The 44,912-nt window shown below is 53.5% G+C and carries 51 protein-coding genes and 1 pseudogene (1 of these 52 running past the window's edge); 26 read left to right on the top strand and 26 right to left on the bottom strand.

Going from position 1 to position 44,912, the window contains the following annotated elements; all coding sequences use genetic code 11:
• Positions 1–149 (top strand): integrase core domain-containing protein (locus ABIC80_RS08005; protein ID WP_429176532.1); only part of this gene is annotated, 149 nt, incomplete at its 5' end.
• Between the two features lie 209 nt (positions 150–358).
• Here the strand turns inward: ABIC80_RS08005 and ABIC80_RS08000 are convergent.
• From ABIC80_RS08000 to ABIC80_RS07960, 9 genes and pseudogenes are all read right to left on the bottom strand, one after another.
• A complete protein-coding gene (locus tag ABIC80_RS08000) occupies positions 359–736 on the bottom strand; it encodes a hypothetical protein (protein WP_429176424.1) in 378 nt (125 codons plus the stop codon).
• A 176-nt stretch (positions 737–912) separates the two neighbouring features.
• Positions 913–1,113, bottom strand: a pseudogene (locus tag ABIC80_RS07995) (RHS repeat-associated core domain-containing protein); the annotation flags it as partial.
• A 332-nt stretch (positions 1,114–1,445) separates the two neighbouring features.
• Positions 1,446–1,787, bottom strand: coding sequence for a low molecular weight protein tyrosine phosphatase family protein (locus ABIC80_RS07990; protein ID WP_312277210.1), 342 nt, complete (start codon positions 1,785–1,787; stop codon positions 1,446–1,448).
• The gene (locus ABIC80_RS07985; RefSeq protein ID WP_312277209.1) at positions 1,759–2,010 is read right to left on the bottom strand and encodes a hypothetical protein; all 252 of its coding nucleotides are present in this window, start codon (positions 2,008–2,010) and stop codon (positions 1,759–1,761) included. The genes ABIC80_RS07990 and ABIC80_RS07985 overlap by 29 nt, the downstream gene beginning before the upstream one ends.
• A 347-nt stretch (positions 2,011–2,357) precedes the next feature.
• Positions 2,358–2,684, bottom strand: coding sequence for a hypothetical protein (locus ABIC80_RS07980; protein WP_429176422.1), 327 nt, complete (start codon positions 2,682–2,684; stop codon positions 2,358–2,360).
• A gap of 166 nt (positions 2,685–2,850) precedes the next feature.
• Positions 2,851–3,744, bottom strand: coding sequence for a GGDEF domain-containing protein (locus ABIC80_RS07975; protein WP_429176419.1), 894 nt, complete (start codon positions 3,742–3,744; stop codon positions 2,851–2,853).
• 311 nt (positions 3,745–4,055) lie between these two features.
• Positions 4,056–5,714, bottom strand: coding sequence for a methyl-accepting chemotaxis protein (locus ABIC80_RS07970; protein WP_429176417.1), 1,659 nt, complete (start codon positions 5,712–5,714; stop codon positions 4,056–4,058).
• 448 nt (positions 5,715–6,162) lie between these two features.
• On the bottom strand, positions 6,163–7,713 hold the full coding sequence (locus ABIC80_RS07965; protein ID WP_429176415.1) for a methyl-accepting chemotaxis protein: 1,551 nt from the start codon (positions 7,711–7,713) through the stop codon (positions 6,163–6,165).
• A gap of 407 nt (positions 7,714–8,120) precedes the next feature.
• Positions 8,121–9,068, bottom strand: a complete 948-nt coding sequence (locus ABIC80_RS07960; protein WP_429176412.1) for an alpha/beta hydrolase — start codon at positions 9,066–9,068, stop codon at positions 8,121–8,123.
• A 70-nt stretch (positions 9,069–9,138) separates the two neighbouring features.
• Between ABIC80_RS07960 and ABIC80_RS07955 the strand changes: the two genes are divergently transcribed.
• Complete coding sequence (locus ABIC80_RS07955; protein ID WP_429176530.1) at positions 9,139–10,089, top strand: LysR family transcriptional regulator; 951 nt, start codon at positions 9,139–9,141, stop codon at positions 10,087–10,089.
• Positions 10,090–10,237: 148 nt separating this feature from the next.
• Here ABIC80_RS07955 and ABIC80_RS07950 read toward each other — a convergent pair whose 3' ends face one another.
• The gene (locus ABIC80_RS07950; protein WP_429176409.1) at positions 10,238–11,143 is read right to left on the bottom strand and encodes a LysR substrate-binding domain-containing protein; all 906 of its coding nucleotides are present in this window, start codon (positions 11,141–11,143) and stop codon (positions 10,238–10,240) included.
• Positions 11,144–11,271: 128 nt separating this feature from the next.
• Between ABIC80_RS07950 and ABIC80_RS07945 the strand changes: the two genes are divergently transcribed.
• Positions 11,272–11,565, top strand: a complete 294-nt coding sequence (locus tag ABIC80_RS07945) for a DUF1330 domain-containing protein (protein ID WP_346439430.1) — start codon at positions 11,272–11,274, stop codon at positions 11,563–11,565.
• Between the two features lie 109 nt (positions 11,566–11,674).
• On the opposite strand, the gene ABIC80_RS07940 is transcribed toward ABIC80_RS07945, so the two are convergent.
• Complete coding sequence (locus ABIC80_RS07940) at positions 11,675–12,481, bottom strand: AraC family transcriptional regulator (RefSeq protein ID WP_429176527.1); 807 nt, start codon at positions 12,479–12,481, stop codon at positions 11,675–11,677.
• A 176-nt stretch (positions 12,482–12,657) separates the two neighbouring features.
• On the opposite strand from ABIC80_RS07940, the gene ABIC80_RS07935 reads away from it, so the two are divergent.
• The 4 genes from ABIC80_RS07935 to ABIC80_RS07920 all read left to right on the top strand — a co-directional run bounded on the left by ABIC80_RS07935 (position 12,658) and on the right by ABIC80_RS07920 (position 16,616).
• Positions 12,658–14,595, top strand: coding sequence for an FUSC family protein (locus tag ABIC80_RS07935; protein WP_429176524.1), 1,938 nt, complete (start codon positions 12,658–12,660; stop codon positions 14,593–14,595).
• Complete coding sequence (locus tag ABIC80_RS07930) at positions 14,588–14,803, top strand: DUF1656 domain-containing protein (RefSeq protein ID WP_429176406.1); 216 nt, start codon at positions 14,588–14,590, stop codon at positions 14,801–14,803. The genes ABIC80_RS07935 and ABIC80_RS07930 overlap by 8 nt, the downstream gene beginning before the upstream one ends.
• Positions 14,800–15,663, top strand: coding sequence for an efflux RND transporter periplasmic adaptor subunit (locus ABIC80_RS07925; protein ID WP_305205960.1), 864 nt, complete (start codon positions 14,800–14,802; stop codon positions 15,661–15,663). Before ABIC80_RS07930 ends, ABIC80_RS07925 begins: the two co-directional genes overlap by 4 nt.
• Before the next feature lie 95 nt (positions 15,664–15,758).
• A complete protein-coding gene (locus ABIC80_RS07920) occupies positions 15,759–16,616 on the top strand; it encodes a hypothetical protein (RefSeq protein WP_429176403.1) in 858 nt (285 codons plus the stop codon).
• Between the two features lie 65 nt (positions 16,617–16,681).
• Here the strand turns inward: ABIC80_RS07920 and ABIC80_RS07915 are convergent, their stop codons facing one another.
• Entirely contained in the window at positions 16,682–17,587 is a 906-nt protein-coding gene (locus tag ABIC80_RS07915) for a LysR family transcriptional regulator (protein ID WP_429176400.1), read from the bottom strand.
• A gap of 98 nt (positions 17,588–17,685) precedes the next feature.
• On the opposite strand from ABIC80_RS07915, the gene ABIC80_RS07910 reads away from it, so the two are divergent.
• The 7 genes from ABIC80_RS07910 to ABIC80_RS07880 all read left to right on the top strand — a co-directional run bounded on the left by ABIC80_RS07910 (position 17,686) and on the right by ABIC80_RS07880 (position 23,681).
• The gene (locus ABIC80_RS07910) at positions 17,686–18,234 is read left to right on the top strand and encodes an N-acetyltransferase family protein (protein WP_429176397.1); all 549 of its coding nucleotides are present in this window, start codon (positions 17,686–17,688) and stop codon (positions 18,232–18,234) included.
• Between the two features lie 114 nt (positions 18,235–18,348).
• The gene (locus tag ABIC80_RS07905; RefSeq protein ID WP_429176394.1) at positions 18,349–18,870 is read left to right on the top strand and encodes a GNAT family N-acetyltransferase; all 522 of its coding nucleotides are present in this window, start codon (positions 18,349–18,351) and stop codon (positions 18,868–18,870) included.
• Between the two features lie 170 nt (positions 18,871–19,040).
• A complete protein-coding gene (locus ABIC80_RS07900; RefSeq protein ID WP_429176391.1) occupies positions 19,041–20,939 on the top strand; it encodes a methyl-accepting chemotaxis protein in 1,899 nt (632 codons plus the stop codon).
• Positions 20,940–21,130: 191 nt separating this feature from the next.
• Positions 21,131–21,556, top strand: coding sequence for a hypothetical protein (locus ABIC80_RS07895; RefSeq protein WP_429176388.1), 426 nt, complete (start codon positions 21,131–21,133; stop codon positions 21,554–21,556).
• Between the two features lie 376 nt (positions 21,557–21,932).
• Entirely contained in the window at positions 21,933–22,298 is a 366-nt protein-coding gene (locus ABIC80_RS07890) for a hypothetical protein (protein WP_312277192.1), read from the top strand.
• A 279-nt stretch (positions 22,299–22,577) separates the two neighbouring features.
• Positions 22,578–23,144 (top strand): TetR/AcrR family transcriptional regulator, encoded by a 567-nt coding sequence (locus tag ABIC80_RS07885; RefSeq protein ID WP_429176386.1) that lies wholly within the window; start codon positions 22,578–22,580, stop codon positions 23,142–23,144.
• Positions 23,145–23,204: 60 nt separating this feature from the next.
• A complete protein-coding gene (locus ABIC80_RS07880) occupies positions 23,205–23,681 on the top strand; it encodes a DUF1348 family protein (RefSeq protein ID WP_429176384.1) in 477 nt (158 codons plus the stop codon).
• 66 nt (positions 23,682–23,747) lie between these two features.
• On the opposite strand, the gene cynS is transcribed toward ABIC80_RS07880, so the two are convergent.
• Positions 23,748–24,218 carry a cyanase gene (cynS, locus tag ABIC80_RS07875; protein ID WP_429176381.1) on the bottom strand — a complete coding sequence of 157 codons (471 nt, stop codon included), beginning with the start codon at positions 24,216–24,218 and terminating at the stop codon, positions 23,748–23,750.
• A gap of 26 nt (positions 24,219–24,244) precedes the next feature.
• Complete coding sequence (locus ABIC80_RS07870) at positions 24,245–24,898, bottom strand: carbonic anhydrase (protein ID WP_429176379.1); 654 nt, start codon at positions 24,896–24,898, stop codon at positions 24,245–24,247.
• A gap of 109 nt (positions 24,899–25,007) precedes the next feature.
• Between ABIC80_RS07870 and cynR the strand changes: the two genes are divergently transcribed.
• Positions 25,008–25,895 (top strand): transcriptional regulator CynR, encoded by an 888-nt coding sequence (gene cynR, locus ABIC80_RS07865; RefSeq protein WP_429176521.1) that lies wholly within the window; start codon positions 25,008–25,010, stop codon positions 25,893–25,895.
• An 86-nt stretch (positions 25,896–25,981) separates the two neighbouring features.
• Here the strand turns inward: cynR and ABIC80_RS07860 are convergent, their stop codons facing one another.
• The gene (locus ABIC80_RS07860; protein ID WP_429176377.1) at positions 25,982–26,818 is read right to left on the bottom strand and encodes a MipA/OmpV family protein; all 837 of its coding nucleotides are present in this window, start codon (positions 26,816–26,818) and stop codon (positions 25,982–25,984) included.
• A gap of 183 nt (positions 26,819–27,001) precedes the next feature.
• Between ABIC80_RS07860 and ABIC80_RS07855 the strand changes: the two genes are divergently transcribed.
• On the top strand, positions 27,002–27,679 hold the full coding sequence (locus tag ABIC80_RS07855) for a response regulator (RefSeq protein WP_139964913.1): 678 nt from the start codon (positions 27,002–27,004) through the stop codon (positions 27,677–27,679).
• On the top strand, positions 27,679–29,067 hold the full coding sequence (locus ABIC80_RS07850) for a sensor histidine kinase (protein WP_429176375.1): 1,389 nt from the start codon (positions 27,679–27,681) through the stop codon (positions 29,065–29,067). Before ABIC80_RS07855 ends, ABIC80_RS07850 begins: the two co-directional genes overlap by 1 nt.
• Positions 29,068–29,179: 112 nt before the next feature.
• Here the strand turns inward: ABIC80_RS07850 and ABIC80_RS07845 are convergent, their stop codons facing one another.
• Both ABIC80_RS07845 and ABIC80_RS07840 read right to left on the bottom strand, forming a co-directional pair.
• Positions 29,180–29,614 (bottom strand): GNAT family N-acetyltransferase, encoded by a 435-nt coding sequence (locus tag ABIC80_RS07845; RefSeq protein WP_042712989.1) that lies wholly within the window; start codon positions 29,612–29,614, stop codon positions 29,180–29,182.
• Positions 29,615–29,799: 185 nt separating this feature from the next.
• On the bottom strand, positions 29,800–30,387 hold the full coding sequence (locus ABIC80_RS07840) for a TetR/AcrR family transcriptional regulator (RefSeq protein ID WP_305205938.1): 588 nt from the start codon (positions 30,385–30,387) through the stop codon (positions 29,800–29,802).
• Between the two features lie 134 nt (positions 30,388–30,521).
• Between ABIC80_RS07840 and ABIC80_RS07835 the strand changes: the two genes are divergently transcribed.
• Both ABIC80_RS07835 and ABIC80_RS07830 read left to right on the top strand, forming a co-directional pair.
• A complete protein-coding gene (locus ABIC80_RS07835) occupies positions 30,522–31,718 on the top strand; it encodes an MFS transporter (protein WP_429176373.1) in 1,197 nt (398 codons plus the stop codon).
• 27 nt (positions 31,719–31,745) lie between these two features.
• Entirely contained in the window at positions 31,746–32,924 is a 1,179-nt protein-coding gene (locus ABIC80_RS07830; protein WP_429176519.1) for an MFS transporter, read from the top strand.
• Positions 32,925–32,960: 36 nt separating this feature from the next.
• Here the strand turns inward: ABIC80_RS07830 and ABIC80_RS07825 are convergent, their stop codons facing one another.
• Positions 32,961–33,512 carry a cysteine hydrolase family protein gene (locus ABIC80_RS07825; protein WP_429176371.1) on the bottom strand — a complete coding sequence of 184 codons (552 nt, stop codon included), beginning with the start codon at positions 33,510–33,512 and terminating at the stop codon, positions 32,961–32,963.
• A 364-nt stretch (positions 33,513–33,876) separates the two neighbouring features.
• On the opposite strand from ABIC80_RS07825, the gene ABIC80_RS07820 reads away from it, so the two are divergent.
• Entirely contained in the window at positions 33,877–34,614 is a 738-nt protein-coding gene (locus tag ABIC80_RS07820; protein WP_429176368.1) for an SDR family oxidoreductase, read from the top strand.
• A gap of 82 nt (positions 34,615–34,696) precedes the next feature.
• Entirely contained in the window at positions 34,697–35,266 is a 570-nt protein-coding gene (locus ABIC80_RS07815) for a YceI family protein (protein ID WP_263752510.1), read from the top strand.
• A 14-nt stretch (positions 35,267–35,280) separates the two neighbouring features.
• Here the strand turns inward: ABIC80_RS07815 and ABIC80_RS07810 are convergent, their stop codons facing one another.
• The 4 genes from ABIC80_RS07810 to ABIC80_RS07795 are packed head-to-tail and all read right to left on the bottom strand — an operon-like array spanning position 35,281 to position 37,738.
• A complete protein-coding gene (locus ABIC80_RS07810) occupies positions 35,281–36,078 on the bottom strand; it encodes an anti-sigma factor family protein (RefSeq protein WP_429176365.1) in 798 nt (265 codons plus the stop codon).
• Entirely contained in the window at positions 36,075–36,590 is a 516-nt protein-coding gene (locus ABIC80_RS07805) for a sigma-70 family RNA polymerase sigma factor (protein WP_429176516.1), read from the bottom strand. The genes ABIC80_RS07810 and ABIC80_RS07805 overlap by 4 nt, the downstream gene beginning before the upstream one ends.
• A 22-nt stretch (positions 36,591–36,612) precedes the next feature.
• On the bottom strand, positions 36,613–37,128 hold the full coding sequence (locus tag ABIC80_RS07800; protein ID WP_429176513.1) for a tetratricopeptide repeat protein: 516 nt from the start codon (positions 37,126–37,128) through the stop codon (positions 36,613–36,615).
• Positions 37,129–37,159: 31 nt separating this feature from the next.
• Positions 37,160–37,738: a cytochrome b gene (locus ABIC80_RS07795; RefSeq protein WP_429176364.1), complete on the bottom strand. Its 579-nt coding sequence runs from the start codon at positions 37,736–37,738 to the stop codon at positions 37,160–37,162.
• A 236-nt stretch (positions 37,739–37,974) separates the two neighbouring features.
• Between ABIC80_RS07795 and ABIC80_RS07790 the strand changes: the two genes are divergently transcribed.
• On the top strand, positions 37,975–38,457 hold the full coding sequence (locus ABIC80_RS07790) for a glutathione peroxidase (protein ID WP_429176361.1): 483 nt from the start codon (positions 37,975–37,977) through the stop codon (positions 38,455–38,457).
• A 152-nt stretch (positions 38,458–38,609) separates the two neighbouring features.
• A complete protein-coding gene (locus ABIC80_RS07785) occupies positions 38,610–38,864 on the top strand; it encodes a MafI family immunity protein (RefSeq protein ID WP_429176358.1) in 255 nt (84 codons plus the stop codon).
• A 155-nt stretch (positions 38,865–39,019) separates the two neighbouring features.
• Here the strand turns inward: ABIC80_RS07785 and ABIC80_RS07780 are convergent, their stop codons facing one another.
• Positions 39,020–39,505, bottom strand: a complete 486-nt coding sequence (locus ABIC80_RS07780) for a cupin domain-containing protein (RefSeq protein WP_312277175.1) — start codon at positions 39,503–39,505, stop codon at positions 39,020–39,022.
• A gap of 89 nt (positions 39,506–39,594) precedes the next feature.
• On the bottom strand, positions 39,595–40,425 hold the full coding sequence (locus ABIC80_RS07775; protein WP_305205926.1) for an SDR family oxidoreductase: 831 nt from the start codon (positions 40,423–40,425) through the stop codon (positions 39,595–39,597).
• Positions 40,426–40,525: 100 nt separating this feature from the next.
• Here ABIC80_RS07775 and ABIC80_RS07770 point away from each other — a divergent pair, with 100 nt between their 5' ends.
• Positions 40,526–41,422: a LysR family transcriptional regulator gene (locus ABIC80_RS07770; RefSeq protein WP_429176510.1), complete on the top strand. Its 897-nt coding sequence runs from the start codon at positions 40,526–40,528 to the stop codon at positions 41,420–41,422.
• A gap of 48 nt (positions 41,423–41,470) precedes the next feature.
• On the opposite strand, the gene ABIC80_RS07765 is transcribed toward ABIC80_RS07770, so the two are convergent.
• The gene (locus tag ABIC80_RS07765) at positions 41,471–42,463 is read right to left on the bottom strand and encodes an AraC family transcriptional regulator (RefSeq protein WP_429176355.1); all 993 of its coding nucleotides are present in this window, start codon (positions 42,461–42,463) and stop codon (positions 41,471–41,473) included.
• A 61-nt stretch (positions 42,464–42,524) separates the two neighbouring features.
• On the opposite strand from ABIC80_RS07765, the gene ABIC80_RS07760 reads away from it, so the two are divergent.
• Entirely contained in the window at positions 42,525–43,766 is a 1,242-nt protein-coding gene (locus ABIC80_RS07760; RefSeq protein WP_429176508.1) for an MFS transporter, read from the top strand.
• A gap of 43 nt (positions 43,767–43,809) precedes the next feature.
• Here the strand turns inward: ABIC80_RS07760 and ABIC80_RS07755 are convergent, their stop codons facing one another.
• Positions 43,810–44,271 carry a winged helix-turn-helix transcriptional regulator gene (locus ABIC80_RS07755; protein WP_263752495.1) on the bottom strand — a complete coding sequence of 154 codons (462 nt, stop codon included), beginning with the start codon at positions 44,269–44,271 and terminating at the stop codon, positions 43,810–43,812.
• A gap of 131 nt (positions 44,272–44,402) precedes the next feature.
• Between ABIC80_RS07755 and ABIC80_RS07750 the strand changes: the two genes are divergently transcribed.
• On the top strand, positions 44,403–44,912 hold the 5' portion of the coding sequence (locus ABIC80_RS07750; protein ID WP_429176353.1) for an MFS transporter. Its footprint extends 696 nt past the window's final position; only the first 510 of its 1,206 coding nucleotides appear in the window; its start codon is at positions 44,403–44,405; the stop codon falls past the right edge of the window.

The following is a 44,912-nucleotide window of genomic DNA, read 5'->3' as shown; positions in this document are numbered from 1 at the left end:
GAACGCTGAATGAAGTGCGGGAAATAACGGAAAGATGGGTGTCAGAGTATAACTGTGAACGCCCGCATGAATCACTGAACAATATGACGCCAGAAGAATATCGACAGCACTATTATTTGGCCGGGATCTCAAAAAATTCATGGAACTAAAATGGGTCTATTTACAGAGTTCTTCCCCAAAACTTTCCCCAAAACCGCTCCTGTTAAATTGATACCCACCCTGCAACTGCACTGCCCGGAATGGAGGATGAAGGTAATGAAAGACGGGATATCTGGCGTACTGTGTGCAGCCCAAAAATAAAGTCCGGGAATATTATGAGGATATTTCCCGGGTTTTTGTTTAACTTTCATTCTATAAATTAGTAGTTATTTCCCATTAATTTAACTTCCCATGAAGTACTATCTAAGATAGTTATTAGTGCCAGACAATTTGATAAGTCACCATTTTCTAATGCACTATATTTAACTGGTTTAACTAACGCAGCTAAAAAACACTTTTTTATATCACTTAATGAGTTGGAAAAATGCTTGATCTCATCCCATGATAATTTAAATCCAGTATCGCTGGATAACACTCGTTGCTCAAAATCAGACATGGACATACCTTGTGGAGCTATTCCAACTGCTTCTATTTCATATAGATACCAATCCCATCTATTAGCCGGTACTTTGTCTAATAAGTGAGATAAATGGACTTTTTCTCCATTGTTCCACATCGCTCCTTTACTTACATACATTATGGCATCTCCAAATCTTTTGCAGGACCATGTTGCGGTGTTCCTCCTGTAGGGTTAGGAATATACGCATGCTGAGTATGTGGCGCATCAACATCATGGACTGGCCTCCCATTTTTATCGCGCGGTAATGGTCGATCGGGGCGATAAGTGCCATAAGGATTTTTATCTTCAGTACCTGTTTTGCACAATCCAGGCGCGTCAATATATTTGAGAGGGTTTGGCGCATAACTATATAAGTGCAGCCCACCACTTAACCCTATCGGATCCTGAACGGTGAACCATCCGATCTGTGGGTCGTAATAGCGGAACAGGTTATAGTGCAGGCCGGTTTCGCTGCCTGCATACTGCCCAGCATAGCGCAGCGGCTGGTGCTGGAGCATCACCATCGGAAACAATTGGGTTTGTGAACCGCCCTGATGAAAAGTGGAGCAGAACGGTTTACAACATGGACGGTAAAAAAAGCCAGGCGTAAAAATGCGAAAAAAATACCATTTTTTAATAGGTTGTATAATTTCCTTGTCTGGTTGTAATGGTGCTGGTGTATTACTAAACCCACCGACAGAAACTGGATACTATCCACCAACAGAATCCCAAACCGTTGATAAAGCACCAGCCGACACTTCACAAAAGGGAACTCGGACTGTTATACGAAAAGCTCCTGACTGACCATATTGCCCGGTTATCAGTCATGCGATCGGTTCGATGAGTTTCATATTACTGGCTGATCGGTGAGCCCCAGCGTTGCCGGCACGATATCTTCAAATATTGCGATCAACCGTGGATCCATAAAGGGATAATGATCGGGGATATCGAGGACATGCAGAGGTTTAAATGCGATGACCCGACCAAATTCAGCCACTAAACGGTTTTTATGCTTTTGTTCCATAACACAAATAACATCGGCCCATTGAAGCAATTCGTAAGAGACTCTCTTTTTAGCATTTCGGCTGGTGCCCGCAGAGCGCACATCAAGGGATGGATGACGGCGGAACACCTGTTCCGCCGTAGGGCTTCGCCATTGATTACGGCTGCATATAAAAAGTAGTTTCATCAATGAGTTGGTACTCTTCCAGGCCTTGCATAGCAAGCTGCTGGTTAGTGATACGCGGATACTCAAATCCCAGTTGTGCGGCACGCAGTAATTTATCTGACCGCGTGTAGAGCATCTTCCAGTTTTTTTCGCCACGAAAAGTTAATAAGGCCGTATGAGCATCGCGAGATCGGTTACGTTGTTTCTGCGCTTTACGCCAGCCTCGGTTACGTGCTGTTTCCATTGATTCTCTCTCAGATTGATCGGGGTCAGCAGCCGCGATAACACGGGGAGAACAAGCCGGGAGATTCTAGCATCTTGCGAGCATATTTTGCATACCGGTTATCGCTACTAAGCCATTCCGGGCACCACGGGTTTTTTAAAAGCTACGCCTGACAGTTTTTTAAATGGCGTTGATGGCTTTATGAAATAACTATTACTGAACTAAGCAATCCTGATTTAAAAATAAGCCCACAGCGTAGAGCGAAATATCAATAATCCAGGCCGCCGATTTGCGGCCTTATTTATTATCTAGCCTTGCGCGAAATCTAAAACTAATCGTTCCATCGACCAAATTCGCATGGTGAAAATTTAGATGTTGCCATGCTTCTGTAAAACACCTTTATCATCGAACACGAAAAGCATTTTTTGTCCGGCACCATTCTGGCATACCAAACCGTCGGCACCTGTTTTATCGGTTATTCCCTGGCAGTCCATGTTGCTGACATAGGGCTTAAGCTGGCATTTAAGGGTTTTGCCATCCTGAATAACCAGGTGACCCGTCGCTGCAATGTCTGCCTTTGCCGGAGCAGGGCAGGCACCTTCGCCCCAGCGGACGTTTTGATTCTTTTCGACGAGTGAGCAGCCCTGCAGTAAGGAAGCGCAAGCGAGAATGACCAATAAGTAATTTTTGTTCATCTTATATTCCTTGTTAAGAGTGACGTTACTTTCTGCGCTATCGTGTTACTCCGGTTAACAGAGTTTGTACAGTGCCATAACTGGTAGGCGCTGGCCCAGAATATGTCTCTGATGAACTGGATTTACTCAGTGGTCAAACACTGTAGAGCAGTGTCCTGGATAATTGTTAATCGGTCAGCGTATCAGCCATTTCTACTCTGTTTCGGCCTTTTTTCTTGGCAAGATAGAGCGCGCTGTCAACTCGGTTCATTAATGATTCATAGTCTTCATCGGGAGAACGAATACCTACGCCGATGCTGACCGAAAGATGTTGTTCATCGCCCACGATAACTTTCTGAGCATTGATACGGATGGATTCAGCGATGCCGGATACATCCGGATACGACAATCCTTCAACAATCACAGCAAACTCTTCTCCCCCAATTCGATAGCCAATAATTCCGAGGTTGTTAATGTCATACAATTGTCTGCCAAATTCAAAAAGAACTCTGTCACCCACGGCATGCCCCCAGGTATCATTAATATTTTTGAAGTAATCCAGATCGATGATAATCAGAGCCTGTACACTGTTTTTCATCTTGCTGATATTCTCAATAAAATAGCGTCTGTTAGGGAGTTGCGTGAGCTCATCATGAAGAGAGAGCTTGCTGACAAAAGAGTAGTGCGAGTTCATTCTCAACATAACTTTATAGATGCTGATGACGGTAAGTAACATTCCGCTGAGTATTAATAAGTCCTCGCAGTAATATGCCATCCATCTCGGCTGATGAAATATCTCGTCCATTAAATCGAATGACTGGCCAGCAACCCACAACGTCAGGCCATGCAATGCCATATTTAAAGATTTTCCGGTTACGGATATCAGGGACGTAAACCATAAAATAAAAATAAGGAACAACAGCTGTAACAAGTCAATATAGAGACCCGGATTTGAAAATATTGCGCTGAGAGAACCCAGTGGGGGACCGGCCCAGCTTGCCGATGCGAATGCAACAGTAAAAGCAATGAGTACCCTGAACAATGCTGAAAATCTGAGAAGGCTTGAAGAGAGAACCATCATGATAATATTCGTTATAAGTTAATTCGCAGGACAGTTATGATAACTTTTTTCTACAGGTTGTACATTAGACAATATGTTTCTCAACACGCTAAAACATTTCTGGCTAATGCACCCAGAGACTCCTTCTCAGCAAATTGAGAAACTGCAGAGAAGCACAGTTCAGATAAGGCAGGGGGGACAAGGTATGACTACTCTGTACGATAAAACCACTTATATAGTGAATAACCCAAAAGATAAATCTTCCTGAAGGATAAAAGCGCTGACAGAGCAGCGCTTTTTAGTAATTATCTATCGTGAGTAAAAGTCAAAAATCAGAAACTTTCCCAGTCTGTATTACGAGCTTCACCAGCAGTCGATGCGGGTTTTGTTTGCAGCTGCTGTGTTCTGGCGATCGGCGTGCTTACTGCTTTTCCGACATACCCAGTATTTTCGTTAAGCGTAAAAGTAGAGACCAGGCTCGACAAGGTTTCAGCCTGCTCCTGCAGGGATTTAGATGCCGAAGAGGCTTCTTCAACCAGTGAGGCGTTTTGCTGGGTAACTTCATCCATTTGCCCGATCGCCTGGTGAACCTGCTCAATACCTTTACTCTGCTCAGTGGTCGCAGCCGCAATTTCGTTAACCAGATCCGCGACCTGGCGAACCGCATTGCTCACATTTTCAGTGTTACTTCCCACATTCGCTGCCTGGTTAAGACCCTGCTCAACCTGGGAAACAGAGAGTGAAATGAGATCTTTAATTTCACGGGCAGCAGAGGACGAGCGCTGTGCCAGAGTACGCACTTCAGAAGCAACCACCGCAAATCCTCGGCCATGTTCACCTGCACGCGCGGCCTCTACCGCCGCGTTAAGCGCCAGGATGTTGGTCTGGAAGGCGATACCTTCAATAAGGCCTGTAATATCGGAGATTTTTTCTGAGCTTCCACGAATCTCTGACATCGTTTCCAGCATCTGGCTGACTGCGCCCGCATTCACGCTCGATAAATTGTTAGCGTTATTCGCCAGTTCGCTTGCCTGAACTGCGCCATCGGCATTCTGGCGCACGGTTTCACTCAGGGTGGCCATACTGGCAGAGGTCTGCTCCAGAGAGGCGGCCTGTTCCTCCGTTCGTGATGACAGGTCTTCGTTCCCTGCAGCAATTTGAGCGGAGCCCGTGCTGACCGATTGTGCAGCATGGTTCACCGATAACAGCGTTGTTGAAACCTTCTCCAGCAGGCCGTTAAACGCTGATGCGGTCTGGCCTATTTCATCGTTTCTGTAGACAGTGGCAACCTGGGTCAGATCGAGACTGTTACTGACCTCTGTCATCGTGCTCTTTATGCTGTTAAGGCTGCGCTTGATGCCCTGAATAATAGTGATGGAAAACAGACCAAGCAGAAGGATCACCACTGCTGCGGCGCTGGTCATCATCCACCACGTTTTGGCATAAATTGTCTTGTTTTGTTCTCTCAGGGCCTCACCGATTTTTATATTTAATTCAATCTGATTGGTGAAATCGGCTTCCATTTTACGCGATGCAGCACCCACACCATCTTCACTTTTAAGAAGAGACAGGGATAACGCATTGTCGTGGTTTTTTGAGGCCGCTAAAAAAGCGGGTAACGCCGCACGAACGGCTTCGATATTACGGTATGCCTGCTCGGTCATCGCTTTATCTTCATCGCTGGAAATATCATTTGCCATGTAATAATCCGTGAGCGATTTCAGCGTGTTAAGCAGGCTGTTTATTCTCTCTTCAGCCGCAGTCTGGCCAGCAGTGTCCAAAGCAGTCTGGTGACGATAAAAGGCGATACCAAGCTGGCTGGTGGTACTGATTGATTTATTCAAATCCTTGATGCTGGGTATGGCATTGACCTGTACATACTCAAAACGCGACTGGAAACCTGAAATCACCGAAAGTGAGACGGCAACAACCGCGAAAAGTGATATAGCGAGCAAAGAAAATGCCAGCGACAAACGCTGTGTGATAGACATAAGAACCCTGGTGTTATTAGTAAATGAAGCAAAAAGGGGTTATCGACGCCGCGTTTAAAGGCTTTAACGATATTTAATAAATATATTTTTTTTGAAAAAATGGCTACTTCCTGAATTTATGCTAGCCAGCTTTTTTTCACCAAAATTAATTTCATTATCCTCTTTCATGTTAAATAACTTAATTAATCACCGTTGTGAAAGTGACTGATAGATAAGTCAATTTACAAATAAAATAAGCAGAACATAGCCATAATAAAATTTAACCAGACGGGCTCTATGGTTATTAACGTTGGAAAAAATTCCTTTTAGCCCGTTGATTGAACTCGCTCAACGAAAGCTCTTCGTCTGACAGCTGTGCCCGCGACTGCTACGTTAATATCAACGGTAACGGCTGGCTGCTGGCGTTACCCAGCAGCAGCGGGCCCAATGCGGCCATCAGTAACTTTTGTCAGGCAAGTTTGAAAACCGCAGCAGATCGGTTCAGATGAGCCGCCTGATCTTCCAGCGATGCAGCAGCAGCGGCGGCCTGTTGAACCAGGGCGGCGTTTTGTTGGGTCACTTCATCCATTTGGGTGATAGCGATGCTGACATGCTCAATACCGTTCACCTGCTCGCCGGAGGCGGTGTAGATTTCGGCCATAATTGCAGAGACGTTGTTGATCGCGGTGACTACCCCAGTCATGGTTTTGCCCGCTTGCGCGACCAGGTCGGTGCCTTCCGATATGCGGCTGTTCGAGGCTTCAATCAGTGCTTTTATCTCTTTTGCCGCCGTCGCGCTACGCTGGGCAAGTGCGCGCACTTCGCTTGCTACCACGGCGAAGCCACGGCCTTGCTCACCGGCACGGGCTGCTTCCACCGCCGCATTAAGCGCCAGGATATTGGTCTGGAAAGCGATGCTTTCAATGGTGCTGATGATATCGCCCACGCTTTTCGAGCTGTCAAAAATTGCCGCCATGGTGGTGACGACTTTATCCACAACTTTGCCTCCCTGCTGCGCGACGCTGGAGGCGTCAGACGCAAGGCTGCTGGCATTTTGCGCGTTAGAGGCATTTTGCCTTACTGTCGCCGTCAGTTGCTCCATGCTGGCAGAGGTCTCTTCCAGCGAAGCGGCCTGCTGTTCCGTTCGTACAGAGAGATCGGTATTACCCATCGCGACCTCTTTAGAGGCGCTGTCGATAGAGGTCGCGGCGGTCTGGATATCAGAGACTACTTTTTTGAGCTGCTCCTGCATGGCGGTGAGGGTGACGATCAGCACACCGGCTTCATCTTTTGAACGCGCAACCAGGCGGGTGGAGAGATCGCCTGAGGCAATCGCCTTTGCTGCGTTTACCGCTTCCCCAAGCGGAAGGGTGATGGCACGGGCAAGGAGATAACCCAAACCTGAAGCGATAAGGACACCTAACAGCGCGCCGATAAACAACGCCAGCCGGGTCTGCGTTTCAACCGAGTCGACAGAACCCTGACGCTCGCCGAGCAGTTTTTTTTCATTGTTGATGATTTCATCAATGGTGGCGCGCATTTGATCCATCTGCTGCTTGCCCGTGTTAGCTTCGAAGGCGGCATTGAAATCGGCCTGCGTCATGGTCCCGGCATTGAGTGCACGACGATGATCCAGCAATTCAGTAACAAACTTATTTCCCCACTCTTGCTCCTGTTGCAGCAAATTATTCAGGCGATCCTGCTGAGTAGGGTTATCAGAAGTTAAGCTTTTCGTTTCCTGCAAAACGTTAACGAAATCCTCTTTGCCTGAGCTCCACGGAGCCAGCATTTCCTCTTTGCCATTAATGGCATAGCCGCGTAGTCCGGTTTCCATATTTACCAGGTCCTGGGTCAAGGCACGGCTTTTATCAATAACGCGCCAGCTATGTATATTCCATTCGTTAGTACTGACAATTCTGGAAAAGTTATTGTAGAAAGTGGCGCAGAGTAATAGCAGTAAAATTAAAACGGCGCCAAAGGCAAAAAAGAACTTTTTCTTGATAGGTAAATTCCTGAACATTTGAACCTCGTTCTACAGAGAATGACAGAGCAGCTCCATGAGCCCTTAAACAGATAAGTTATCGGCATTGATTAATCTGCCTTTAACTAAAACTCGTCGAACTACAGGCAACGAAGAATATATCCACTTTGCTTTTTTTCTATGCTTCTGATTTTAAGGAGATAGCTCACTGCAAACGCAACGAGTGAAGCAGGATATATCGTTCGTCCAGCTGGCGTGGCGCAAGCATTGCAGTGCAGAGCTGTATCAGATGCAAAATCAGGAAGAAATCCTGTGTCTAACATATACAGGATTTCACCATTTTAATTTTCCCTGGCGCTATAAAAATGAAGTTCTGCCCGTAGAGCGAGGGATTAATAAGCCAGGTTATGGCGTTGTGGTTATTTATTGACAAAGAGTGGCTTTCTTCAAAAATATAATTTCGCTGTTTCCTGCTCTTTTGTTAAAGCCTGTTCCAGAAAATGAATCGCGTTATTTAACGCCTGGTCGGCTTCCGGCAGAGTACCGGCCAGAAGATGCCATACATGAAACATCCCTGGCCACACTTCGAGCGTTGTCCGTACGCGCGCTTCGCCTAAATTTGCAGCCAGCTTGATAGCATCGCTCAGCATGACCTCATTCTCACCTATCTGGATGAGGATGGGTGCAAGCCCCTGCACATTCGCATAAACCGGGGAGGCATCAGGATGGGTGGCAAGCTCTCTCGCCAGAAAGCATCTTGCCAGCCTGTTAAGAAAGTCGACGTTACAAAGGGGATCAATCCCGTCACGAGTCGTGGCAGATAAACCGCTATGGGTAAGATTAGCCCAGGGCGAGAGAGCCACGCCTGCGGCCGGAAGTGGAATACCCGCGTCACGGGCCTTGCGCATGATCGTCACCACCATCGCGCCACCGGCTGAATCGCCTGTTAGCACGAGATTTTCAGGCTGAACGCCGCTATCGAGAAGGGCACGATAAGCTGAAAAAACATCATCTATTGGCGTAGGGAAAGGGAATTCAGGCGCCTGCCGATAATCTGGTGTGTACACCCTGGCTTTTAATGCCTTAGCGATACGTCCAGTAAGGCCGCGGTATGCTTCGACCCCGCCATGGACATAGCCGCCGCCATGAATATAAAGCACCACTCTGTTGCCGGTATGTTCATCTCTCTCACTGATCATCGCGGGCGTATTGCCTAACGCGCTTGTTTTGTAGGAGACCCCTTCGATCGCAGGGAAGATTTTTTCGAGTCCCTGCATATAGCGGGTGCGAACCTCAGGCCAACTGGCTTCTGACGTACCGTATACCTTTTCGACAACCGGACCAGCTGCACTGATCCATCCATCCAGAGTTTTTTGAGCGTTTTTCGACAACATTATTGAATCCTCACTGATTGAAATTCTACAATCTGAGTATATTTAAATGATTGGCGAAAAAGGTTCCCCAATGACGGGCAAAAAAATCGCATCGCCAGAGAGTACTGGCTCAGCTCTGGAAATTAACGCATTACGTATCTTTGTTGCTGTGGCAGAGGCGGGCAGTTTTGTTGCTGGCGGTAAGGCAATGGGGCTGACGCGCTCTGCCGCCGGCAAAGCCATTGCGCGTTTAGAAGCTTACCTTGAGACCCGGCTTTTTCAGCGTACAACCCGCCGTTTGTCGCTTACGACAGAGGGGCACGAATTTTATCATCGTTGCAGCCAGATTCTGGAAGATTTAGACGAAGCTGAAGCGACTATCCGTCAGAACCTGCCGTTGCCGAAAGGCATCCTCAGACTGACCATGTCAGAAGGCTACGGCAAAATGATCGTTCTGCCCTTTATCAATGAATTTTTGCGGGCCTCGCCAGATATAAGTATTGAAATCAGCTTCAGCGATCGGGTTGTTGACCTCGTAGAAGAGGGGTTCGATCTTGCAATACGTGTAGGCAACGCAACCACCAGTTATCAATACATCACCCAGGTGATCGACAGAACAAGTCCACAACTTTGGGCTTCACCTGATTATCTCCGTCAGGCAGGCATGCCTGAATCACTTGCTGAGATTAAAAACCACCGTCGACTCGTTTATGGTCTGGGCGCGGCTTCCACCGCATGGACTCTCGTTGATAAAGCGCAGGGACAGGTAACAGTGAACGGCCGCAATCACGTCAGGTTTGACAGCGGGGATGCCATTCGTACAGCAGCTATAGCCGGGCTGGGTATCGGATTTCTCCCCTCATTTATGGTTGAGAAGGATATTCAGGAAGGACGCCTGGCCCAGGTGCTGCCCGACACGCAAGGCGAAGAGGTCGCTATCCATGCTATCTACCCCAACCGCCGCCATCTTCCTGTCAGGGTGCGGGCTTTTATTGATAGCTTTAAATCTTTCCTGAGTAACAGATTAAGCAGCGGCACATGACGCTGTATTGTTCGGGAACTCTACGCTGCCAGAAAGGGACGTGTTCATTCCTGCCCATTCCCGGCACCGCGGTTTTTAACTTCATCGCCCGTGCTCGCTCTGCTATTTGAACAACTCCGCGCCCGGATTAAATTCGCGAAAAGTATCATCACTCAAAATAAGGCCTTAAAACTTCCTCAGTCCACTTCATAAACGCTCTTACACGCGGCGATAAATTGCGCCGGTGTGCGACGACAAATGAGGCGGTGAGCGGCTCTGGACGCAGGTCAGGCAGGATCTCAATTAGCGCGCCGCGCTGGATATGCATTAACAGTGAAGGGTAGCCGCCCTGAATCAATCCCAGACCTGCAAGACCCGCGTCATGATAAGCCGGAACGCTGTTGACCGTGACCGCACCAGGCAGCATCAGCGATTTATAACCGTCGCCCGACGGATACTCCCATCCGTCAGGTCTGGAACCAAAATTGCGGATGTAATGCACCATCCTGTGCCTTTGGTTAACAAGGTCCTCGAGGGTCTCTGGTCTACCAAAGCGGCTGAGATAGCGCGGGCTGGCGGCATTTATCATGCGCAAATGGCCCAGCGGCCGGGCAATAAGCGTTTCGTCGACAATGGGCCCCAGCCGCACCACGCAGTCAAACCCCTCCTGCACCAGATCGACGCGGCGATCGCTGCTTGAAAGCTCTATCTCCAGTTCAGGGTATGCTTCCAGCAACTGGGGCAGGGCAGGTATCACCACGCTCTGCGCCAGGATTGCAGGCATATCCACGCGCAATTTTCCCTTCAGCGGCATGCCGGATGCAGTGAACATTGAGCGCAGATCGTCGGCTTCAGCAAGTAGATCCCCCGCACGGGCATAAAAAGCCCGCCCGTCTTCCGTCAGCTGCACGCTTCGTGTTGTGCGGTGAAGAAGCGTAGCGCCCAGTTCCTGTTCAAGTTCGCGCACCACCATAGACGCCCGTCCTTTCTGGATCCCCAGGCTTTCTGCGGCCTGGGTAAAGCTCTTCAGTTCTGCCACGCGAGCAAAAATAACCAGCGGCTCAAGATTCTTCATTGTTCATCCTCAGGGTAACAGTGCGTATTTTCTGGCGCCGTTTATGCAGGTATTAAAACTCAATAGAGTACTTTCACAGCGTCTATTTCGCATCACGTTTTCTGAAGGCAAATGAGGAGTAAACAGAAATGAAAAAAGGTTATTTAATCGGTCATGTGACCGTCAAAGACCCCGACGCGTATGCCGAATATGCCCGTGCAGCGGGGGAGGCCATGCAGCCCTTCGCGCCAAAGATCATTGCCTGGTCCGGGCAGTATGAAAACCTTGAGGGCGAGTCTCATCAACGGCATGTCATCTTTGAGTTCGCTTCTTTTGACGAGGCTAAACGCTTCTATGAGAGCCCTGAGTATCAGGCGGCAAAAACACTCCGCGCAGGTGCGGCGACTGGCACCTTTGTTTTGGTTGAAGGGAGCAGCCTCTGAATATGTATTAACGTGTCCGCTTCTCGCATGTGGCTGAATCGTAACGTTGCATCAGGGACAAGGAGTGCCCTGTAAAGCATCATTCAGCGATGGAGCAGAGATTTTAAGGTTAAACCGATCGGCCATGGAGTCCCGTTTTCCGTGCGGCAAAATAGTGTGCTGGCGTGCTGCCCATGGTTTTCTTGAACATGGTGATAAAGGCATTAACCGACTCATAGCCCAGATTGGCCGCCACGTTTTGTACCGAGACTCCGCTTGCCAGCTCCCGCAGGGCAACGATTAGATGCAGCTGCTGGCGCCACCGACCAAAGGTCAGGCCGGTTTCGCGCAGCATCAAGCGGGCTAAAGAGCGCTCGCTGAGTGCCAGCCGCTTTGCCCAGCTTTTAAAGGTGCTCCTGTCTTGCGGATGGCTGACCAGCGCATCGGCCATGGCGCGGATTTTGGGATGCGATGACACCGGCAGGCTCAGTTTCTGCTGCGGCATGGTGGCGAGCTCATCGAGCGTCACGCGAGTCAGCCTGCCGGCATGGCTCTGTGCGGCGCAATCCACCTCTTCATGAGTTAAGCGCTCCACCAGCGCTTTAATCAGCGGTGAAATCGCCAGCGTGCAGCATCTCTCCGGCAGCGCGGCGGCACCCGGTTCAATAAACAGATAGTTGAGATGCGCATTCCAGGTGGCTTTGGCGCTATGCGCGATCCCGCCTGGGATCCACATCGCGCAATCTGGCGGCACGATCCAGAGATCATTTTCCGCCCGGCAAATTACCGCGCCGTACAACGCAATGATCAGCTGCCCCTTGCGGTGCGTATGAACAGGTACTTCTGCTGCGTAATCCACGAAATCAATATGGCGTGCAACCGCCGGGCCGGAGGTGCTGTCCGGATCAAACAGAGTATGAGCAAGTCGGGGCGTCATCACTTTGGCAACATTTAGGTATTTTTTGACAGAATAGGGTATTTAGTGACCTGCGCAAACCGGAAATAATGCCCGGCATGAGCAAAATAACCTTTCGTCACATAGTTCCCGTGAATCTGATAAGCCGCATATCAGGCCGCAGGCTTGCATCGACGCTGCTGAGCGATGCCCACGCCATGCTCTACTCCGTCAGGAGTTTTGCCGCCGCGATGCTTGCCTGGTACGTTGCCCTGTCGATCGGTCTTGAGCGCCCCTCCTGGGCAATCATCACCGTCTATATTGTTTCGCAAACCTCGGTGGGCGCGTCCCTAAGCCGCAGCCTCTATCGTCTGGCAGGCACCGTCGTGGGAGCAGGGGCGACGGTGTTGATCGTGCCGACGTTTGTGAACATGCCAATTGTATGTAGCGTGATGCTGACCGGCTGGATCACCTTCTGCCTCTGTTTATCCCTGCTGGAACGCACGCCCCGAGCCTATGCCTTTGTGCTGGCCGGCTACACCGCAAGCCTGATTGGTTTCCCCGCCGTCTCCGATCCTGGATCGGTGTTTAACATCGCCATCATTCGGGTGCAGGAGATCACCATCGGCATTCTTTGCGCCGCGCTGATCCACCGATACGTTTTTCCGCGCCGGATCTCCGGGCTGTTCAACACGACATTAGCGCAGACCCTGCACTCGGCGCGCCAGCGTATCGCCGACACCTTGTCAGGCAAGCCCGATGCGCAGTCAGGGCCGCTGCATCAGGCGCTTGCGCTGCAATTTCTGCAGGGCATCAGCCACCATATTCCCTATGATTTTGCCCTTTCGGTGCCGGTGCGCCAGGCAAGGAAAGCCCTGCACGACAGGCTGGCGCGGCTGGTCATCGTCAACGGTGAATTACGCGATCGAGTGCAGATGATTGCCAGCATGCCAGCCGATATTCAGATGCTGCTGGATGACGTTCAGGCCTGGCTTATCTGCGACGATGCCGGGCAGCGTAAAAGCACGGCAGAGGCGCTACGAAAACGCAGCACACAGTTGGCGCAGCGGCGCGCGGCGCAGATAAAGACATTTGAGGACGCGCTGGTGGTGAATATGATCCGCTATATCACGGAGTCGATAACCCTCATACACGAGTGTGAGCATCTTTCTACCGCCATCCATCACGCCAGGCCAGTGCCTGCGCAAACAGAAAGCCAAGCGCTGAAAGGGTATGTTTTTCATCGCGATCCGCTTACCGCCGTCCGCACGGCGCTGGGCGCCTTTGCCATCATCCTGATCGGCTCTCTGGTATGGATTTACTCAGCCTGGCCAGAGGGCGGTACGGCGGTCTCTATCCTTGGAGTGTGCTGCACGCTGTTTGGCAGTTTCGACACGCCGGCACCCCATATTCTGAAATACATTATCGGCTCCATCTGGGGCGTTTTGATAAGCCTGATCTATAGCTTTCTCCTGCTTCCCCAAATCAGCGATTTCGCCGTACTGGTTGCGGTGTTTGCACCGGTCTATCTGCTGGCCGGGTCACTGCAGGCGCGGCCACCCACCACCTTTATGGCAATGGGCATCACGCTGACGCTGCCGGTGTTATGCGAACTGGGGGCGCACTACAGCGGTGACTTTGCCGTCGCGGCGAATACCGCAATCGCGCTCTTTATAGCAACCGGCTTTGCATTTATCAGCATGAGCCTGCTGCAAACCGTGCAGGCAGACGCCGCGATAAAACGTTTGCTGAAGCTCTGCCGGCGCGATATTCGTCGCAGCGTGAGCGGGGTGATGACCAGTGATGAGACGCACTGGACCAACCTGATGATTGATCGGGCCGCGCTGCTGATCCCGCGCCTGCCGCGCAGCGGGGCGTCATCAGCACGGGCGCTCGATCATCTGTTGCACTTTCTGCGCATCGGTCTTTCTGTCCGCCACCTGCGCCGCGGCGATTCGCCTGCGGGATGTGAGATCAACGAAGTGCTGTATCGCCTTACCCGCACAACTGAAACCGAAGCCTTGCGTGAGCGCATCGTCGCGATCGCAGGCCGCTGCTTGCCTGCAACAGATGAGCCATCGCGCCAGTTTGTCGACAAGCTGGTTGATCTGCACTGCGCGTTACGGGCGCAGGACAAGGGGTCCGCCAATGATTAATGACATCAATATCGTGGGCGTTTTTATCCCCGGATTGTTGGTAACGGCGCTTATCGCGCTGGTCTGCACGTTGCTGCTCGTGCCGCTACTTTGCTACAGCAGGCTTTACCGCCGTTTGCCGTTTCGCCCGTTGCTCGATCTCTCAAGCTATATCGTTACCTTTTTCCTGCTGTTGCAGGGCCTGACCACCCTGGGGTTACTCGTATGAAATCTTTACTCTCTTTGCTGGGTCGCTACGCGCTGACGCTGAGTGCTGTCGCGGTGGCGACGCTTGTGGCGTTTATCCTCTGGAAACATTACGCACAGACGCCGTGGACGCGCGACGGGCGGGTGCGTGCAGATGTGGTGCAGATTGCGCCGGATGTCTCCGGGCCGGTAAGCAGTGTGATGGTGCGCGATAATCAGTGGGTTAACCGGGGCGATACGCTCTATGTTATCGATCCGCACTGGCTGAGGCTTAGTGTGCTCAGCGCGCAGGCCGACGTTGAGGCAAAACGTCATGAGATGCTGATGCGCCAGGATGCGGCGCGCCGACGTGCACAAATCAAAGAGGTTATTTCCGGCGAGGATATCCAGCAAACACGCAGTGCGGCAGGTGTCGCGGTGGCTAATTATCAGGGCGCGCTGGCTGCGCTGGAGCTGGCGCAGCTGAATTTATCCCATGCCACCGTTCGCTCGCCGGTGGCAGGTTATGTCACGCATCTGCGGCTCCGCCCTGGCGACTATGCCACGGCGGGGGAGACAAAAGTCGCCATTGTCGATGCGCACAGTTTCTGGGTGGTCGGTTATTTTGAAGAAACCCGGCTGCGACACATCCAGGTTGGCAACCGTGCGCAGGTTTCGCTGATGGGGTATGACGCGATGATTAGCGGACACGTGGAGAGTATCGGGCGCGGGATCGGCGACAGCAATGACGAAACCGGCGGGCTGGGGCTGCCGGAGGTTAACCCGACCTTTAACTGGGTGCGGCTTGCGCAGCGGGTACCTGTGCGTATCCAGTTAGACAGGATCCCCGAGGGCGTAGTGTTAGTGGCCGGGCTATCCGCCAGCGTCGCCATCGCGCCTTAAATGGCGTTTGCGTCCCAGGCGAGCATGGCGGACGACACCGCCGCCTCATAACGTTAAGGTTAGAGCGTGAATATCCCGGAAGGAGACGCATTCTGATGATCAGAACGACGGATTATGCACTTAACGAGCAACGGCTTTTTCGCGACAAACGGTTTATCTTTTTGGGCGAGTCCATCCATGGTGTAGCGGAATTTACGCAGTTAAGAGAGGAGATCGCGGCGTGCTATTTTGACCACGCCGCAGTGTTGATATTTGAGGCTGACAGTACAGGGATGCTGTTTTCTCATCAACACAACGAATCTGCATTGGGCAGACTGAAGAATTTCCCCAAAATATTACGCACTCAGGAAACCGTAAGCTTACTGGCATGGGCTATCTCAAGGGATATTCCCTGTCTGGGCATCGACCCCATTCCTCGCAGATCTTTAACCGATTTCACCCAGCAGTGGCACGCAATCCGCCATCGGGAAACAGATGACTATTCCAGCGCCAAATCAGCGGGTACGCTTTTTGCCTGGCGTGACGCAACCATGGCTGAAAAGTTAATTGCCTTAACCTCAGCCTACCCCCGGCAGCGGATGCTGATCATGCTGCATAACCTGCATATAAAACGTGAGGGGAGCCGGGAGGGAGCAGCATTAAAGCTGAAATCTGTACGAGAATATTTCGAAGAGGTTTTTCCAGGGCAAAGCCACTCTGTGGCTCAGCTTGCCCGCAGTGGCAGCGCCTTACACAATGATTTATCCCCCTTTCGTTTTCACATTACCGACCCACACTCCGCAGAGTCTCTGTGCGGTGATGCTGCCTGCAATCTGCTTACCGCGGCAGAAATACCGGCTACCTGCACCGCATGGCACCATGCCTTTGAGCGTGAAACCGTGACAGCCAAAGATCAGTACGAGGGCTGTTTTATCTTCAACGCGGTGCGTTCGCCAGTGATAGTTTCCTCGTAAAATCCCCTCATCATCTCTGCCGTATGCCAGCAAGCGTGCAAGGGCCGCTTCAATCAGCCAGATGTTTATCTGCTCTCCTCTTTAAGCAGAGTTTCATCGAGCTTTTTCAGCACTTCATTCATTCCCCTGCTGACGATCCTGTCTTCACGCATAACGGTCCCCAGCGTCCGCTGAAGCGGGGGCGCCAGCGGGTATACGCTGAGTCCTTCACACTCTTTAGGGGCTGCCACGGCGATGCGGGGAACGATGCTGTAACCCAGCCCGGATCGCACCATTCGTTTGATCGCTTCAATACTGCCCAGCTCCATCACCGGGGTGGCAAGCTGGCCTGCATGCCGGAACCATTCATCAATCAGCGCGCGCGTTCCGCTTCCTGATTCAAAAATAATCAGCGGCAGCGACAAGAGCTCGTCAGGAGAAAGCGCTTTCATCGATCGCGCGGATAAATCCTCCGCCATGATGACCACAAACGCATCCCTGTAGAGCGGATTAACGCTCACGCTTTTGCCTGCTGCTGGCAGTGTGACCAGACCGATATCGATCCGGTTCTCCTCGACGCCGCGGACAATCTCTGAGGTGTTGCCGGTGCGCACATTCACCTTCAGCAGCGGATGCGTCTGGCGCAACTGCTGCAATATCGGCGGCAAAAGATGGATGCAGGCCGTGGCGCCTGTGCCAACGGTGACGGTGCCGGTGATCTCATCGGAATGTAGCGAGACCGACTCCACCGCGGTGGTTACCGCTGCCGCTATTTTCTGGCAGTGCTCGCAAAGTGTTATGCCAGCCGCAGTGGGCTTGATTCCCCGGCCGGTTCGCTCAATAAGCCGCACCTGCAGCGTCTGCTCCAGCTGTCTTATTTGCAGGCTGACAGCGGGCTGCGACAGGCCAAGCTCCTCCGCCGCTCTGGAGAAACTGCCCCGGCTGATGACCTGCCTGAAGGTGGCCAGATGGTCGAGGTTAAGGTTTGTCATGCCAAAGTTTTCCTTATGCTGCTGATAAGCCCGGTGGCCTGTCTGAAATGATCGCCAGGGGATAGTCTCTTTCTCAGACGCAATAAGGAGCCGTACTGATGGAAATTATTCAGGCAGAAGAACGACATATCCCGGCTATACAACAAATTTATGCATACCACGTATTACACGGCTGCGCCACGTTTGAAACCCAACCGCCCGACGAAGCGGAAATGGCATTCCGCCTGAAGCGGTTGCAGGCCGCAGGGCTGCCCTGGTTTGTCGCCGTGGTTGATGGCAACGTGCGCGGTTACTGCTATCTGGCGCGCTACCGCGAAAGGCATGGCTACCGGTTTACTCTCGAAGATTCGGTCTATATCGATGCCGCTTGCCAGGGGCAGGGCATCGGCAAAAAACTGCTCTCCCGTGCGGTGGCATGGGCCGAAGCGAGCGGTTTTCGCCAGCTCGTCGCCGTGGTGGGTAACAGCGAAAACGCCGCCTCACTTGCCCTGCATCGCGGGGCGGGATTTATGCTGACCGGCACACTCAGATCGGTGGGATTTAAGCATGGGCGCTGGCTCGATACCGTCATGATGCAACGCACCCTCGGGCAGGGTGAGAGCACGCTGCCGGAGATGGCTGAAAGATCCGGGCATTCTGCGTACTGATGCAGTCGGCTGGAGATCAGCAGAGGGCGTTGTTGCTGATATGTTAATTCGTTGTGGATGTTTCGTTTTTGGTGATAACGTAGCCACATCATAAAACCCGCATAAGGGATAACCGTGGCACACCAGCAAGCACCTTACATTGAAACAGAACGCCTGATTTTAAAGCAGTTTACCCTTGATGATTTTCCTGCACTCCAGGCGTGCTGGTCGACCCCGGAAATGGCAAAAATAAGCGGTGGCGAGATCCCCACGGCAGAAATGGTCTGGGCTCGCTTGTTACGTTATATCGGGCACTGGCAGGCGTTAGGGTATGGCTACTGGGCCGTGTTTGAAAAAGCAACGAACCAGTATGCCGGTGCGTTTGGCTTTCAGGATGCGCATCGCGACACCACGCCGAAGCTGGCATACCCGGAAGCGGGATGGACACTGATTCCGGAAGTCCGTGGCAAAGGCTATGCCTCTGAAGCGCTGGCGGCAATTTTACGATGGGCCGATGAGACGTTCGCTTCGCCTGTCTGCTGCATTATTGCTGAAGAGAATAAACGCTCGAATTATTTAGCCGAGCGTTTCGGCTTCGAGTTTCAACATTATGTGAGTTATCGGAGTAAGCCGGTGCGGCTTCTGGTTCGCGGCTAAACTCTTAAAACGCATTTATAAAATGTGATCGACATAACGTTTTTTCCTCAAAAAAATAGTTTGTCCGATTAAATGTGCTTCGAAATGAAATAGTGGCGCTGGGTGAGTTAAAGCATTTCAACGAAATGTCGATATTAGATCGAATAACAACCCCAATGAGTGCCGCTAATATGACATGGAAAAATACCCAGGGCCGAATAGGCCTGTTACTTATAAGCTTTTTCGTTATCTTATTGATCGTTACCTATATTGTTATCAAGCTATTCGTTTCTCCGCAGATTATTGAAACCGAAACCAAAAATATTCAGGCGACGGTTGAATTACAAAGTAATGCCATTAAAGAGCAGATGAACCGGGTTAAGGCTCAGCAGCGCTCAATTACTGAACTGGTTGTCGGTCTGCAAAGCGAGCAAATCGACGCATTATTACCGCATCTGGTTAACCAGTATGGGGATCTCAACGTATTCGGCGGTGGGATTTGGCCTCTGCCTGGTCAGCGCGATCCGGCGCGGGACAAATTCAGTACTTTCTATGCCCGCGACAGCGGCGGCAATCTGCAAGTCAACACCGTATGGAACCAGCCGGAATCGGCTAAATACTGGGAGCAACCCTGGTATAAAGACGGTATGAATGCGCCAAAAGGCGAGTGTGCATGGGCGAAAGCCTACCAGGATGCGGCCAGCCCACAGCCCCGCACTAACTGTGCCATGGCGATCTGGAAAGATGGCAAAGTCTGGGGCGTGGCGACTATTGACGTGACGCTGGGCTTCTTTAACCAACTGGCTGTCGACATGGGCAAAGCGGTCAATGGCAGCGTGCTGATTGTTGAAGCGGACGGCAAAATCGTCGGCAATGGATCTTCCGTACAGGATAAGCCCGCGCTCTCAAATGTCCGCGATCTCGGTATTCCGGCGGCATCGCCGTTAATGAGCCTGTTAGGCCAGGGTAAAACAACGGAAGTGCGCGGAAGTTATGACGGTGAAGACGGCGCGCATTCGCTGTTCGTTCTGCCTATTAGCGGCAGCCCGTGGTTTATGGCGGTTGATATTCCGAGCAGCCAGCTGGTGAGTATTTCTGACGCCATTATGACCAAGCTCACCATCGTACAGGCGATTATTGGACTTCTTATCGTCGTGATCATGATGATTATTGTGCGCAATATTTTCCACAATGTGACGTTGCTCAACCGTAATATCGAAGCGCTCTCCAGCGGCGGCGCGGATTTAACGCAGCGTCTTGCGCAGAGCAAGAGCCCGGAATTTAACGCCATTATCAACAACTTCAATAAGTTTATTACCTTCCTGAATGAACTGATGCAGCAGGTCGGGAGCAGCACGCTGGCGATCTCGTCGGCTTCGCGCCAGATTGCCAGTGGCAACCTTAACCTCTCTTCGCGCACCGAAGATCAATCGGCCTCGATCGTGGAAACGGCAGCGTCGATGGAAGAGTTGACCAGCACCGTGCGCCTTAACGCAGAGAACGCGTTGCAGGCCAACAAGCTGGCGGAAGAGGTTTCGGCGGCGGCAAAACAGGGGGCCAGCGTGGTCAACAAAGTTGTCTCCACGATGAATAACATCAATGACTCCTCCGCTAAAGTGGTGGATATCATCAGTGTGATTGATGGTATCGCCTTCCAGACCAATATCCTGGCGCTTAACGCCGCTGTAGAAGCAGCAAGGGCGGGCGAGCACGGCCGTGGATTCGCGGTGGTGGCCGGTGAAGTTCGCTCCCTGGCGCAGCGCAGCGCCCGCTCGGCTCAGGAGATCAAAAAACTGATTGAAGAGTCGGTGAGCAGCATTGAGCAGGGTAGCGGGCAGGTTCGTCTGGCCGGGGCAACAATGGATGGCCTGATGGAGAAAGTGGAAAGCGTGGGCGTGCTGATCTCTGAAATCAGCTCTTCCAGCGATGAACAGAGTCGCGGGATTGCCCAGATCAATATCGCCATCAACCAACTTGATAGCGCCACGCAGCAGAATGCGGCGCTGGTGGAAGAGGTTGCGGCCGCCGCGCAATCGATGGAAGAGCAGACCGTCCAGCTCGAAAACGTGGTTGGCAGCTTTAAGCTCTGACATACATAAATGCCGGCCCTGCGGGGTCGGCTTTTTCTCTTGCGTCTGTCGCTTATGCTCTTCGTCGATGCTCGCTTGGCACTTCCCATGTGATAAATACCCCTTCGTATTTCTGTCTTTTACTAAACGGTTAGTCGCCGCGGATTCGGTGGTTATTTTTAGTTTTGCCGGTGATGGTCAAGGTCGGATCTGTGGCTGGAGCGGGTATTACTGATAAAGTAATTTCTCATTTTTCGAGGCATTGCTACATTAGATATCAACGAGGTTATCGCCAAAAACATCAATGGCTCAAGGGGAATGAAGTGATATTTGAGATTAGAAAAGAAGGCAAAACTATTGGTGTTTCTGAATTAGAATTTGGTGATCCCCCAATGGGAATCGTTCATGGGGATTTAATACCAACACAGTTTTACTTTCCAAATGCCGATACAACAGGATGTAAACTATTCATTAGCGAAACTGATGAAGAAATAATGTGCGGTTTTATCGCTATCGAAGATTTGTCACAAGAGCTAGATGAACCTGCTATAACAGTCACCATATTGGTTAGTACCGCAGAAGATTATGAAAAATTTTTTAAACATCATTTAGATAAGTACGAAAAACAATTCATCTGAGAAATGCTGTAACATGCGTTTTCTTCAAATATCCATCATTTACATTATTGACGACACGTCAAGATCAGGCAGGTTCTTTCTCCTCGTTTGCTGAACCTGCCGTTTCCTGTGTGACCTGCTCCCGGTTGATTAATACACCTCGATGTTAGTTATGTTGTAGTTGGAGCTGCGAACATCCGCTCTTCGCTCAAAGCTGACCTTCAGCTCAATCACCGTGTCCGCTGCGTGCCGAAAGCATCCGTTACAGATATCAGCACTCTTGCTATAAAGTGATTGATTTAATTGATTACTTTACAAAGACGACCTAAGTTGATTAAAACCCTCAGGATTATGAGGACTCAGATGATTACCACAATGGAGTCATTAAAGGAGCATTATGCATTTTCAAACGTCTATTTTACTGGCAGGTATTTTTGCTTTAACCGGCTGTGTGGTGGCAGATATGGACTCGTCTAACTACACCTATGTTCCCTGGATACAGCTCTTTCAGAAAGTGGATTCAACGGGGCAGACTAATTTCCGGGAACGAAAGGAAGCGCTCTACAGCTGTGGTATTGATCGAAGCGAAAACCTGGATGATAAACACTGGAGTTTAAATACCCTGATGCCGAATGAGACGTCCGATGAACAGTCTGAGAGATTTGATCGGGTTATTGCCTGCATGAAACGTAAAGGCTACAAGGTGTATGGCTTTGATGAGTGCGGGCCATTAAAAAAGCCCACGGGTTTATGCCCTAACTAACGCGACTCTGGCTCAGCCGAATTTTTATTCAGTGAACGGGTCATTAGCACGGAATATCTCTTTCCCGCTCAAAGCAGCCTCGACTTCTCTCTATGTCTCCAAAAAATCCCGCCGGAGCGTGAATATCCGCTCCGTACTTACCCTGTGCATGCATAATTTATGGCAACCCGATTCTTTGCCTTTGGTTTAAAAGCCTTTTATTAATCTCTTCCTGCGAGCAGCAAAAAGCGTATACGTTATCGCTTGACCAAAGTAGAACGATCGTTCTACCATCAGCCCATGAACAAAAACATGACCAACACACGCGAGAAAATTCTCGCAACCGCTGAAGAGCTTATCTATCAGAACGGTATTCATGCCACCGGGATGGAACTTCTGGTGAAGACGTCCGGCGTGGCGCGAAAAAGTATCTATCACCATTTCACCAACAAAGATGAGGTGGCTGCCGCGGCGCTTAATGCGCGTGATGTGCGCTGGATGGCGTGGTTCAGGCGTGAGTGCGACAAAGCGGAGACGCCGCGCGAGTGCATCCTGAATATCTTTACCGTGCTTAAAAGCTGGTTCGAGTCGGAAGGCTATCGCGGCTGCGCGTTTATCAATACCGCGGGCGAAGTGGGGGATGCGGACGATCCGGTTCGTCAAATCGTCAGGCTGCATAAACAGAAACTGCTCGACTACCTTGTTGAACTTACCGGGCAGTTAAACGCGGATCAGCCATTACCGCTGGCGAGGCAGTTACTGATACTGATTGAAGGCGCCATCACCATGTCGCGCGTGATGGGCGATTACCGCGCCGCCGATGAGGCAAAAGATGTCGCTCAGCTATTACTAAAGCAGATCCCGTAACCGGGGTCTGCGTTCCAAAAATGAAACACTCACCTGTCCACTTATGCTGGAGGCACCACCATGTCCGATTCACCTATCCGTCCGCCGCTGCCGCCGTTTACCCGCGAGTCAGCGCTTGAAAAAGTCAGGCTTGCTGAAGATGGCTGGAACAGCCGCGACGCCGAAAAAGTGTCGCTTGCTTACTCTCTGGATACCAAATGGCGCAACCGGGCGGAGTTTGCCAATAATCGTGAAGAGGCGAGAGCGTTTCTTGAGCGTAAGTGGAAAAAAGAGCTGGAGTACCGACTGATCAAGGAACTGTGGGCATGTGACGGCGATCGCATCGCTGTTCGCTACGCCTATGAGTGGCGCGATGACTCCGGAAACTGGTTCCGCTCTTACGGTAATGAGAACTGGGAGTTTGGCGAAGACGGGCTGATGCACCATCGCTACGCCTGTATCAATGACATGCCGATTAAAGAGAGCGAGCGTAAGTTCCACTGGCCGCTGGGACGTCGCCCGGACGATCATCCGGGATTATCCGCGCTGGGCCTGTAAGTCTCCGGGCATCCCTCGCAGGATGCCCGTCCGTTATCGGCTGGCGAAAGCCGCAGGCCTGGAGGATCAGAAAGGTTTGGTGGGAAGGTACTTGCCATCCAGCGTGATCACGGCGCGATGGCCACCATCCGGATCGTCGACTTTTTTGATGTCCAGCTTGAAGTTGATCGCGCTGATCACACCATCGCCGAATTTCTCATGAACCAGCGCCTTCAGGGTCTGCCCGTAGACCGACATCATTTCATAGAAACGGTAGAGGGTCGGATCGCCGGGCACGCCGCCCCCAAAGCTTCCGCGAACCGGCACCGTTTGTAGTAGCGCAATTTCATCAGCATTCAGATCGAGCTTCTCGCCCACGACGCGCGCGGCACTCTCCGGAAGTGGGTGCTGGCCGAGCAATGCGGCAACAACGAAGGCTTCGGAAAGCCCGGTGCCATCAACGATCTCCGCATAGGAGAGGTTTTTGCGCGCCTTCGCCAGAATGATGGTTTCAGTAAGCACCTGGCGGGCGCTCTGGGTAACTTGAGTCTGGATCATTATTTCATCTCCTGTTGATAGGTATTTCAGGCAACACGCCTGGTACGTTGGGAAACAGCATGAACATCCGGGTTCTCCGCAAGGGAGACGAATTCCCGGCCATTGAAGGCGTCAATGCGTCCGCTGCCGATGTCATATACCCAGCCATGTAGCGTGACGCGGCCCTCTTCAAGCGCGAGGCGAATAGAGGGGTGCGTCTGAATATTGGCAAGCTGCGCAATCACATTTTCACGCACCATCGCCGCGACTTTCGTCGGCCAATCCGCATGCTGCCTTGACTCATTCACCACCTTCGCTGAATCAGCGTATCGCAGCCAGCTGGCGACGGCGGGCATATGATCCAGACACTGACAGGTGGCAATCGCCGTCATTGCGCCGCAGTCGGAGTGACCGCAGATCACAATGTCGGCGACCCTGAGGGCGGACACGGCGTACTCCACGGAGGCGGTAACACCGCCCGGCTCGGGGCCGTACGACGGCACAATATTTCCGGCGTTGCGGATCACAAACAGATCGCCGGGTTCGCGTTGAGTGACCAGCTCCGGCACCAGCCGGCTGTCGGAGCAGGAAATAAACAGCGCCCTCGGGCTCTGCTGGGTAGCGAGATCCCGAAACAGCGTGATGCGCTCGGGAAACGCCTCCTGCTGGAACTTCAAAAAACCGTCAATGATCGCTTTCATTGTGCTTTCTCACTGTCGTTGGGTGTGGAGCAGAGAGTAAGCCGTGCGTTGTATAAGGTAAAAGACTCATTTATTATGAGATTTATTAGATAATCTAATGGAGAGCATGATGCTCGCCCGCCATATTCACTATTTTCTTGCAGTTGCAGAGCATCTCAGCTTTACGAAAGCGGCAGCGGAGCTGCACGTATCTCAGCCAGCGCTTTCGCAGCAGGTAAAGTTACTTGAGGAGAGTCTGGGTGCTCAGTTATTTGATCGCTCAGGGCGCACGACACGTTTGACGGACACTGGAAAGATCTATCTGCAATATGCCCGTCGCGCGTCACAGGAGTTGCGTGAAGCCACGCGCGCCATTCATGAGGTGAGCGATCTCAGCCGCGGATCATTACGCGTGGCGGTGACGCCAACCTTTACGACCTACCTTCTGGGGCCGCTGGTTGAAGCCTTTCACGCCCGCTATCCAAAAATCACCCTCAGCGTGCAGGAGATCGCCCAGGAGCATATGGAAGAATTGCTTTTGGCAGGGGAGCTGGACGTGGGTATCGCTTTTGCGCCGGTGCACAGTCCCGATATTGAATCGGTCACGTTGCTGGAGGAGACGCTTGCGCTGGTGGTCAGCCCCAGACACCCCTTGTCGAAAGAGAAACGTGTTGAGTTGCAAAGGCTTGGAGAGGAGTCGCTTGTGTTACTCAGCTCGGAGTTCGCCACGCGCGAGCAGATCGATCGTTACTTTCGCAAGCATCACATTACCCCTCAGGTACTGATGGAGGCCAACGCCCTTGGCGCGGTGATTGAGATTGTCCGCTGGACGCCGCTATCAACGTTGCTGCCTGCAAAGACGGCGTTTGCCCAGGACGACCTGTTGGCTATCGCGCTTGAGCCCGAGCGGCTGCAGCGTACGGCTGTTTTACTGCGGCGAAGAGAGGGTTATCAAAGCTTCTCCGCCCGTGCCTTCACTGAAGTGGCAACAGAGGTTTCAGCCAGGCTAACTGACTGAAACGCAGCCCATTTATCGCTAACCCGGCGGATAGAATCTCTGTACTGTAACGCCAGATAACCGCCAGCCGCCGGGGCGAATATTCATCAGAAGCGATATGTCACAGTCAGGCTTCCGGTGGGGGACGCTTTGCGTTGTACGATGGGGCTAATACGCGCATCACCCGCCAGCTGCGTATAGCCTGCATCGGCGACCACGCTCCAGCGTTCGGTGAAGTTGTGCGTCCAGTCGAGATTGAGTGACCAGGCATAGATCCCCGAACCGGCGGTGTATTGCGTAAAACCCGATGCGGCGGACTGCGAGGCACTCACGCCGTAATAGGTCTGCATATAATCATTTGTCCCCCAGCTGCTGGTCAGCCCCAGCGTCACGCTATTTTTCGGCGAGTGATAAAGCGGGCTGACGATACCGAAATGCAGCGCCGCGCCGTTATCGCGCTGGGAAAAGGGCACCTCAGCCTGCAACTGCGCACTCAGCCAGTTGGTCAACTTATACCCAAGGCCCACCACACCGAGCGCCGAGCCTTTTACATTGCCCATTCCGCGCAAGTGGTCGCTGCCGTCGCTCATGGTATCGCTGTCGACATTGTGATCCTTACGGCCGGTGCGATAGCTCAGCGCCGCGCTGTAATCTAAGTTGCCAAGGCTGTTGCCATAACCGAGGCCGCGCGTCGAGCTGGCGAAGAAGCCATTACGCATTGAGTAATCGAGCACCAGCGCCGTCGAGACGCGGTTTTCATCGGAACCGGAATAGCGCGGCGTAACACCCACGCCGCCCCCCAACGTTAAGGTGGTACCCTGGGGCGGTTCTGCCGCCAGAGTTGGGGTGGCGAGCAATGCCAGTAGTGCGCCCGGCACGATGTTTTTCAGCGGGCGTCCCGGGAATGCAGGGAGGAACTTACGACGCGGTTCGGTGTTTCTCATTAAATACGTCCTTATGGAGTCATCTGATTACGAGTCACGCCTAGTTTGCATACCCACCCTAAAGTTCTCATGAGCCGAAAATGAAGAAAGCCTGAAGCGCGTAACGGTGAGATAAACCTGATAGATTTCAGCAACCGTTTTTTCTTCAGACGTTCTTCATTCACGACTGGTAACGTAACTATTGTGAAAATTCTACTTATCGAAGACGACCTCGATCTTGGCAACGGCGTACGTATTGCGCTGGCCGATCAAGGGCTAGACGTCATATGGGTTCGCCGCAAAGCGGATGCGCTGCATCAGCTCGATCTCTGCGTGCCGGAGCTGGTGCTGCTGGATCTCGGGCTGCCCGACGGCGATGGCATGAGCCTGATGGCCGCGTTGCGCCAGCGGCTCAACAGGATCCCGGTCATTATTTTGACCGCGCGAGGCACGCTGCAGGATCGTCTGGGCGGGCTGGATGCCGGGGCTGATGATTATCTGGTCAAACCCTTTGTGCTCGCCGAGCTGCTGGCGCGGGTGAGAGCCCTTGCACGCCGCAGCTACGGTTTTGACAATGAGGTAATCGACATTCGCGGGTTGTCCCTTCATGTGCCGACGCGGCGCGTGACGGTAAGCGCACGCACGATTGAGCTGACGGCAAGCGAGTACGCGCTGCTTGAGACGCTACTGTTGCGCCTCGATCGCGTGGTGACGCGCCGCTTTCTGGAAGAGCGCGTCTTCGGTGAAAAAGAGAATATGAGCAACACCCTCGATGTGCATATGGGCAATCTGCGGCGCAAAATTGGTGAAGGGTATGTGCGCACGGTGCGGGGCGTAGGGTATGTCATTGATACCGTTCCCATTGAGAAGAGGGAAGGGTGATGGGAACGTTCTGGCGCAGCCTGAAGGCCCCGACGCTGGCTCGGCGAATTATCATCGCCCAGATGCTGTTGCTCACGCTGCTATGGTGCCTTTTTCTCACCTTCATTTTGTGGGAGGACTTGCGCAGCCCGCCGATCCTCACCGGGAGTGAGACTTACGAAACCATCTTTACCATGGTCGATCAGATGGACGATCGCCCACTGGCGCGAACCGAGATGCTGGAAGCGTTCAGCCGGGCATTGCGGGAGGGGTATGGCGGTGGTGACGATCCCGCGCTCTCCATCAGCCTTATCGTGCGCAGAGATCACGCGATTATTTACGCCTCTGAAGGCGCGCCAACCGGGGTAACCAACAGCAGCTATGGCAAGCTGCAAAAAATCGAGAGCGAAGGGCGCAGCTGGACCAGCCGTACCCTTAAATCAGCAGACGGCAAAACGGAGGTTACGCTCATCACGCCTGCCGGCAGCTTGAACTTCTTTATCTACCTCAACTCGCGCGGCTACTACATCCTGCCGCTGCTGGTCTGCATCCCGTTTCTGCTATTTCCCGCCTGGCTGTCGATCCGCATCGCCATGCGCCCCTGGAACAGGGTGGTCAGCGAGATTGCCTTACGCACGCCGGAGGATCTCTCGCCCTTAAACGCCGTGCCAAAACATAAAGAGCTTCGCCAGATGGTCGATGCCATCAATGACTTTCTGGCGAGATTGCGGGAAAGCACGGAGCGGGAGCGGGTGTTTATTGCCGATGCCGCGCACGAGCTGCGCACCCCGCTGGCGGCGATGCGCATCAATGTTGAGGCGTTACAGGGCTATATCAGCAGCGAGCGCCAACAGGCGTTGCTGGCAGGAATTATTCGTAGCAACAGCCGTGCTGCTCGTCTCGTTAATCAGTTGCTGTTGCTGATGCACAGCGAAGCGCGCACCGATACGGTGATGGCCCCTGTGCCGCTGACCTCGCTTATCCAGGATCGCATGGCGGCGCTGTCGCCGCTGGCGGCTGAGCGGCGGATTGAACTGGAGTTTTACGCCGATGATGAGTTTTGCATCGACGGTGTCAGGGAGCGCCTGATGTCGCTAATTGATAACGTTATTGAAAATGCCATCAAATATAGCCCGGAGAGCGGGCGGGTTGAGGTCGCAGTGCGAACGTGTGGTGCATTCACCCAGCTTCGCGTCTCTGATGCCGGGCCCGGCATCCCCGTTGAGCTGCGCGAGCGCGTCTTCGACCGCTTTTTCCGCGATCCCAATCAGATGCAGAGCGGCAGTGGGTTAGGGCTCTCCATCGTCAGGGCGGTGGCGCAGCAACACAATAGCCGCATTAGCTTAAGCACCTCTGAAGAGGGGGGATTAGTGGTGACCGTTGAGTTTCCCGGTCACACCGCTGCCTGAAAAAAGGGAGCTGCTTTGCGAAGTGTATCGGCTTCTTAAGCAGCTTCACCTTCCATGAGAGAAGGGAAGCGATGGATCACGTTTCACCCGGACGTTGTGTCGTAAGGGTTTGTTATTGGTTATGTTTGCTGGTGTAGATGTCAGGCCGGCTAATGGACCAGGTGTAATTTTGCCGGTTCACCGGTTGATAGCCAAACTTTTCATAAAGCCATGGCGCGGTTGTGGTGAATAACACGATCCTACGAAGCTTTTCAAACACCGGGTGACGATGAATAGATTCCATAAGCCATCTTCCCAACCCTTCGCCCTGGTGCTCCTCGAGGAGATAGACATCACACAGATAAGCGAAAGTCGCGTGATCCGTTACCAGGCGTGCAAACCCTATCTGGGTTTCGTGGTGATAAACACCAAAGTTAAGGCTGTTGGCGATTGAAACTCTGACGGTCTCCAGATCGATACCTTTTGCCCATGTGGATCTCGTCAAATAGTGGTGCACTGCCTGTATGTCCAGTTTTTCGTTGTCTGTGCTAACCAGAAAATCATGCATACGCCATTCATGTATCGCTGAAGTGCTCACGCTCACACCTGTCAAAATGATGTCGGGAAACTGCACATTATCACTATCTGCACGCCATTAACCCCCACTGGATCTGGCTGGCTTTTTGTGAAGGTTGAAACGTCAGCACTCAGGCATGCGCTCCGCAGCGGCTCTTTTATGATGCGATGCGCACGCTATTGAGCTGGCCGTAATCCGCGAAGCAGCAGGTTCAGCGCGGCAATGCCTTGCGCAAGGCGCGTATCGCTCTCATCGCTATCGGCAATCCAGAATGCGGCTTCAGCCAGGCTTCCGTAAATCAGCGAAGCGAGCCCCTCCGGGTCGGCTTCTTCAATTACGCCCTGCTGGATCAGATCGCGAATCAGGGCCTGCATGGATTGCACGCAATGGCGCTGTGATTCAGGTGAGAAACCGCCCAGTACGGCTTTTGCATCGCGCAACATAATGCGCTGGAACTCAGGCTCCAGCGCCATCTCAAGGCAGGCGCGACAACGGCTGCAAAAACCTTCCCACGGATCGGCTGCACTGTCCGAAATCGCCTGGAGCCGTTGATCCATTTCATCATCAATTTGCTCTACTACCGCGGCCAGTAAGCCTTTTTTATCCCCGAAGTGGTAATAGAGCGCACCACGCGTTAGCCCTGCCTGAGCAGTCAGATCATCCATCGAGGTTTCAGCGAAGCCATGCTCTTTAAAAAAGTGGCGGGCAGTTGTCAGCAACGTTGCTCTTGTCTCTTCCATCTCGGCACGGGTACGGCGAACCATGATTTTTCCTTTACATACGCAATGAATGATTATTTACATACGCAGCGTATGAATATAGGATTGTTTTCATACGCCTTGTATGAATTGTCGCTGTGCCACGGCGTTGTGGCAAGCACATGCTACCGGAGAATGAGATGGCAACACTCTATCGAGACCTTTTTTCTGCCCCTGGAACCGGCCGTTTTACGGCGGCTGGGCTGCTTGCGAGACTGCCATTGCCGATGGCGGGCATCGGCATCATCACGCTGTTTTCGCAAAAGCAGGGCACCTTTGGGCTGGCGGGCGCGATTTCCGCCACGTTTGTACTGGCCTATGCGCTGCTCTCGCCGCAGGTCTCTCGTTATGTTGACCGCTACGGGCAATCCCGCGTTTTGCCCGCGGCGACCGCGATCAGCATTGCTGGCTTTTTCATTCTGATTGCCGGTTCACACTGGAATGTGGCCAGTTGGGTTCTGTTTCCTGGTGCCTTTCTTGCCGGATTTATGCCCAGCATGTCAGCCATGATAAGAGCGCGCTGGACGGCGCTCTATCGGGGCGATGCGCGACTGCAGACTGCTTATTCGCTTGAAACGGTGCTTGATGAACTGACGTTTATCATGGGCGCGCCTCTCTCTATTGCCCTCTCCATCACCTTGTTTCCGCAGGCAGGCCTACTGGTGGCTGTACTTTTGCTCTTTTCGGGGGTGTTTGCCCTGGTGATCCTGCGTGGCACGGAACCGCCAACGGTGACAACGTCGCGCGCCACGGCGGGAGAGGGTTCAGTCATTGGCATGAAAAGCGTGTGGCTACTGGCTTTGCTGATGGTGGGAATGGGCATGATTGTTGGCACCGTGGATATTGTGAGCATTGCTTACGCCGGAGAGTGGGGGCATCCGGCGGCGGCCAGCCTGATTTTAGCCGCGTATGCCGTTGGCTCTTGCCTGGCCGGGTTGTTGTTCGGTTCGTTACGCTTAACAACCCCACTTAGCCGCCTGTTATGGCTGGGCGGGCTGGCGACCGCAGCAACCACCGTCCCTTTGATTTTCGTGGCAAACCTCACCGCTCTGACCGTCGCCGTGCTGGTGGCAGGGCTCTTCTTTGCTCCCACAATGATTGTCGCCATGTCACTCATTGAGCGCCAGGTATCAGCACATCAGCTTACAGAAGGCATGACCTGGCTGTTGGCCGGACTGAATGTCGGCGTTGCCCTGGGCGCAGCGATAGCCGGTCAGGTAGTCGACAGCAGCGGAGCGCGACAGGGATTCTCCGTTGCCCTCTGCGCGGGCATCGCCGTGGTGCTGATGGCCTTCCTGAGCCATTTCACCTTGCGTAACCAGAATCATTGCGCCTGACAGGGCGCTCACATAAGGAACTGCATGATGAGTACTTTCTCTGGCGCGACGCAGGTTCGCGGTTTATGGACGCCGGTCCTCGCGGTTGGTCTGGCAACATTCTCTGTAGTGACGACGGAAATGCTGCCGGTCGGGTTGCTGACTTCCATCGCCGCGACGCTCTCTGTCACCACAGGCAGTGCGGGGCTGGTGATCTCTCTGCCAGCACTGCTTGCCGCGTTATTCGCACCCTTCGTAGTTATTGCATCGGGGGGGATCGATCGGCGTTTGATACTGTGTGGCCTGCTGGTGCTGCTGATAATAGCTAATTTGGCCTCGGCGTTGGCATCCAGCCTGGCCATGATGCTGATGGCGCGCGCCCTTGTTGGCTTATGCATGGGGGGAATCTGGGCTATCGCTGGCGGTCTGGCGGCGCGCCTGGTGCCGGAGAAATCGGTTGGCCTGGCGACATCCATTATATTTGGCGGTGTTGCGGCCGCATCGGTACTCGGCGTACCGCTGGGGGCGTTCATTGGCGATGCGATCGGATGGCGTTGGGCTTTTGGCTGCATGGCGCTTTTTAGCACGCTGGTCCTGGCGCTGCATCTTGCTGTTATCCCGCCGTTGCCTGTTGCTGCCTCCGCGAAGGTCGGCCAGTTCATTGCGCAACTTACCAACCGCACATTAGTGGCAGGTTTGCTCCTGACACTGTTGCTGGTAACCAGCCATTTTGCGGCTTTTACCTTCGTACGCCCGCTGTTGATCTCCGTATCCGGATTCCATACCCAGTGGATTTGGGCGATCCTCTTCGCCTACGGTATCGCGGGTATTGTAGGTAATTTCCTTGTGGGGATCGGCGCTGCCCGCAATACCACGCGCACGCTGATGGTGGTGGCAACGGCACTGGCCGTAACGCCGCTGCTTTTTCTGAGCGCAGGGCAGACGATCATGGGCGGCGGGGCGATTTTGATTTTCTGGGGGCTGGCATACGGTGGGCTCTCCGTCGGGCTGATGACCTGGATGATGAAAGCCGCTCCCGACGCCGTTGAGATAGCCGCAGCCCTTTATGTCGGCATCTTTAATATTGGCATTGCGACAGGGGCATGGGTTGGCGGGGAGCTTGTTGATGCGTTAACGCTTACCGCGCCTCTGTGGCTTGCCTGCGCATTAGCGATTGCTGCTCTGCTATTAACCATGATGCCGGGTTGTATCTCTGCCCGAAGATGACTGTAGCGCCCCCCAGAATCAGGGGGGCATTATCTTTCAGGCGCTTTTGTCAGAGCCAAAATGCCATTCAGCGGTGGTCGAAAGCGTTACGAACGGCCCGCTGAGCGTGGCATTGTGGTGACTGATGATGTCACTTGCTGACAAGCATTCGCTATCCATGGTGGTGTGCGCATCTGAAATCAGCACGGTTTTAAAGCCCCGCTCCGGCGCTGCCCTGCAGGTCGTATCGACACAAAACTCTGTTTTCATGCCGGCAATAACCAGCTGTTTTACGCCTGCCTGCTCGAGGTGATGCAGCAGGGTCGTATCCCGAAAACAGCTGGGATACTTTTTAACAAAGATAATATCCCGCCCGGCATCAACATCCATTTCCGCTATCAGTTGTGTTAGCGGGCTCTGCTCTGAGAAGGGCGAGTCATCTGGTCCGGTGTGGCGGGCAAAAAAGATCGGCACCCGATCCTGTCTCGCTTTAGCAATCAGCAGGCAAATATTTTCCAGCACATTATCTGCGGAGTGTGGGGCAACAGGGCCACGGAAAAGCCCCTGCTGCATATCGATAACCAAAAGTGCCTTGTCAGATGAAATCATGATGTGTCTCCATTCAGCATGTTATGAACGGAGAGATCGTTTTCCCCGTCCGGTTTGGCGGGGGCGAGGATCTGTTTGTCAGAACTCAGTCACAGATAACTCCACACCGCCGCAAGGCCCGGTGGTGGTGGTGGTCGTGATTGAGTGAACTGACATAATCATTTTCTGGCCTTTAGTGATGCGTTAACGATTAAAACAGGAAAGAGAAAGATGACAGAAGCGCCTCTTCGCTTATAACACCAGGCAAATAACGTTTTCAATCTCTAATCTGAACAACGCCCATTTAAAAATGGCACGAACGGGAAGATGCCACCTCGCCTCCTCATGTATATCTCCCTTCACAAAGAAAAAAGAGGAGACGAAGATGCTGAAAGGTAAAAGAGCGGTTATTACCGGCGGGGGCAGGGGGTTTGGCCAGGCGCTCTGCGTATGGCTGGCGCGAGAGGGCGTTGAGGTCGATTTTTCCGCGCGGCGGGCTGAGGATATTGAGAAAACCTGCGGCATCATTACCGCGGAGGGCGGGATCGCAAGAGGGTATCTGTGTGATTTAGCCCAGCCTGAATCCCTCTCTCACTTTGCCGATCGGCTGTTAGCGTCAGATAAGCCAATCGATATTTTAATCCTCAATGCTGCGCAGTGGTTGTCAGGCATCTTAGACGAGCAGCCTGCGGCAGACATTATCACGACCATCAACTCTGGCGTGACAGGGTCGATTCTGCTGACGCAGGCGTTGCTGCCGGGGCTTCGGCGATCAGAGAGCGCGGATATCGTCGCCATCATCTCTTCATGCGGTATCCCGAACTTTACGGACTCCATTGCCCACCCGGCGTTTTTCGCCAGCAAACATGGGCTTAGCGGGTTTATCACGAAACTGTCTCAGCAACTTAGCGAAGAAAATATACGGGTTACCGGGCTCTATCCACCCGATTTCGAAGTGACAGGATTAGACCCGCTTGCCGGGAGCCAGGCGAAAATGGGCGAGCGTCTGCTGAATGGGCGTTCGGTCTGGGAGACGATGCGTTTTGTGCTGACGCAGCCGCGGAGCTGCCATATCGGCCAGATTTACTTCCAGGGCCCAACCCGCGAAGCGCTGCAACCGTAGCACTTTCAGATTCAGCAAAAGGGAGTCGAATAAAAAACCGGGTTGGCACGTTTACACGCTAAACACCCCAGGGATTATCAACATGACGCGTATCGTGCCTGCCATCGCTCTCGGATTTCTGTTCTGTTCCTCTTCGTTATTTGCCAGCCCGGCTGACTACCGTATTAATTCGCAGGAGACCACCATTACCCTCTCCTGGCAGGCATTTGGCGATATGTCACAGGCCAGGCTGGGAAATGTCACCGGGGATATTGCGCTTAATGCTGGCAACGACAGAGATGACACTGTTCATGTCTCCATCCCGGTAGCGACGCTCAATGCCTCTAACCCGCTGTTAACCTGGCAGATGAAAAGTAGCCTCTTTTTTGACGCTGAACGCTACCCGAACATCATATTCACCAGTAGCCGGGTGGTGGCGCTCGGGCAGGGCCACTATCGGATCCTGGGCACTCTGGCGGTGAAGAACATTGCGCGCCCGGTCATTCTGGATGCCTTGCTGAATGATAAAACCAGCGGGCCAGAGAACATTTCCCTGCATGCATCAACCACCATTTCACGCTCGGCGTTCAATATGGCCAGTTTCGCGGCGCTGGTTGATGACCACGTCACCATCAATATTGCGATTCAGGCCCGCCTGCACCGGGCCGTCTGAGTGCAAGCCTTTGGCTATGCAAGCGCTGCCTGCAGGGTGAGCGCGTTTTGCTTCAACTGGGAGGTGGGGTTGCGGCCAATCAACACAAACTGGTAACCGTCTGCATGCCACCAGACAAGGTTCATCTGGTGGCGCTGCTCGTGATTCAGCTCCGTGCGCACGGGCTGGCTGTCCGGCGAAATGCAGAGCGCCATTGGGCCATAATCGGCATGCATCCAGGCGATCTGCGCAATGGAGGTGGTGTCGTAACGCAGGATGCGCACCATTTTCAGCTCTGCTCCGTGCAGTTCAAGCTGGTGCGCATTCGCCCGTAAACCGATGTCCTGTGCCGTGCGTGCCAGCCCGCGCTGTAATGCCGTGGGCGAGCTGTCTGCATCAAGCAGCGTCTCTGCGCTGTAGAGCGACATATATTGCGCCTCAAGGTCACGAATCTTTTCGCTCTCTCCCAACGTCTTTGTTGCAGGACGTGCCAGATAGCCCAGCCCGGAGCCGATCACCAGAAAACTGAGCGAGGCGGCGATCAGCGCCCGCCGGCTGACGCCATTGGCCTTCGGTTCAGTTGCCGCTGGCCGGGCGAGCAGGGTGGCGAGTTGTGCTTCCATGCGTGACTGCGGTGCCTCATTAAGCAGTGGCGCAAAAGCGCTGGCAATCTCTTGCTGGTTGAGCCTTAACGCGTCAGTGCGTGCGGCGAGCTGTGCATCTTGAGCCAGCGCGGCCTCGAAACGTCGGGCGTCGCTTGCCTCCATTTCGCCATCCAGCCAGGCGACGATAGCCTCATCGCTATAGGGCGCTGTAAATCTGATGGATTTCACTCTCGCTTCTCCTGTACAGGTCGCGGGGCGTGCATAAGCTGAGCGAGTTTCGCCCTCGCCGTCGCCAGCCGACTCATGATGGTGCCAATCGGCACAGACAAGGTATCTGCCGCTTCCTGATAGGTAAAACCTTCGACATAGACCAAAAAGACCGCGTTGCGCTGTGCTTCCGGCAGGTCGCTGACGTGCTGCATAATTTTTCCATAGTGCAGACGAGCTTCATCCTGCTCATGGGTCTCCGGCGCCAGCAGTTCATCACTTTCGACGAAGCCCTGCCCGAGACGTACCCGGCGGGCACGCACATCTGAAATCCAGATGGAGTGCAGGATGGTGAATAACCAGCTGTCGATGCGCGTGCCGGGGGTGAACTGCGCGCTTTTTTCCAGCGCGCGCACACAGGTAGACTGCACCAGCTCTTCGGCAACCTCACGATTGCGCGACAGCACCAGCCCATAGCGCCACAGGCGTGTCAGATGTTCAGCAAGATGCTGGCGGACGTCACTGGTAGTGATTTTTTTATCCTCATACCTTTACTCAGGATCCAGCATGGCTGTTAATTGCCGCTTCGAGATCCCGATACTCCTCGCAACTCTGCCCGCAGAGTGTGGCGATGGTTTTCAATTGTGCTTGCGCCAGGTCAGGACGCCCTTTGATAAGCCACGCTTCACCCAGATATTCCCGCACTTTGGCATATGTTGGATCGAGGGCGACAGCGCGCTGATAATAGCCGATACCCTCATCCGTACGCCCCAGTTTGCGCGTGGCGTAGCCGCGATAATTCCACGCTTCAGCCGTATCGCCATTTTTCAGCGTGTTGAGCAGATTCAGCGCAGCCTGATACTCCCCTTTTTTTGCCAGATGATAGGCGTAACGGGTTTTATCTTCATCACTGAGTTGGCCTGTTTTTTCGGGCACGCACTGCTTTGTCGAACTGTCGTACACCTGCCCGGTTGGGCAATCCGGCGTTTTGCTGTTGCTGCTATCGTCGCCGGCGGCAAAAACCGGCGCGCTTAACAGAACAAAGGCCACAGGCAGCAGACGTTGAATCATGGCGGTGGGTAATTTCATGGTGGACTCCAGGTTAACGAAACGCACGGCCGGGCAGCATACGACGCAGCACGCCGTCCCGTAACAGGTAGTGATGGAAAAGCGCGGCGAGCGCATGTAAAAGTGCCAGTGAGATCAGCGCCCAGGCTACCGTGTCGTGCCACCCAGCAAGGGTATGTCGCAGGGTGGGGGTAATTTCCACCCAGCCTGTCAGGTCGAACAGACCAAAGAACTGAAAAGGCTCATGCTGCGACCAGCGGAAAAGAAACCCCAGCACGATTTGCGTAAAAAGAAGCAGATAGAGCGCGCCGTGCATGCCATGCGCGAGCCCTTTCGCCAGAGCGGAACCTTCAAGCGGCGGCATCGAGAACTGGCGGGAGCGCTGGCTGAACAGTCGCCAGAGCGGGCGGACAACCATCACCAACGCCAGCAGGATGCCGCAGGAGATATGTACGGCCTGCAACCCTTTTCGCAGCGGCGTCCCGCGCTCCATCAGCTCCCAGATATGTGCGCTGGCAAAGAGGAAAATGACGCTGGCTGCGGTGATCCAGTGCAGTATCAGGGTAAAACTATCGTAGCGCTGTCGTGTCAGCGCCGGTGTTGTTGCGGTCATAAAGCGATTCCATCAGTCTGTTGATGATGGGTAAACGTCACACCATGGGGATCTATTCGATAAAAAAATGTTTTTCGCTTTTTACCCCGGCAAGCGGCACTAAAAAGAGGCGGCTATCACGCCGCAAAACCGCGAAGCGGTGCGGTTTGTTGTTCTTTAGCGCCAACTTTGCCAACATGTCTCCCCAGACACGCGCTGAGCGGTAATGTCGACCTGTTCTGCTACGAGGACCTCATATGAGCAATTTTCATCAACATACCGCCACCAGCCTTAGCGGCGAGCCTGTTCCGATGACCGACTACGCGGGGAAGGTGGTGCTGGTCGTCAATACCGCCAGCCATTGCGGCTTCACGCCACAATACGCTGGTCTCGAAACGCTCTATCAGAAATATGCCGCCCAGGGGCTGGTGGTGCTCGGTTTTCCCTGTAACCAGTTTGGTAAACAGGAACCCGGCAGCGCGGACGACATCGCGCAGACCTGCCACATTAACTACGGTGTGAGCTTTCCGATGTTTGAGAAAATTGAAGTCAACGGCGCCGCCGCGCATCCGCTGTTTCGTTACCTTAAAAAGGCGCTACCCGGCGTACTGGGGGAGCGAATTAAGTGGAACTTCACCAAGTTCCTGATCGGCCGCGACGGCAAACCGATCAAGCGCTTTGCGCCGTTTACCAAGCCGGAGAAAATGGAAACTGCGATCGTTGCTGCGCTTGAAAGCTGAGTTCAGCGCTTAATCGAAGGCGTTATTTTAGTGTGCTGGGGCACAGGTAGGGGAGGCAGGCAAGGGGTAAGACAAGTGTTCGCTATGTGCTTGGAGCAGACATTGATATATGTAAATTTATGGTGAGCAGGTCAGTTGAGGATTTTTAAAAAATGTTTGCTAATCAAATCAAGGCGTTTGGAAAGGCATTTGAAGGCAGATTAGAGCCCTTTCTACTTGAAGGTGCTTTGGATTATATAAACTTTAACGAAGAACCATTAGCCTTTGAAATCTTATGCGAACATATTTGTGAGTATGATGTACAGCTTAGCCAAACTGAATATGATGAAGCCATAGCATTAGCTAAACATATGGGGTTAGATGTACTGGATGGACCCTACAAGCACTTAGCTGGCTTAATTGTATAATGAGTCGATTTGACCTTTACCCCGCTGATTCTCACGGAATGTTATTAGCACTGTCCGCTCCTCGCTCATAGCAGACCTTCAGCGCCAGGAGCATGCCGGCTGGTAGCGCAAAGCGGGCATCACTCCTGCCAATCCGATACGCTACATTCCCTACATCACGGTTCGCCTTCCCAATAATCGACGCCTTTGCCCCTGAAGTCGAGCACCCTGAAACCATCATCTTTCTGATTGGTGGATTTCACTAAATATTTATCCGAATCCGGGTATTCGCACACTTCGGGGAACTCCATGGTGCTGACAGACATATACATCAGCGGCAGGGAGGAGGTGTTGATAATCTGATGCGGCCACGCTTTCCCGGGCGGAATAGTGATAACGTCTCCCTCTTCGATGGCAATCATCCGTTCGGCGATCCTCAGCGTGCCGTTCCCCTTCAGAATGATAAACATCTCCTCCTGAACATGATGGAAATGGAAGGGCGTCGATCTTTTCCCCGGCGGAAGCGTATCCACAGAGGCGCCGAGCTTTTGGGCCAGCGTGCCGGAGGTGAGCGAACCGCCCTCTGAGGCATAGAGAGGCTCCCGCTCAAAACGTACGTCATTTACTTTATTGAAGTTTTTTATGGTGAATGTTTCGCTCATTAGGTCACTCCATAGTTACCTGAGTCCAGCTCAGTTTTTTAATGACACTGATACATTACGCGATCCGTTACTATTTTCACCTTATCCGCTTACTTCTGCTCACGATCGGCGCTATACGCTACCGCTTTCATCTCCTGCAACGCTTCAAGACGGGTTTCCAGCGCGGCGTTGATATTCTCATAAGCCGTGCTGCCGAGCGGCAGGCGAAGCGGGGGGCTGGCAGCGTCCGCCGCTGCAATCATTGCCGCCACGCACTTCTGCGCATCGCCTTTGATGGCGAACTCGCCCGCAAGCAAAGCCGCACGCAGTCTCCCCGCTGGCGTATCGCGGTAGGCGGGCAGGGCATCGGCAATATCCAGACCCGCACCGAATTGCGTCGCCGTCGGGCCCGGCTCGACCAGTAAGAAGTCAATGCCGAAGGCCGCAACTTCCTGACGAACCGCTTCGACAAAGCCTTCAACTCCCCACTTCGTCGCATGATAGAGACTGAAATCAGGATAGGCGATCTGCCCCCCTTCTGACGAAACCTGCACAATGCGCCCGCCGCCTTGTTCTCTCAACAATGGGATCGCCGCGCGGATCAACTGAATGGAGCCGGTAAGATTGGTGGCGATTTGCCGCTCAATCTGGGCATCGCTCAGCTCCTCGGCGGCACCAAACAGGCCGTAGGCGGCATTGCTGACTACCACATCGATGCGTCCCGCTTGCGAAAACGCCGCCTCAATGGTCGGTTTTATCGTTGCCGACTGGCTCAGATCGAGCACGATGACCTGCAAAAGGTCGCCATACTTCGCCGCCATCTCATCCAGCACAGCTTTCTTGCGCATACTTGCAACCACCCGATCGCCGCGTGCCAGCAGCGCTTCACACATCAGGCGACCCAGGCCGCTGGATGCGCCGGTTATTAGCCAGGTTTTCATTATGCTTATCTCCGTTTGATAAAGTGGAAACAATCATAAAACGAATGATTGATGCCATAATCGCCCTGAACTGGAATGAGCTGGTGTGGAATATTCAACAATGAAGCGTCCCTCCTGGAATGAACTGTTAGCGGTGAAAACCGTTGCCGAGCAGCGGAGCTTTAGCCGCGCGGCCGATCTGCTCGGGCTGAAACGCTCGTCACTGAGTCACACGATCAAAGGGCTGGAGACGTCGCTTGGCGTGCAGCTCTTTCTGCGCACCACCCGCAGCGTTGCGCTCACCGATGCTGGTGAAATGCTGATGGCGCGCCTGTCGCCGCTGCTGGCTGAAATGGATGAGTTGCTAAATGATGTGAGCGCCAGCGCGCAGCAGCCTTATGGCACGTTGCGTATCAGCGCCAGCGATACGGCGATCGGCCTGCTGCTGGAAACGGTGTTGCCGGACTTTATCCAGCAAAAGCCCGGCATTGAAATTGATCTGGTGGCGCAGGGGCAACTGGTCGACATCGTCGAGCAGGGGTTTGATGCCGGCATTCGTCTGGTTGAAGATGTGCCGGGCGATATGATCGCCATTCCTCTCAGCGGGCCGCTGCGCTTTGTAACGGTGGCCTCGCCCGCTTATCTGGCAGGACGGCCAACAATTGCGCATCCGCAAGACCTGATGCAACACCGCTGTTTGCGCCAGCGTTTGCCTGGCGGAAAACGCTATCACTGGGAGTATCAGCAGGGAGAAACGCAGTTCGCGCTGGATGTGCCGGGTAGCCTGACGCTGAATAACAGCGCGTTAATGGTCGAAGCCGCCGTCGCCGGTCTGGGCATTGCCTATGTACCGGAGCGATACACCCGCCGACATCTTGGCGATCGGCAACTGGTGACGCTGCTTGATGACTGGGCTGTGGCGTCAGCAGGGATCGCCCTCTACTTTCCGCAACATCGCCATATGCCCGTCGCATTGAGGCTTTTTGTCGACAGGATCAAAGCGATGCAGCGTGGCTGAGCCTGTCCCGGGTGAACAAACCGCCACCCAGCCACACACATCTTTCGCTCAACGTTGTCGCAGCACGCCGGGAGGGCATCCATTGATGCGTTTGAACGCACGGCTGAAGGCGGCCTGCGAGGCATAACCCAGACGCTGGGCGACGGTCTCGATGGCGAGTTTCTCATTGCTGATCCAGTGGCTTGCCAGGCGCATACGTAACTCCGTGGCATAGCGTAAAGGGGAGACACCAATGGTGGACTTAAAACGATCGGCAAAAACAGAGCGAGAAACATTCGCCTGGCTTGCCAGTTCGGCAACGCTCCACACCCGGCCTGGATCGCGGTGGAGCGCCAGAATGGCGCGCGCCAGGCGGGGATCGCGCAAGGCAGCCATAAGACCAGAGGCGTTTTCTCCCCCGGACTCGATCCATCCGCGCACGATCATGGACGCGGCCACCTCGGCAAGCCGGGCGAGAATACCGGCGAAGCCAATACGCCCGGAGCAAATTTCACTTTTCATCGCATTCATGATGGGCACCAGCCCCGGATAACGCTGCTCCCCGGCGTCAACCACCATGGCTTCAGGCATCAGTTTACCCAGCGCCTGCATCGCGCCGAGATCAAACTCCATACAGCCATAAAAAAGCACCGTGCTTGGCGTCGGCAGTGTACTGGGGCAGGTGTCGATCCCATGCACGGATTCGCCGATAGGCGCGGCACCCAGTTCATCAATGTGCTGAAAAGTACTCGTTGCGCTGGAGAGCAGTTGATGGCTCGCGCCCTGGGGCATAAATACCGCGCTTCCGGCTTTGAGCGCATGCAGTGTGCCATCCCTGAGGCGTAAAAGGACGTCACCCACCGCAACGTAATGGAAATAGGCGTGGCCCGGTTTGGTGTCGAAACCGACGCCAAATTCCGGCCCGGTCTGCACACGACGGTACTGAACGCCGCGCAGGCGTAAACCCATCAGCAGTTCACTGATCAAGTCGGATGAGAGGGCAAAATGTGCTTCTGTGTTCAAATCAGGCGTTTCGGGTAAAAATGCAGGACGCAGCATCATAGATCGTCCAGACGTTGAACTCTAGACTTTGGGTGGAAATTTAACCCAGGAAGAGATTGTGATGAGAAATGATGTAACTGAAGCACGATGCGCAAAGGTTAATGAGGGTGAAGGATCAGGATCGGCATGGCTGGCGGTGTTTTCACTGGCAATGGGCGTGTTTGGTCTGCTGACAGCAGAATACCTTCCTGCCAGCTTACTGACGCCGATGGCCTACGATCTGGGTGTCACCGAATCCATGGCGGGTCAGGCGGTCACGGTAACGGCAGTGGTCGCGATGTTCGCCGGGCTGGCCGTTCCCCGGCTAACCCGCAGCCTCGATCGACGAATTGTTCTGCTTGGTTTCACGGTACTGATGATTGCCTCTAACCTGCTGGTTGCGCTCTCTTCAAGCCTGATGATTGTTTTAGCGATGCGCATCCTGCTCGGGATCGCGCTCGGCGGGTTCTGGAGTATGGCAGCAGCCGTCGCCATGCGCCTCGTGCCTGAAAACCGGGTACCGCGCGCGCTTGCCATCATTTTCAGCGGTATTGCTGTCGGGACAGTGGTTTCGATACCGCTGGGCAGCTATCTGGGGGGAATGTACGGTTGGCGCAGTGCCTTTATCGCAGCAACAGCAGTAGGGGCGCTGACGCTGATCGTCCAGCTCTTTACGCTCCCCGCGATGCCGCCGCGCAGCATGTTGAAAACGGCCTCAGTGGCAGACTTACTCCGCAGGCCAGGCATTGCGACAGGCATGATGGGATGTGTACTGGCGCATACCGGCCAGTATGCGCTGTTTACCTACATCCGCCCGGCGCTGGAGAGTGTTGTGCCGCTGGATGTCGATCGCTTGTCGTTGATTCTGCTGGGCTTTGGCGTCGCCAATTTTATCGGCACGCTGCTCTCCGGTTGGCTAATCGAGCGTAGCCTTCGCCTCACTCTGGTGGTGATGCCAGCCATTGTCGGCGCAGCCGCATTAAGCATGATCATCTTTCCACTTGAGGAAACCGGGCTGATGCTGCTGGTTGCGATATGGGGGCTGGCATTCGGCGGTATTCCGGTGGCATGGTCCAACTGGGTAGCACGCGCTGTTCCGGATCAGGCGGAAACGGCCGGCGGCATGGTGGTCGCCGCCGTACAATCCTCAATCGCCATCGGGGCGGCGCTGGGAGGCGTCATCTTTGGCTTGAGCGGCATAACCGGTGTCTTTGTTGTCGCAGGTGGCGTCATGTTCCTTGCTGCGCTTGTTATTGCCACAAAAGTACGTCTTGTGCAGGCAAACAGCGCGCGGGCGAATACCCCTGCAACCTCATTTGAATAACGATCTCTCTTTAGCTGGCCCGCCAGGCCAGCTAAATCGACGACTACGCTTTGCCACCTGACGTCACCCGCTGGCGGTGACAATCCGCCGGCTCCACTTTGTTCCCCTCTGCGGAACAGACACGTAACGGCTGCAGAGGCTGACCGCTGGTGTTATCCACCAGCACAGAGTGCACCTCTCCCTCGGCAAAGAGGTAGCGCTCACCCCATTGCCGCATCGCCACCACAATCGGAAACACTGCGCGGCCTTTGTCGGTCAGCACATATTCACTGTAGGCGCTGCCATCGGATGCCGGACAGATCTCAAAGATGCCGTGCTCAACTAACAGTTTGAGGCGAGCGGCGAGAATGTTTTTTGCCAGCCCCAAATTTTTTTGAAACTCACTGAACCTGCGCACATCGTCAAACGCTTCCCGGATAATCATCAAACACCAGCGCTCACCAATCGACTCGAGGGTTCGGGCCACGGGGCATTCACTGGTTCTGAGGGATTCCTGTTTCGCCATTTCTGCACTCCCGGCTTCTCTTTTGAGGGAGATGAGTATAAGTCCCTCGCAAACTGGTTGCAAAAGAAAACCGTCAATGCTATCTCTGTCGCTCCTGTGGTTTTAAAAAGCAACCAGAATAGGCAGGCGCGATGAGGAATAAGTTGAGTGTAGAGGCGGGTATTACGCAGGATGCAGGATCTGGCGCTGCTCTGGTGCTGAAACCGGGCATTGTCTTTTTGTTCTCGCTGATAAGCGCGCTGTCGGTGGCAAATGTTTACGCGTCACAGCCTTTACTGGAATCCATTGCGCTGACGCTCAATATTCCCCAGGGAGTGATTGGCAGCGTGGTAACAGCCACCCAGGCGGGTTATGCGCTCGGGTTGATTTTTCTTGTGCCGCTCGGGGATGGGATTAACCGAAAAACCCTCACCATCACGCTGCTGTCGCTCTCGGCTACGGCACTGCTGGTGGCGGGGTTTGCGCCCAATTTTGTCACTCTGCTGTGTGCGCTGTTCTTTATTGGCCTGCTGGCGGTGGTGGTGCAGCTGGTAGTGGCCTGGGCCGCCATCCTGGCGGCACCGGAGCAACGCGGAAAGATTGTTGGCACGGTGACCAGCGGCATTGTGTTGGGCATTCTGCTCTCCCGCGTTGTCGCCGGC

Origin of the sequence: Kosakonia sp. 1610 (assembly GCF_050435845.1) — a bacterium.
Taxonomy (GTDB): domain Bacteria; phylum Pseudomonadota; class Gammaproteobacteria; order Enterobacterales; family Enterobacteriaceae; genus Kosakonia; species Kosakonia cowanii.
The sequence above is the reverse complement of the archived record's forward strand: the minus strand, read 5'-3'. Positions and strand labels throughout refer to the sequence as shown.

Excerpts from the sequence above, each read along its gene's own strand:
- ABIC80_RS08000 (WP_429176424.1), bottom strand. The coding sequence starts at position 736 with ATGTATGTAAGTAAAGGAGCGATGTGGAACAATGGAGAAAAAGTCCAT.
- ABIC80_RS07990 (WP_312277210.1), bottom strand. The coding sequence starts at position 1,787 with ATGAAACTACTTTTTATATGCAGCCGTAATCAATGGCGAAGCCCTACG.
- ABIC80_RS07985 (WP_312277209.1), bottom strand. The coding sequence starts at position 2,010 with ATGGAAACAGCACGTAACCGAGGCTGGCGTAAAGCGCAGAAACAACGT.
- ABIC80_RS07980 (WP_429176422.1), bottom strand. The coding sequence starts at position 2,684 with ATGAACAAAAATTACTTATTGGTCATTCTCGCTTGCGCTTCCTTACTG.
- ABIC80_RS07975 (WP_429176419.1), bottom strand. The coding sequence starts at position 3,744 with ATGATGGTTCTCTCTTCAAGCCTTCTCAGATTTTCAGCATTGTTCAGG.
- ABIC80_RS07970 (WP_429176417.1), bottom strand. The coding sequence starts at position 5,714 with ATGTCTATCACACAGCGTTTGTCGCTGGCATTTTCTTTGCTCGCTATA.
- ABIC80_RS07965 (WP_429176415.1), bottom strand. The coding sequence starts at position 7,713 with ATGTTCAGGAATTTACCTATCAAGAAAAAGTTCTTTTTTGCCTTTGGC.
- ABIC80_RS07960 (WP_429176412.1), bottom strand. The coding sequence starts at position 9,068 with ATGTTGTCGAAAAACGCTCAAAAAACTCTGGATGGATGGATCAGTGCA.
- ABIC80_RS07955 (WP_429176530.1), top strand. The coding sequence starts at position 9,139 with ATGACGGGCAAAAAAATCGCATCGCCAGAGAGTACTGGCTCAGCTCTG.
- ABIC80_RS07950 (WP_429176409.1), bottom strand. The coding sequence starts at position 11,143 with ATGAAGAATCTTGAGCCGCTGGTTATTTTTGCTCGCGTGGCAGAACTG.
- ABIC80_RS07945 (WP_346439430.1), top strand. The coding sequence starts at position 11,272 with ATGAAAAAAGGTTATTTAATCGGTCATGTGACCGTCAAAGACCCCGAC.
- ABIC80_RS07940 (WP_429176527.1), bottom strand. The coding sequence starts at position 12,481 with ATGACGCCCCGACTTGCTCATACTCTGTTTGATCCGGACAGCACCTCC.
- ABIC80_RS07935 (WP_429176524.1), top strand. The coding sequence starts at position 12,658 with ATGCTCTACTCCGTCAGGAGTTTTGCCGCCGCGATGCTTGCCTGGTAC.
- ABIC80_RS07930 (WP_429176406.1), top strand. The coding sequence starts at position 14,588 with ATGATTAATGACATCAATATCGTGGGCGTTTTTATCCCCGGATTGTTG.
- ABIC80_RS07925 (WP_305205960.1), top strand. The coding sequence starts at position 14,800 with ATGAAATCTTTACTCTCTTTGCTGGGTCGCTACGCGCTGACGCTGAGT.
- ABIC80_RS07920 (WP_429176403.1), top strand. The coding sequence starts at position 15,759 with ATGATCAGAACGACGGATTATGCACTTAACGAGCAACGGCTTTTTCGC.
- ABIC80_RS07915 (WP_429176400.1), bottom strand. The coding sequence starts at position 17,587 with ATGACAAACCTTAACCTCGACCATCTGGCCACCTTCAGGCAGGTCATC.
- ABIC80_RS07910 (WP_429176397.1), top strand. The coding sequence starts at position 17,686 with ATGGAAATTATTCAGGCAGAAGAACGACATATCCCGGCTATACAACAA.
- ABIC80_RS07900 (WP_429176391.1), top strand. The coding sequence starts at position 19,041 with ATGACATGGAAAAATACCCAGGGCCGAATAGGCCTGTTACTTATAAGC.
- ABIC80_RS07890 (WP_312277192.1), top strand. The coding sequence starts at position 21,933 with ATGCATTTTCAAACGTCTATTTTACTGGCAGGTATTTTTGCTTTAACC.
- ABIC80_RS07885 (WP_429176386.1), top strand. The coding sequence starts at position 22,578 with ATGAACAAAAACATGACCAACACACGCGAGAAAATTCTCGCAACCGCT.
- ABIC80_RS07880 (WP_429176384.1), top strand. The coding sequence starts at position 23,205 with ATGTCCGATTCACCTATCCGTCCGCCGCTGCCGCCGTTTACCCGCGAG.
- cynS (WP_429176381.1), bottom strand. The coding sequence starts at position 24,218 with ATGATCCAGACTCAAGTTACCCAGAGCGCCCGCCAGGTGCTTACTGAA.
- ABIC80_RS07870 (WP_429176379.1), bottom strand. The coding sequence starts at position 24,898 with ATGAAAGCGATCATTGACGGTTTTTTGAAGTTCCAGCAGGAGGCGTTT.
- cynR (WP_429176521.1), top strand. The coding sequence starts at position 25,008 with ATGCTCGCCCGCCATATTCACTATTTTCTTGCAGTTGCAGAGCATCTC.
- ABIC80_RS07860 (WP_429176377.1), bottom strand. The coding sequence starts at position 26,818 with ATGAGAAACACCGAACCGCGTCGTAAGTTCCTCCCTGCATTCCCGGGA.
- ABIC80_RS07850 (WP_429176375.1), top strand. The coding sequence starts at position 27,679 with ATGGGAACGTTCTGGCGCAGCCTGAAGGCCCCGACGCTGGCTCGGCGA.
- ABIC80_RS07845 (WP_042712989.1), bottom strand. The coding sequence starts at position 29,614 with ATGCATGATTTTCTGGTTAGCACAGACAACGAAAAACTGGACATACAG.
- ABIC80_RS07840 (WP_305205938.1), bottom strand. The coding sequence starts at position 30,387 with ATGGTTCGCCGTACCCGTGCCGAGATGGAAGAGACAAGAGCAACGTTG.
- ABIC80_RS07835 (WP_429176373.1), top strand. The coding sequence starts at position 30,522 with ATGGCAACACTCTATCGAGACCTTTTTTCTGCCCCTGGAACCGGCCGT.
- ABIC80_RS07830 (WP_429176519.1), top strand. The coding sequence starts at position 31,746 with ATGAGTACTTTCTCTGGCGCGACGCAGGTTCGCGGTTTATGGACGCCG.
- ABIC80_RS07825 (WP_429176371.1), bottom strand. The coding sequence starts at position 33,512 with ATGATTTCATCTGACAAGGCACTTTTGGTTATCGATATGCAGCAGGGG.
- ABIC80_RS07820 (WP_429176368.1), top strand. The coding sequence starts at position 33,877 with ATGCTGAAAGGTAAAAGAGCGGTTATTACCGGCGGGGGCAGGGGGTTT.
- ABIC80_RS07815 (WP_263752510.1), top strand. The coding sequence starts at position 34,697 with ATGACGCGTATCGTGCCTGCCATCGCTCTCGGATTTCTGTTCTGTTCC.
- ABIC80_RS07800 (WP_429176513.1), bottom strand. The coding sequence starts at position 37,128 with ATGATTCAACGTCTGCTGCCTGTGGCCTTTGTTCTGTTAAGCGCGCCG.
- ABIC80_RS07795 (WP_429176364.1), bottom strand. The coding sequence starts at position 37,738 with ATGACCGCAACAACACCGGCGCTGACACGACAGCGCTACGATAGTTTT.
- ABIC80_RS07790 (WP_429176361.1), top strand. The coding sequence starts at position 37,975 with ATGAGCAATTTTCATCAACATACCGCCACCAGCCTTAGCGGCGAGCCT.
- ABIC80_RS07785 (WP_429176358.1), top strand. The coding sequence starts at position 38,610 with ATGTTTGCTAATCAAATCAAGGCGTTTGGAAAGGCATTTGAAGGCAGA.
- ABIC80_RS07780 (WP_312277175.1), bottom strand. The coding sequence starts at position 39,505 with ATGAGCGAAACATTCACCATAAAAAACTTCAATAAAGTAAATGACGTA.
- ABIC80_RS07775 (WP_305205926.1), bottom strand. The coding sequence starts at position 40,425 with ATGAAAACCTGGCTAATAACCGGCGCATCCAGCGGCCTGGGTCGCCTG.
- ABIC80_RS07770 (WP_429176510.1), top strand. The coding sequence starts at position 40,526 with ATGAAGCGTCCCTCCTGGAATGAACTGTTAGCGGTGAAAACCGTTGCC.
- ABIC80_RS07765 (WP_429176355.1), bottom strand. The coding sequence starts at position 42,463 with ATGATGCTGCGTCCTGCATTTTTACCCGAAACGCCTGATTTGAACACA.
- ABIC80_RS07760 (WP_429176508.1), top strand. The coding sequence starts at position 42,525 with ATGAGAAATGATGTAACTGAAGCACGATGCGCAAAGGTTAATGAGGGT.
- ABIC80_RS07755 (WP_263752495.1), bottom strand. The coding sequence starts at position 44,271 with ATGGCGAAACAGGAATCCCTCAGAACCAGTGAATGCCCCGTGGCCCGA.